Here is a 56097-nt window from a genome sequence, read left to right on the forward strand (position 1 = left end):
CCCCATCACCCGCACGGCCGCTCCTTCGATCATCTGTTCGGCCGCCAACGCTACCAACACGCGCCGCGGGCCAGAAGCAGTCCGGCGAGAACGGCGTGGCCGCCGGCACCCGGAGAGCCGGACCGTCTGTTGTCCCGTGCGCTTCGTCCGTGGACGCGCGATGCCGCCGCGTCCCGGAGGGGACGCGGCGGCATCGGAGCGGTCTCAGGCGTCCAGGGAGGCCATGACCTCGTCGGAGACGTCGAAGTTGGCGTAGACGTCCTGGACGTCGTCGGAGTCCTCCAGGGCGTCGAGGAGGCGGAAGACCTTCTTGGCGTTGTCCTCGTCGAGGGGGACGGTGACGCTCGGCAGGAACTTGCTCTCGGCCGACTCGTAGTCGATGCCGGCGTCCACCAGGGCGGTGCGGACGGCCACCAGGTCGCCGGCCTCGCTGACGACCTCGAAGTTCTCGCCGTCGAGGTCGTTGACCTCCTCGGCGCCGGCGTCGAGGACGGCCATCATCACGTCGTCCTCGCTGGTGTTCGCCTTGGGGACGATCACGACGCCCTTGCGGGTGAACATGTAGGAGACCGAGCCCGGGTCGGCCAGGGAGCCGCCGTTGCGGGTGAGGGCGACGCGCACCTCGGAGGCCGCGCGGTTGCGGTTGTCGGTGAGGCACTCGATGAGGACCGCGACACCGCCGGGCGCGTAGCCCTCGTAGGTGATGTTCTGCCAGTCGGCGCCCCCGGCCTCCTCACCGGCGCCGCGCTTGCGGGCGCGCTCGATGTTGTCGTTGGGGACGGAGTTCTTCTTCGCCTTGTAGATGGCGTCGTAGAGGGTGGGGTTCGCGTCGGGGTCGCCGCCGCCGGTGCGGGCGGCCACCTCGATGTTCTTGATCAGCTTCGCGAAGAGCTTGCCCCGCTTGGCGTCGAGGGCCGCCTTCTTGTGCTTGGTCGTCGCCCACTTGGAATGGCCGGACATCTGTCACTCCTCCTCTGTCGCCCGGCGCACCAGATCGGCGAAGTAGTGGTGCACGCGGAAATCGCCTGTCAGCTCCGGATGGAACGAGGTCGCCATGAGACGTCCCTGACGAACGGCGACGATCCTACCGGCGTTCGGACCGCTCTCGGCGCGTCCGAGGATCTCGACGGCGTCGCCCACGGATTCCACCCAGGGCGCGCGGATGAAAACGGCGTGGTACGGCGTGTCCCCCATGCCGGTCAGCGGCACCGCGGCCTCGAAGGAGTCGACCTGCCGGCCGAACGCGTTGCGGCGCACCGTCATGTCGATGCCGCCGACGGTCTCCTGGCCGGCCGCGCCGTCCCGGATCCGGTCCGCCAGCATGATCATGCCGGCGCAGGAGCCGTAGGCGGGCATGCCCGCCTCGATCCGCTTGCGCAGCGGGCCGAGCAGCTCGAAGGACCGCGCCAGCCGCCACATCGTCGTGGACTCCCCGCCCGGCAGGACGAGGCCGTCGACGCGTTCCAGCTCCTCGGGACGGCGCACGGTCAGGGTGCGCGCCCCCGCCGCCTCCAGCGCGCGGGCGTGTTCGCGCACGTCGCCCTGCAAGGCGAGGACACCGATGGTCGGCACAACGGTCACGTGAGAACCTTCCGGGGATCGCGGGGTGGTCTCAACCCTAGACGTTCCTTACAACACCCCGCCGCCTGGCCGGTCTTCCCGGGTTCAGGCGTGCTTGAAGCGGCGCAGGGGGAGCTCCAGGGGCAGGAAGCCGTCCTTGCCCCGGTCGGCGATGCCGCGGCCGAACATGTGCGCCTCGGCGAGCGCGAGCCCGAACTCCTCGGGGTCGAAGGGGAGCGGGACGTCCGGCGCGCCCGCGTCGATGGCGCGCCAGAACGGCCGCTCGGCGGGCAGCCGCTCGCCCTGGTCGACGACGACGCCGTCCTCGGCGGTGACGAACACGTCGCGGAGCAGTTCGCCCGACTCGTACCAGCGGAACCAGCAGCCGCTGATCACGTTGTGCAGGACGAGGACGCCGCAGTGCGAGCCGGGCAGGGCGGCCGCGGCGGTGTCGGCGATCCGGCGGGCGTCGTCGTCGAGGCAGAACAGCCGCCGGTCGCACAGCAGCAGCGCCCGCTCGAACGCCCCGACGAACAGCTCGTCCTCGTAGGGCCAGAGCGCGAAGTCCAGGACCGTGTCGCCGGTCTCGGTCAGGGTGTCCGCCGGGTAGAGGCCGCGCGCGATCGCCGCGGCGGCGCCGGGGTCGGGCACGAGGCCCGGCCGGAACACCTCGTCGGGTTCACCCGCGCTCGCGCACGCCAGCGCGACCGACCAAGCCATGCTCTCCCCTCCCGCGGCCGGGCATCGCCCCCGCCACGCCGCCAGGTTAACCCGGTCAGGGCCCGCTGTGGAGTCCGGGCCCGGATCGGGTCACCAGCCGCGGCCCGCGAACTTCTGGTCCTCGCCGAGGGAGGCGGCGCTGATGCCGACCATGGCCTCGCCGAGCCCGCGGGACACCTTGGCGATCACGTCGGGGTCGTCGTGGAAGGTGGTGGCCTTCACGATGGCCTCGGCGCGCTGGGCCGGGTTGCCGGACTTGAAGATCCCGGAGCCGACGAAGACGCCCTCGGCGCCGAGCTGCATCATCATGGCGGCGTCGGCGGGGGTGGCGATGCCGCCCGCGGTGAACAGCACGACGGGCAGCTTCCCGGCCCTGGCGACCTCCTTGACCAGCTCGTAGGGGGCCTGGAGCTCCTTGGCCGCCACGTACAGCTCGTCTTCGGGCAGCGACTGGAGGCGGCGGATCTCCTGCCGGATCTGCCGCATGTGGGTGGTCGCGTTCGACACGTCGCCGGTGCCGGCCTCGCCCTTGGAGCGGATCATCGCCGCGCCCTCGGTGATCCGGCGCAGCGCCTCGCCGAGGTTGGTGGCCCCGCAGACGAAGGGGACGGTGAACGCCCACTTGTCGATGTGGTTGTCGTAGTCGGCGGGGGTGAGCACCTCGGACTCGTCGACGTAGTCGACGCCGAGGGACTGCAGCACCCGAGCCTCGACGAAGTGGCCGATGCGCGCCTTGGCCATGACCGGGATGGACACCGCGCCGATGATCCCGTCGATCATGTCGGGATCGCTCATCCGGGAGATGCCGCCCTCGGCGCGGATGTCGGCGGGCACCCGCTCCAGGGCCATGACGGCGACCGCGCCGGCGTCTTCGGCGATCTTCGCCTGCTCGGGCGTGACGACGTCCATGATCACGCCGCCCTTGAGCATCTCCGCCATGCCGCGCTTGACGCGGGCGGTCCCCGTCTCGGGCGCGGCGTTGTCAGTGGCGGGAGTGGAAGTAGACACGGTCATTCCTCACGTGGACGGACGACAAATCACTTTCCATGATATTGCCTGCTCGCGGGACCTCTCGACCCGGCGGAGCGTCGACCTGCGCCGCCCGCCGCCGACGACGTGACCGCCGGCACGCCGTCCGGGACACGGGTCAAGGGGTGTAGGGCTTGCCGTCGTTGACGAGCAGCACCCATACCTGGCCCGGCGCGAACGTCATCGGCCTGCCGTCGGCGGTGGTGAAAGCGGTCCCCTTGCCCTCGGACGGCCGCGTCCACTTGGCCTCGTAGGACTTCCCGTCGCGCAGGACGAGCGCCCGCCCGCTGCCGGTCGTGTGGATCAGCGGCGTGTAGCTGCCGAGGAAGTCGTGGAACTTCGAGCGTGTCGTCTTGGCGTACTGGATGACGACGGTCCTGCCGCCCAGCCGCCCGCCCTCGGCGGCGCGGTCGGGGCGCCCGCCCCAGCTGGCGAGCCACCGCTTCTCCTTGGCCGACCAGGTGAATCCCATGGTCGCGCTGGGCCAGCGGGCGGTGAACGACCTCGTCGGCTTGCCGCCCTCGGGCGCGTCCCCGAAGCGGAAGCCGATGTCGCGCGGCTTCGCGGCCTTCGGCGCCCGGCTGAGCAGCTCCTTCGGGTCGGCGTACAGGTTGTAGGGGATGCGCTTGGCGCTCGACCGGAAGTAGGCGCCGCCCGCCTTCTCCTGCGAGACGTCGTACAGCGGCGCCTTGCGGACGTACTTCTTCATCTTGCTCTGGACGCCGGAGAAGGCGAAGGCGGGCCGGCCGAACTGGGGCAGGATGTGCAGGTCGGAGATGCGGGCGCTGCGGACCGGCCCGACCTTCTTCGGCAGCCGGGACGAGTAGACGGCCATCAGCCGGGTCTCGCCGCCCTCGACCTGCTCGACGTAGACGATGTCGGCGTCCTTCACCCCGCTCTGCGGCATCGCCGGCCTCGTGTTCTCGATCTTGACGGCCAGGACCGGGTTGCCCACGCCCTTCGTGCCCCCGTCGAACGGGTGCGTCGCGGGCACGGGAGGCCCGCTCGGCGACGGCGCGCCCGTGCCGCGCGGCGGCGCCGCCGACTTCGGGCCGGAGTCCGAGCAGGCCGGCAGGGCGGCTGCGCCGAGGACGAGGACGCCGAGCCCCGCGGCCGCGCGGCCCCGGACGGCGGTGTCCCATGCGGATCGCACGATGTACCCCTCCTTGGACGATCTGCCAGAGGGTAGCGAACGTGATCGGATGCGCCCGCCCCTTCCGAGCGGTACGGCCCGGGGCCGCGGCCGGGGTCGGCGACGAGCTGTGATCAATGTCGCGTGCTCAGATTCCCGGCGGGTCGTCGTCGATCTCGAAGAAGTCCGGCAGCGGGGCGCGCCCGGCGAGCGGCAGGATCCGGATGAGCAGCTTGCGCCGCGCGGTCCGGGCCTGGGAGACGGCGTCGTTGTAGAAGTTGCGGGCGTAGGCGACCTTCGCGGCGGCCGAGGACAGCTCGTCCAGGACCTCCCCGCCGTCGCCGCCCGCGCCCCGGGCGGTGATGGTGCCGACGAACTCGGGCTGGTCGACCACGGCGCGCAGCGCCCGGGACAGGTCGCTCTCGGCGAACTCGCGGCCCTCGGCGTCGGCGGTGCGCGCCTCGTGGGCGGCCGTCGCCAGCACCAGGCTGGCGGCGGGGTCGAGGAGCCGGGACGCGGCCAGCTCCAGCGCGGCGGCGGCCCGCCGGACGAGCGCCGCGTCCAGCGCGGCGCGGGCCGTCTCGACGCGGACGTGCAGCCGGTCGAGCCGGGTGGCGCGCCACGACACGTACACGCCGACCAGGAAGACGAACGCGATCCAGAACAGGACGTCGATGATCCAGTCGTAGGACATCCGGCGCCCTCCTACGGCACCCGGCCGGATTCGACGACGCGGGCGCCGCCGTCCGTGACCGTCTCGTACACCCGCAGCACGTCGCGGGCGACGGCCGACCAGTCGTAGGCGCGGACGGCGGCGCGGGCCTCCGCGGACAGGTGCTTGCGCCGGGCCGGGTCGTCGAGCAGCTCGCCGGCGGCCGCCGCGAGCGCCTCGTGGTCGCCGGTCGGGAACAGCGCCCCGGCCCGCCCGCCGAGCAGCACCCGGTCGAACGCCTCGATGTCGCTGGCGAGGATCGGCGCTCCGGCCGACATCGCCTCGGCGAGCACGATGCCGAAGCTCTCGCCGCCGAGGTTCGGCGCGACGAAGACGTCCACCGAGTGGTAGGCGCGGACCTTGTCCTCCTCGCTGACCATGCCGAGGACGGCGACGCGGTCGCGCAGCTCCGGCGAGACCCGGGCGAGCACGTCGTCGGCGTCGCCGGGCCCGGCGAGCAGCAGCCGCGCCCCCGGCCGGCGGCGGCCGAGGATCTCGAACGCGCGCAGCAGCACCGGCAGGCCCTTGCGGGGCTCGTCCATCCGGCCGAGGAACCCGAGCGTCCCCTCGTCGGCGGGCGGGGGCTCGGCGCGGCCCCGCCAGCCGGGCAGCGGTTCGGCCATCGCGTACCGCTCGGTCGCGACGCCGTTGGGGATCAGCACGGCGTCACCGCCGAGGTGCTCGACGAGCGTGGTGCGGGCGGCCTCCGACACCGCGATCCGGCCGGTGATCTTCTCCAGGGCGCTCTGCAGGATCGGCGCGGTGACCGAGAGCGCCCGCGACTTCTCGTAGGACGCGTGGAAGGTGCCGACGATGGGCCCGTCCGCCGCCCAGCACGCCAGCAGCCCGAGCGAGGGCGCGGCGGGCTCGTGGACGTGCAGGACGTCGAAGCCGCCCTCGTTGATCCACCGCCGGACCCGCCCCGCCGACAGGAACCCGAACGCGAGCCGGGCCACGGAGCCGTTGTAGGGGACGGGGACGGCGCGCCCGGCGGACACGACGTAGGGCGGCAGCTCGGCGTCGTCGTCCGCCGGCGTCATCACCGACACGTCGTGGCCGAGCCCGATCAGCGCCTCGGCGAGGTCGCCGATGTGCTGCTGCACGCCGCCCGGGACGTTCCACGTGTACGGGCAGACGATCCCGATCCTCATCGGCGGGCTCTCATCCCCGGCCGTCCGCCAGGTCGTCCACCCAGACCTTCTGCAGCATGTGCCAGTCCTCGGGGTGGGCGGCGATGCCCGCCTCGAAGGCGCGCGCAAGCTCCTGGGTCATGGCCTGGATCTTCTCCTGTCTGCCGCCGTCGTCCGGGACCGGGATCTCCTCGTGGACCCGCGCGGCCCAGTACTCCCCCTCGTACCAGAGTGTCACGGGAATGAGGGCGGCGCCGGTCTGGATCGCCAGCGCGGCGGAAACGGCGGGCATCCGGGCGGTGGCGCCGAAGAACTCGACGTCGATGCCGTTCTCGGTGAGGTCGCGGTCGACGACGAGGCACACCGGCCGTCCGGCGCGGAGCCGCTGGGCCATCCGCCCGTACGCGGAGGCGCCCTTGTGGGCGAGGACCTCCATGCCGAGGCTCTCGCGGAACTCGACGAACCGGTCGAAGAGCCCCTCGGGCTTGAGCCGCTCGGCGACGGTGGTGAACGGGTACCCGCAGTGCACCAGCCACGCGCCCGCGTGCTCGTAGTTGCCCATGTGCGGCAGGGCGAGGATGACGCCCCGGCCGGAGTCGAGGTTGGTGAAGATCTTCTTCTCGCCGGTGACCCGCATCCGGCCGAGGATCCGCGCCCGGTCGTACTCGGGCAGGCGGAACACCTCCAGCCAGTAGCGCAGGTAGGAGCGCAGCACCTTCTTGCTGAGGACGCGGACCTCGTCGTCGACGGCCTCCTTGCCGAGGACGCGGCACAGGTTCCGCTCCAGCTGCCGCACCCCGGAGCCGTACCGGTGCCACGTGCGGTCGGCGATGGCGGTGAAGGCGAGCCGCGCCACGCTCTCCGGCATCTTGCGGACGACCGTCCAGCCCAGGGCGTAGACGGCGTCGGTCACCTCGTCGCGGAGCGACGGCCCGTCCTCGCTCCGGCGGGGCGCGGTCATGGTCGCGGCTCCGGCGTCTTCGCCGCCTCCTTCTCCTTGCCCGCCCCGGCGCCCGCGTCGCCCTTGGCCTGGACGTACACGGTGGCGAACCGCTGCCCGACCGTGATCGTGCTGAGCACGGCGAGGCCCCACAGGGCGATGGCGAGGATGAAGGGAACGCCGAGCCCGTCGAACCCGGCGGCGACCAGGGCGACGATGAGGCGTTCGGCGCGCTCGGCGATGCCGACGTCGCAGGTGTAGCCGAGCCCTTCGGCGCGGGCCTTCGCGTAGGACACCACGACGCCGGAGACGAGGCAGAACAGCGCGACCCCGGCGAGCGGCTCCTGGCCGTCCCGGTACAGCCCGATCATCAGCCCGGCGAAGATGGCGGCGTCGGCGACCCGGTCCATGGTGGAGTCCAGGAAGGCGCCGAACTTGGAGATCTTGCCGGTGACGCGGGCGACCGCGCCGTCCAGCATGTCGAACAGCACGAACGCGGTGATGACCATCGTGCCCCAGAAGAACTCGCCGCGCGGGAAGAGGACGAGCGCGCCGGCGGCGACGCCGACCGTGCCGATGACGGTGATGGCGTTGGGCGAGATTCCGGTCCGCGCGACCGCCTGTCCGACGGGGGTGAGGACGCGCCCCAGCGCGGGCCTGATCTTGTTGAGCATCGCCGTCCGTTCTCGTGTTCGCGGGGTGCGGTCCCTGCCGGTGACCGGGCGGTGCCGCCCTTCGCCTGCGACCGGGCGGCCCCATCGTAGTGCGGACGCGGCGCGGACGTGGTCGGCGCGGGGTTTGGGGGCCGCGCGGCCCGGACAGATGACGGTTGATTGCCGTCCACCCCTTGTGGTCCCGGCCATCACGGGAAAGGGTGGCGATACGGGTGTGACGTCGGTCACGCGCGTTTGGACGAGGATCGGACGCCGCACTCGGACGTCAGGGCCGGGCCCGCCGGGGCCGGGCCCCCAGCCGCACGCGGGCCTCCGCGCGGAGACCCGTCCGAGGAGGATGTCATGGCGGACAAGGGAGGCCACCCGGGAGCCCCCGGCAGGGCACCGGAGGCCGGCGGGTGCGAGAAGGTGCGCAATGTCGCGCTGGTCGGCCATTCGGGTGCGGGCAAGACCACGCTCGTGGAGGCGCTGCTCGCGGCGACGGGCACGGTGCAGCGGGCGGGCAAGGTCGAGGACGGGACCACGGTCAGCGACTTCGACGAGGTCGAGGTGCGCCAGCAGCGCTCGGTGAGCCTCGCCCTCGCCCCGCTCGTGCACGGTGACGTCAAGGTCAATCTCATCGACACACCGGGCTACGCCGACTTCGTCGGCGACCTGCGCGCCGGGCTCCGCGCCGCCGACGCGGCGCTGTTCGTGATCTCGGCGGTGGACGGCATCGACGGCCTCACCCGGATGCTGTGGGAGGAGTGCGCGGCGGTGCAGATGCCCCGCGCGGTCGTCGTCACCAAGATCGACCAGCAGCGCGGCGACTACGACGACGTGGTCATGACCTGCCAGGACGTGTTCGGCGAGGGCGTCGCGCCGCTGTACTTCCCCGCCGCGGGGGAGGGCGGGCTGAAGGGCCTGATCGGGCTGCTGTCGCAGCGCTGCCTCGACTACTCGACCGGCAGGCGCACCGAGTGCGAACCCGACCCCGAGTACCTGGAGCAGATCGCCGACCAGCGCGCGTCGCTGATCGAGGGGATCATCCAGGAGAGCGAGGACGAGACCCTCATGGACAGGTACCTGTCCGGTGAGGACATCGACGTCAAGGCGCTCATCGAGGACCTGGAGACCGCGGTGGCGCGCGGCAGCTTCTACCCCGTCCTCGCGACGTCGGTGCCGCACGGCGACCACCCCGGTCCGGTCGTCGGCATGCTGGAGCTGCTGGAGATCATCACGCAGGCGTTCCCCTCTCCCCTCGAACACGGCATCCCCCCGGTGACGGCGGTGAGCGGCGGGCCGCCGAAGGAGATCTCCTGCGACCCGGCGGGCCCGCTGGTCGCCGAGGTCGTCAAGACCACGTCCGACCCGTACGTGGGGCGGATCTCGCTGGTCCGGGTGTTCTCCGGAACGCTGCGCCCCGACGCCACCGTGCACGTCTCCGGGCACGGCATGGAGGACCGCGGCCACGAGGACCACGACGTCGACGAGCGGGTCGGCGCGCTGACGTCCCCGCTGGGCAAGACGCAGCGGACCGTGTCGTCCTGCGGCGCGGGCGACATCTGCGCGGTGGCGAAGCTCGGCCGCGCCGAGGCGGGCGACACCCTGTCCGATCCCGCGGCGCCGCTGCTGATGGCGCCCTGGTCGATGCCCGACCCGCTGCTGCCGGTCGCGATCAGGGCGAAGTCCAAGGCCGACGACGACAAGCTCAGCCAGGCGCTCGGCCGGCTCGTCGCCGAGGACCCGACGCTGCGGCTGGAGAACAACGCCGAGACGCGGCAGCTGGTGCTGTGGTGCATGGGCGAGGCCCACGCCGACGTGCTGATCGACCGGCTCAGGACCCGGTACGGCGTCGAGGTCGACCGGGTGGACCTGCGCGTCCCGCTGCGGGAGACGTTCGGCGGGACGGCCAAGGGCCTCGGCCGGCACGTCAAGCAGAGCGGCGGGCACGGCCAGTACGGCATCTGCCACATCGACGTGGAGCCGCTGCCGTCCGGCGAGGGCTTCGAGTTCGTCGACAAGATCGTGGGCGGGGTGGTGCCGCGGCAGTTCATCCCGTCGGTCGAGAAGGGCGTCCGGCAGCAGATGGCGCGCGGGGTGTCCGCCGGGTACCCGCTGGTCGACATCAAGGTCACGCTGCACGACGGCAAGGCGCACTCGGTCGACTCCTCCGACATGGCGTTCCAGGCCGCCGGGGCGCTCGCGCTCAAGGACGCGGCCGGGCAGGTGCCGATCCTGCTGCTGGAACCCGTCGACGAGGTCGCCGTGCTGATCGCCGACGACTACGTGGGGCCGATCATGTCCGACCTCACCTCGCGGCGCGGCCGGGTCCTCGGCTCCCAGGCGGTGCCCGGCGGCCGCACCATGATCAAGGCGGAGGTGCCGCAGCTGGAGATCGTCCGGTACGCGATCGACCTGCGGTCGATGTCGCAGGGCACCGGCACGTTCAGCCGCACGTTCCTGCGCTACGAGCCGCTCCCGACGCACCTGGCCGACAAGGTCGCCGCCGAGTCCAGAGACGACTAGCCGGGCCGGGCCCGCTCGCGTGCCCGGAGCCCCGCCCGCGCCCGCGGGGCGGGGCTCTAGGCTTGCGGCGTGGATCTACCCCCCCTCCGGCTAGGGCCCCGCGCGCGGCTCTGGCGGTCATTCGCGGGCGCCACGGTCGTCGGCGCTCTCTGCTACTCCAGCGCGTACGGGAGCAACGACGACTTCCCCCTCGGGCCCATGACGCAGTTCGCCTTCTCGGTGAAGGACGACGGCGGCGCGATCAGCTCGTACTGGCTGGAGGCCGACACCGCGGCGGGCACGCACGTGGCGCTGTCCTTCGACGCCGTCGGCACGGGCATGAAACGCGCCGAGATCGAGGGGCAGATGCCGCGCATCGTCCGCGATCCGTCGCTGCTGCAGGGGATCGCCGACGGGCAGCGCAGGCTGCATCCGTCCGAGCCCAGGCTGACCAGGGTCTATGTGGTGCAGGAGATCAAGAAGCTCAAGCACGGCAAGGTCGTGTCGACCATGCGGCAGAACCGCGTTGTCTGGGACGTGCGATGACCGCCGCCGCGACGCCGGAGGCGCCCCGTCCCGTCCGGCCGCCGGGGGACGCGCCCGAGCCCGCCCGCAGCGCGTGGGACCGCTGGTGGTTCGGGCCGATGCCGCGCGCCCGGATCGCCTGGCTGCGGATCCTCGGCTACGTGTTCCTGCCGTTCGACATGCTGCTGCTGACCAGCAGCTCGCTGGCGCACGCGCGGCTGCCCGCCGACCTTTACCAGCCGGTGCTGGTCGGCAGGCTGCTGCACCTGCCCGCGCCCACGCCGTGGGCGATGTACACGCTGCTGGTGGTGACGATCGCGGCCGGCCTCGTCGCGGCGACCGGTCGCGTGCTGCCCCGCGCGAGCGGCTACCTCGCGGCGTGCGGGTACCTGTGGTGGGTCTCGATCAGCATGTCGTACGGCAAGGTCGACCATGACCATCTCGCCCTGGTCGTGGCGCTGTTCGTCCTGCCGAGCGTCGGACGCGCGGGCATCGGCGACGCCCGGCGCTGCGAGGCGTCGGCGTGGTCGGTGCGCGGCATCCAGATCGGGGTGGTCGCGGCCTACTTCTTCTCCGCGTGGGCGAAGATCCGCATCGGCGGGTTCCCCGCGTGGCCGAACGGGTCGACCGTCCAGTGGGCGCTGAGCCGGCGCGGGACGCCGTTCGGGCGCAGCCTCATCGACTATCCGGTGATGCTGAAGGCCAGCCAGTGGCTCATGTTCGTCGCGGAGGCGCTGTCGCCCGCGCTGCTGTTCCTGCGCGGGCGCCCGCTGTACGCGCTGGTGCTGTTCTTCGCGGGCTTCCACGCCGTCACCTACGCGCTGATGACGATCCACTTCCTGCCGCACGCCATCTGGCTCGCGGCGTTCCTGCCGCTGGAGCGGCTCACGGGGCTGCTGCCCGAACGCCTGCGCGGCGGGACGGCGACACCGACGGGGACGGGGACGGGGAAGGCGGCCGCACCCGCTGCGTCCTGAGCCGGGTCAGGTGTGCGAGCCGGGACGCCGGTCGGGGGGCAGCATGCACGCCGCCGTCCCGCCCGGCATCCGGTGCCGGTTGCTCGCGACCAGCCGGTACACGGCGTGGGCGGCCCAGCTGACCGGCGGAACCCGCATGACCGTCCCGGGGACGCGCCAGAGGCCGCCGGCGGCGGTCATCATCCGCCCGATGGCCTGCGCGCCGCCGCTGACCCGTCCGTCGCGGTCGATCCACAGCACCTCGTGCTGCGCCCGCTCCGCCGTGGTGCCGAGGGCGTCCAGGTCGGCGAACTGGAAGGCGACGACCGTGGCCTGGACGGGCACGTGCCGTTCCAGGAACCGCACCGAGGACGTGCAGAAGCCGCAGTCGCCGTCATAGACCAGCACCGGCCGTTCCGAGCCGCTCACGCTCTCCTCCTTACCGGGGGACGGCCCCCGACGCCCCGGTCAGGAGCGGTACGGCGCGCTCCCCCGCCGTGCCCGGTCATGCTTCGTGCGGCCATGCGTCGGCGAGCATCTGGCGGGTGTCGCGCAGCAACTGGGGCAGCACCCGGGTGTGCCCGACGACCGGCATGAAATTGGTGTCGCCGCCCCAGCGCGGGACGATGTGCTGGTGCAGGTGCGCCGCGATGCCGGCGCCCGCGACGAGGCCGAGGTTCATGCCGACGTTGAAGCCCTGCGCGCCGCTGCACTTGCGCAGCGCGCCGAGGGCGCGCCGGGTGAAGGTCGCCAGCTCCACGTACTCCGACTCCTCCAGGTCGGCGTAGTCGGCGACGTGCCGGTACGGGACGACCATCAGGTGCCCGGAGTTGTACGGGTAGAGGTTCAGCACCGTGAACACCGACTCGCCGCGGGCCACGACGAGACCCTCCTCGTCGCTCATCTTCGGGATCTCGCAGAACGGGCAGCCGTCCTCCGACCCGGCGCCCGTCGGCTTGCCCTCCCCCTTGATGTAGGCCATCCGGTGCGGGGTCCAGAGCCGCTGGAAGTTGTCGGGCGTGCCCGCGCCGCCTCCCTCCTCCTCGAAGCGGGGCGGGCGCGCGTTCCCCGCGCCGGCCCCGGACGCGTCCTCGCGCCCCTGCTGCACCACGGACTCCTCCGGCTCTGCGGTCAAGGCGGCGGTCTCCTTTGTTCACGGCCTGACCAGCAGCATAGAGAGGAAAGCGGGCGGGGCTGTAGCCGGGATCCCTTCCGGGACGCGCCCGCAGGCCCCGTCCACGCGTGACGTTTCGGGGTGACTCCGCCACCATGGTCATCCAACCGAACCGTGGGGAGCGATCATGACGGGGCTCGACAAGCGGCGGAGCGAGGGCGGCGAGCCGAGGCCGGACCCCGGGTCCATCCCGTACCTCCCCGGGCTGCCCGGGCGGCCGGGAACGGGGCAGCCGGGAACGGGGCAGCCGGGAACGGGGCAGCCGGGAACGGGGCAGCCGGGATCGGGGCAGGGCGGGACGGCGCCGTCGCCGTCGCCGTCGCCGTCGCCGGGAACGACACCCCTCACGGCGCCGACCGCGTCCGGGGCCGGGGCGGTGCCGATGACGCTGCACGGCTCCCCCGGTGACGTCACCGTGCGGGTGGAGGGCCGCATCACGATCGAGGACGCGGTCCTGGAGAAGATCGCCGCCCTCGCCGCACTGGAGGTGGCCGGGGTCGTCGGACCGGCCCCCGCCGGTACCCGCGTCGCCGTGGACAAGGACGATGTCACGATCCACCTCGCCATCGCGGTCGAGTACGGCAGCGTGATCAAGGACGTGGCCCACGCCGTGCAGGAGAACGTGGCGCGGGTGACGGGCCTGATGCTCGGCGTGCGGGTCGCCGCGGTCAACGTGTCCGTGGGTGACGTCCGCCTGCGCTCCGCGCCGCCCCGGCCCCGCAGCGGGATGAGCGGGACGGGTCATGACGGGGCAGGTCAGAGCGGGCCGGGTCAGAGCGGGCCGGGTCAGACGGCCCGTGCGTAACAGCTCTGCATGCCGCCGCCGACGGACACCGTGGTGACCTTGACGCGTTCGACCAGGCGCGGCGAGACGCCCGTGAAGTGGAAGGTCTGCGGCCGGCCCGCGCTCGCGCTCGCCTGCTGCGACTTGGGGGACCCGCCCGGCAGGAGGAGTTCCACCCGGATCAGGCCGCTGGCGGAGACGGTGACGAGCACGTCCACGCCCTTGGCCGTGGCGCGGTAGAACGCCGTGCCGTCCGGGCACTGGCCCCCAGCGGAGCCGCCGCCGTTCTGCGTCGGGATCTGCGGGCCGCCGCCCTGCCCGCCGGACCCGCCGCCGTTCTGCCCGCCCGGATACGGCCGGCCGCTGTCGTTCTGCTGCGGCACGGGGTTGGTCGGGGTCGCGTAGCCGCCTGGGACGCCGGGGACGCCGCCCTGCCCGGGCGGGGACGACGCGGACGGGTCCGCCGTCCCCTCCGCTCCGGTCGCGCCCTTCTTCCCGCCGTCCAGCAGCGGGACGAGGAGCACGATGACGGCGGCGGCGACGAGCAGCAGGGTCCCGCCGTAGCCGGCGATCCGGCCCCAGAGCCGAGCCCGCCGACCTCGCCGCGCAGGCCTCCTGGACTTCATCTCCGCTGACTCCCCGTCGTGGCACGTGAGCGACGAGGCTACCAACTCCGGGCGGCGCTCACCCCGCCGTCACCGCGCCGGGGCCGCGCCCGCGCGGGGCGGGCGCGGCCGGCCCGGCTCAGATCTGGACGCGGGCCTCGACGGCTTTGACGATCTCGTCGACCGCCTCGCCGATCGGGACGCCGTTCTTCTGCTCGCCGCTGCGGTAGCGGAACGACACGGCGTCCTTGGCCACGTCGTCGTCGCCCGCCAGCAGCATGTAGGGGATCTTCTGCTTCTGCGCGTTGCGGATCTTCTTCTGCATCCGGTCGGAGGAGGTGTCGACCTCGACGCGGATGCCGTGCTCGCGCAGCTTCGCCGCGACCTTCTCCAGGTGCGGGACGTGGGCGTCGCCGATCGGGATGCCGACGGCCTGCACCGGCGCGAGCCACGGCGGCATCGCGCCCGCGTAGTGCTCCAGCAGGACGCCGAAGAACCGCTCGATCGACCCGAACAGCGCCCGGTGCAGCATCATGGGCCGCTGCCGGGTGCCGTCCGCCGCCTGGTACTCCAGGCCGAACCGCTCCGGCTGGTTCGGGTCGACCTGGATGGTGGACAGCTGCCAGGTGCGGCCGATCGCGTCCTTGGCCTGGACGGAGATCTTCGGGCCGTAGAACGCCGCGCCGCCCGGGTCGGGGACGAGGTCGAGGCCGGTGGAGTCGGCGGCCTCCCGCAGCGCGGCGGTCGCCTTCTCCCACATCTCGTCCGAGCCGATGAACTTGTCGGATTCGTCGCGGGTGGACAGCTCCAGGTAGAACTCGTTCAGCCCGTAGTCGCGCAGCAGGCCGAGGACGAAGTCGAGGAGCCGCTTGATCTCCTCGCCCATCTGGTCCTCGGTGCAGTAGATGTGCGCGTCGTCCTGGGTCATGCCGCGGACGCGGGTGAGGCCGTGGACCACGCCCGACTTCTCGTACCGGTACACCGACCCGAACTCGAACAGCCGCAGCGGCAGCTCCCGGTAGGACCGGCCCCGCGCCCGGAAGATCAGGTTGTGCATCGGGCAGTTCATCGGCTTGAGGTAGTAGTCGCCGCCGTCGACCTCCATGGCCGGGAACATGTCGTCCTTGTACCAGCCGAGGTGCCCGGAGGTCTCGAACAGGTGGCCCTTGGTGATGTGCGGGGTGTTGACGAACTCGTACCCCTCCTCCTCGTGCCGGCGGCGCGAGTAGTCCTCCATCACCTTGCGGACGGCGCCGCCCTTCGGGTGGAAGACGGCGAGGCCGCTGCCGATCTCGTTCGGGAAGGAGAACAGGTCGAGCTCGGCGCCGAGGCGGCGGTGGTCGCGCTTCTCGGCCTCCTCCAGGAACCGCAGGTACTCGTCCTGCCTGTCGCGGGACTCCCACGCGGTGCCGTAGATCCGCTGGAGCTGCGGGTTCTTCTCGCTGCCGCGCCAGTAGGCGCCGCCGGTGCGCATCAGCTTGAACGCGGGGATGACGCGGGTGGACGGCAGGTGCGGGCCGCGGCACAGGTCCTTCCAGCGCGGCTCGCCGGACTTGGCGTCGAGGTTGTCGTAGATGGTCAGCTCGCCGCCGCCGACCTCGACGCTCGCGCCGTCCGCGGCGTCCTCGACGGGGCCGGAGCCCTTCAGGCCGATCAGCTCCAGCTTGTAGGGCTCGGCGGCGAGCTCGGCGCGGGCGGCGTCGTCGGAGACGGGCCGCCGGGAGAACCGCTGGCCCTGCTTGACGATCTCGCGCATCCGCTTCTCGATGCGCTTGAGGTCGTCGGGGGTGAACGGCTCGGCGACGTCGAAGTCGTAGTAGAAGCCGTTCTCCACCGGCGGGCCGATGCCGAGCTTCGCCTCGGGGAACAGCTCCTGGACGGCCTGCGCCAACACGTGCGCGGCGGAGTGCCGCATGATCGCCCGGCCGTCGTCGGAGCCGATCTCGACCGGCTCGACGGCGTCGCCGTCGCGCAGCTCCCCGGCGAGGTCGCGCAGCTCGCCGTTGACGCGGGCGGCGATCACGGTGCGGCCGTCGGCGGCGAGGGCCTCGCCCGCGGTGGTGCCCGCCGGGACCGCCCGCTCGCCGCCGTCGAGGGAGATGCGCAGTTCGGACACGGTGGACACGGGTACTCCTCGCGATTGCGGTCTGGGATCAGCGGGTTCCGATGCTATCGACTCGGGGTCTCCCCCGGACGCATCCGGTTCCATCGGACGCTCCTCTCGTCGGGTTCGCCGTGGAGGGCGGGAGGCGGTCCCCGAAAGCGGAAGGGCCCCGGGGATCGCTCCCGGGGCCCTATCCGCGTGCAATGTCAGGACATGCCGCCGTAGCGCCGGGAGTGACCCGGCGTCGTCGTCTCGATGGACACGTGCGGCATGCCCCCACTGTAGCCGACGCGAGCGGAGACGTGCCCGGTCAAGCGCGCACCCTCGGGGAGGCGAGCTGGTCCATGTCCTCCAGCTCGCGTCCCTTCGTTTCGGGCACCGCGCGGAACACGAACAGGAACGCGAGCACGGAGAACAGCGTGTAGATGCCGTAGGCCAGGCCGAGCGAGAAGCCCGAGATGCCGGGGAAGGTGGTGGTGACCACCCAGTTGGCGATCCACTGCGCGGCGGCGGCGACGGCGAGCGCGGAGGCCCGGATGAAGTTGTTGAACATCTCGCCGAGCATCACCCAGACGACCGGCCCCCAGGTCGCGGCGAACGAGGCGACGAAGACGTTGGCGGCGACGAGCGCGACGGGGCCGGCGACTCCCGCGAGGTGCGGCTTCCCGTCCACCACGGGGGCGGTGGCGAAGCAGGCGGTGAGGGTGCCGAGGGAGACCGCCATGCCGGCGGCGCCGGCGAGCAGCAGCGGGCGGCGTCCGATCCGGTCGACGAGCGCGATGGCGACCAGGGTGAAGGCGACGTTCACCAGCGAGTTGATCACCGAGGTGAGCATCGCGTCGTTCTCGGAGAACCCGACCGCCTGCCACAGCGAGGACGAGTAGTAGAAGATCACATTGATGCCGACGAACTGCTGGAAGACCGACAGCAGGATGCCGGCCCAGACGATCGGGAGCAGGCCGAACCGGTTCCCGCGCAGGTCCCCCAGCCGGACGGGCCGGTCCTCGGCGATCGACCGGACGATCTCCTTGATCTTGCCGTCCACGTCGCCGCCGCCGAGGACCCGCCCGAGCACCTCCCGGGCGCGGGCCGTCTGGTGCTTCTTCACCAGGTAGCGGGGCGACTCGGGGATCGTCGTGGCGATCACTCCGTACAGGACGGCGGGCACGACGGCGCTGGCGAACATCCACCGCCACGCGTGCCCGCCCCAGGGGAACGTTCCGGAGGCGCCGCCGTCGGAGACGCGGGCGATGACGTAGTCGACGACGAGGGCCGCGAAGATGCCGAGGACGATCGCCATCTGCTGGAGCGAGCCGAGCCGGCCGCGCAGCCCGGCGGGCGCGATCTCGGCGATGTAGGCGGGTGCGATCACGGACGCGGCGCCGATGGCGAGGCCGCCGACCAGCCGCCAGGCGGTCAGGTCGATCGCGTTGAAGGCCAGCGCCGAGCCGAGCGAGCTGATCACGAACAGCACCGAGGCGACCAGCATGACCTTGACGCGGCCGATCCGGTCGCCGAGCGGACCGGCGAACCAGGCGCCGACCGCGCAGCCGAGCAGCGCGGCGGACACGACGAAGCCGACCACGAAGCCGCTCAGCCCGAACTGGTCCTTGAGCGCGTCGACCGTCCCGTTGATCACCGAGGAGTCGTAGCCGAACAGGAAGCCGCCGAGGGCCGCGGCGCCGGCGAGCAGCACGGCCGTGGCCGTCGTGTGCGAGGGCGCGTCACTCTCCTGGCCGTCCAATGGTCGCGGCTGGCTGCCCGAGGTCGTCATGGGCCCTGATCTTCCCCGCGAAACGGACCTTATGCGCGCCCTTGCCGTCGCTCAGTCGCGGACGGCGACCCCGAGAACGTGCGGTGAGGCGGGGTTTCCCCGGCCGGGGGCCGGGAACTCGAAGCGCCGCTCCGCCCGCACGCTGAAGCCCGATCCGGCGATCCACTCCTGCGTCGGCCGGGACACGTGGCAGCCGGCGGCGAAGAAGGGCCACAGCACGTCGGCGTACCGCTGGAACCGCACCTTCCCCGGCGTGGTCCCCCGGACGTGCTCGTAGTAGCGCAGCTCGCCGCCCGGTCTGAGGACGCGCCGCAGCTCGGTCAGGACGCGGACGGGGTCGCGCACAGAGCACAGCACGAGCGAGGCCACCGCGACGTCGAAGGATGCGTCGTCCAGGTCGAGGTCCTCGGCGACGCCGGGACGCACCGTGACGGGGACGGGGGCGCGGCCGGCCTCGTGGTCGGCCCTGGCGCGCAGCCGCGGCTCGGGTTCGATGGCGACCACCTCGGTGACCTCCGGCGGGTAGTGCGCGAAGTTGGCCCCGTATCCGGCGCCCACCTCCAGCACGCGGCCGGACGCCCCGGCGAGCAGCTCGGCGCGGTGGGCGGCGCCGCCCACCTTCGCGCAGCCCGCGTCCAGGCGCGGATAGAGCCGGGCGAATATCGGATGGCTCAGGTCGGTCATTCCCGCAGTCTCCGCCCCCGCGCCGGTCGCCGCAAGATCGCCTCGCCGCGCGCGGGCCGGCGCCCGGCCGCCGGCCGGGGGGCGATCGCCCTGCTCACGGGTGATACCCGAGGGGGCGGGTCGGATCTCCCTCCCCCGGGGCAGGCCGTCCCGGCGCCGCGGGTCCTAGGCTCCAGGACAAATGAACGAACCAGACCGCTTCGCGTCCGCGGGCCGGACGCGGCTGCTCGCCGGGGTCCGCGCCGCCCTCCTGCCCGGCCGGGACGGCCCGCCCGTCACCCTGCTGCCGGGGCGTCCGGCGCTGCGCCTGCCGATCCTGGCGCTGCTCGCCGCGCTGACGATCGGCTTCACCGCGGGTTCCATCGCCATCGCGATCCAGCAGTACCACGTCGCGACCGGGCTGGCCTGGCCGCTCGGCGTGCTGCAGGCGACCCCGCTGATCTTCGCGGCCCGGTGGCCGCTGGCCGCCTGGCGGGTCGCGGCGGCCGGCCTGCTGCTCACGGTCTTCGTCCGGCACGGCGCGGGGTTCATGCCGTGGCCGGTCACGGCGATCCTGGCGCTGGTCGTCGTCCTGTTCTTCACCGGTGTCGGCTCGGACCGGCAGACCACCGTGGGCGTGGGCGCGGTGACGACCGCCGGGGTGCTGGTGCCCGCCGTGCTGTTCGGCATGCCCGGCTGGTTCGGCATGATCCTCGCGGGGATCGCGGTGGTCGCGCTGACGTTCGGGGACGCGGTCGGCGGGCGCCACTCGGCGGTGGAGGAGCTGCGCCGGCGCGAGGAGCAGCACCGGCAGGACCTGGCCCGGCAGGCGGTGCTGGAGGAGCGCGCCCGCATCGCCCGCGAGCTGCACGACGTCGTCGCGCACCACATGTCGGTGATCGCGATGCAGGCGGAGGCGGCCCCCTACAAGATCCCCGATCTGCCGGACGCCGCGCGGCAGACGTTCGGGGTGGTGCGGGACGCGGCGCGCGAGGCGCTGACCGAGACGCGCCGCGTCGTGGGGCTGCTGCGCGCGGACGACGAGAGCGCCGAGCGGGCCCCGCAGCCCGGCCTGGAGCGGCTGGACGACCTGGTCGCCGCCGCCCGCCGCTCCGGGCTGTCGGTGGCGACCGTCGTGACCGGCGTGCCGCGTCCGCTGAACGCGGGGGTGGACCTTTCGGCGTACCGGATCGTGCAGGAGTCGCTGAGCAACGCGTCCCGGTACGCGCCGGGCTCCCGGGTGCACGTCGAGGTGAGGTACGGGCCCGAGGCGCTGGCGGTGTCGGTCACCGACGACGGGGCCCGCAGCACGCCGGAGGAGTCGCAGGGCGGCGGCCACGGCCTGGTCGGGATGCGCGAGCGCGTCACGATGCTGGGCGGCCGCCTCGACGCCGGGCCGCGCGACGCCGGCTGGTCGGTCGGCGCCGAGTTGCCCTACGGAGAGGTGGACTGATCTTCGTCGCCGTAGGGTTGGCTTCGTGACGATTCGGGTGCTGATAGCCGACGACCAGGTGATGATCCGCGACGGGCTCGCGGCGCTGCTGTCCTCCGACCCCGGCATCGAGGTGGTCGGGCAGGCGGGCAACGGCCGGGAGGCCGTGGAGATGGGCCGCCGGCTCGACCCGGACGTGATCGTGATGGACATCCGGATGCCGGAGATGGACGGCCTCGCCGCCACCGCCGAGCTGGTCGGCGAGCCCGACCCGGACGCCGACTCGGCGGGGGCGCGGCCGAAGGTGCTCGTCCTCACGACGTTCGACCTGGACGAGTACGTCTACGAGGCGCTCGGCGCGGGCGCCAGCGGATTCCTGCTGAAGGACGCGTCGGCGGCGGACCTCGTGAACGGGGTGCGGGTCGTCGCGGCGGGCGACGCGCTGCTCGCCCCGTCCATCACCCGGCGGCTGATCGGCGACTTCGCGCGCCGGCGCCGGCACCAGCGGCCGAGCCCGAACGCGACCGCGGGGCTGACGCCGCGCGAGCTGGACGTGCTGCGGCTCATGGCGCGCGGCCTGTCCAACGCCGAGATCGCCGCCGAGCTGGTGCTGGCCGAGCAGACGATCAAGACGCATGTCGGGCACGTGCTGACCAAGCTGGCGCTGCGCGACCGCACCCAGGCCGTCGTCTACGCTTACGAGAACGGGCTCGTCGGCTAGCGGGACGGGTCCAGGACGAGCTTGCCGGTGGTCCGGCGTGCCCGCAGGTCCTCGTGTGCGCGCGCGGCCTCGGTCAGCCCGTACTCTCCGCCGCCGATCACGCGGAGCCGGCCGTCCGCGGCGAGGCCGAACAGCTCGTCCAGCGCGGTGCGCATCACGTCGCCGGGGAGCTGGAAGACGTGCGCCAGCCACATCCCGGAGATCGTGGTGGAATGCGCCATCAGCGTGGCGGGGCGCACGGGCGAGGGCTCCTTGCGCGAGGCCATCCCGTAGAAGGCGAGGCGGCCGAACGGGGCGAGGGCGCGCAGGCTCTGGTCGGTGACGGTCCCGCCGGTCATCTCCAGGACGGTGTCGACGCGCCGGCCGCCGTTGGCGTCGATCAGCGCTTCCCTGAGGTCGGGCTCGTTCGCGTCGATCGCGACGTCGGCGCCGAGGTCGAGGGCGAGCGCGCGCTTCTCCTCGGACGAGGCGGTGGCGATGACCCGCCCGGCGCCCCACGCCTTGGCGAGCTGGACGGCGAGCGTCCCGACCCCGCCCGCGGCGGCGTGCACGACGACGGACTCGCCCGGCGCGAGGTGGACGCTGCGCCGCAGCAGCACCCACGCGGACGCGCCTTGCACGATCATGCCGAGGGCGGTGACGTCGTCGATGGCGTCCGGGACGTTCCAGGCCAGCGCCTCCGACGCGACGGCCTTCTCGGCGTAGCCGCCGGTGCCGACGAGCGCGACGACGCGACGGCCGTCCGCGGTGGTGCCGACGACCTCGCCGCCCGGCACCATCGGCAGCGTGGAGGCCGACAGGTAGCTGTTCTCCGCCTGGTGGGTGTCGGCGTAGTTGACGCCGGCCCGCGAGACGTCGACGAGCAGGTGCCCGGGCCCGGCGGCCGGCTCGGGCAGCTCGGTGACGGTAAGGACCTCCGGCCCGCCGAACTGGGTGATCTGGATCGCGCGCATGTCTCTCCTGTCGGTCTCGGGCGGACGGCTCAGCGGGGGCCGGGGACGCCGCGGAACTTGAACGGCTCGGACGGGCGGCCCGGCACGACGTACCAGGCCTCCCCCACGCCGTCGGCGTCCAGGATCCGCATGAACGCCTCGACGACGGCGTCCACGTTCAGGATCGGGAAGCCGGTCTCCTGCAGGTGCCCTTTCAGCGGGACGAGGATGTCGGTGTCGGCGAAGGACGGGCAGAGGGCGTTCACCCGGATCCCCTCCTCGGCGTAGGTCGGGCCCAGGGCGCGGACGAGCCCGACGACGGCCGCCTTGTTGGCGCCGTAGACGGGGTCGAACGGCGTCGCGGTGAGCGCCGCCATGCTGGCGGTGGCGATGATGTCGCCGCCGCCGCGGGCGCGCAGCGCGGGCAGTGCGGCGTGCGCGCCGAACACGACGCCGTCGAGGTTGATGCCCATGGCCCGCCGGTAGGCCGCGAGGTCGAAGTCGTCGCCCACTCCCCCGCCGCCGGCGACGCCGGCGTTGAGGAACGCGACGTCCAGGCCGCCGAAGCGCTCGACGGCGGCGGCGACCGCGGCCTCGCTGTCGGCGGGCTCGCGCACGTCGCAGCGGACGAACGCCCCGTCCAGCTCCTTCGCGAGCTCGGTGCCGGCGTCCGCGTCGACGTCGGCGAGGACGACCCGGGCGCCATCGCGGGCCAGCCGGCGCGCCACCGCGGCCCCGATGCCGTTGGATCCTCCCGTGATCAGCGCGACCTTGCCGGTGCCTTCGAAGGCTGCCATGGGACTCCCTCCCGAAGTAACTGACTGGTCAGTTACTCTAGCGGAATGGACTTCGGTTTGAGCGAGCGGGCCCGGGAGCATCTCGGCCGCCTCCAGGACTTCATGGACTCCCACGTCTACCCGGCGGAGCCGGTCTACGCCGCCCAGCGGGCGGAGCTGCGCGCGGCGGGCCGCGAGCACACCGTCCCCCAGGTCGTCGAGGACCTCAAGGTCGAGGCCCGCGAGCGCGGCCTGTGGAACCTGTTCCTACCCGGCAGCGAGGACCCGGCACACGGCCTGTCGGTCACCGACTACGCGTCCCTCGCCGAGGTGACGGGCCGCTCCCCGAGCCTCGCGCCCGAGGCCACCAACTGCGCGGCCCCGGACACCGGCAACATGGAGGTCCTGTACCTGTTCGGCACGCCCGAGCAGAAGGAGAGGTGGCTGAGGCCGCTGCTGGACGGCGAGATCCGCAGCGCGTTCGCCATGACGGAGCCGGACGTCGCGAGCTCCGACGCCACCAACATCTCCACCCGCATCGAGCGGGACGGCGACCACTACGTCATCAACGGCCGCAAGTGGTGGACGAGCGGCGCCGCCGACCCGCGCTGCAAGGTCATGATCCTGATGGGCAAGACCGACCCGGACGGGCACCCCTACCAGCAGCAGTCGATGGTGCTGGTGCCGTTCGACACGCCCGGCGTGGAGGTCGTCCGGTCGCTGCCCGTGTTCGGCTACCAGGACCAGCACGGCCACTGCGAGATCGTCTTCACCGACGTCCGCGTCCCGGTGGAGAACCTCGTCGGCGAGGAGGGCGGCGGCTTCGCGATCGCGCAGGCCCGGCTCGGCCCGGGCCGCATCCACCACTGCATGCGCGCCATCGGGATGGCCGAGCGGGCGCTGGAGCTGATGTGCGAGCGCGCGGTGTCCCGCGTGGCGTTCGGCGGCCCGCTCGCCCGGCAGGGGGTGGTCCGCCAGCAGATCGCCGAGTCGCGGATGGCGATCGAGCAGGCCCGCCTGCTCTGCCTGAAGACGGCCTGGCTGATCGACGAGCACGGCGTGCAGGCCGCCCGGTCCGAGATCGCGGCGATCAAGGTGATCGCGCCGCGCGTCGCGCTGGACGTCGTCGACAAGGCGATCCAGGTGCACGGCGGGGCCGGCGTCAGCGACGACACGCCGCTCGCCGCGATGTGGGCGGGCCTGCGCACCCTGCGCCTCGCGGACGGCCCGGACGAGGTGCACGTGCGGTCCGTGGCCCGCGCCGAGCTGGGCGGGTACCTCGGCAAATGATCGGCGACACGGGCGAGGCGGGCGTGCGGCGGCGGATGCCCCACGCCCGGCGGCGCGAGCAGCTGCTCCAGGTGGCGCTCGCCGAGTTCGGCCGGCGCGGCTACCACCTGACCCAGATGGAGCACGTGGCGGCCGCGGCGCGGGTGTCCAAGGCGCTGCTGTACCAGCACTTCTCGTCCAAGGAGGAGCTGTTCGCCGAGGTGACCGAGGCGATCGTCGGCGAGCTCACCGGCCGGCTGAACGAGGCCGTGCTCGCCGCGCACGGGTCGGCGGACGGCATCCGCGCGATGATCCGGGTCCTGTTCGACTACGCCACCGCGGAGCCGGACGCGTGGGCGCTGGTCGTCCGGCATCTCGACAAGCCGGAGGTGGGGCTGGAGCTGCGGGAGCTGCGCGACCGGCTCGGCACCGCGTTCGCCGACCTGCTGCTGCGCCGCCGCCGCGCCGACCCGGCGCTGTCCCAGGCCGCGCTGGAGGTCAACGAGCACCGCGCCCGGCTGCTCGTCCCGCTCATGTACGGGTCGATGCTGTCGATGGTGTCGTGGTGGCTGGAGCACCCCGACACGCCGCGCGAGCGCGCCGAGCAGATGGCGGTGGAGTTCATCTGGCTCGGTCTCGACCGCCTGCGCGCGGGCGAGCGCCTGCCCAGGGAGTGACGCGAAAGGCCGGGGACGGCGAGCGTCCCCGGCCTGACGTGGGTCAGATCAGTGCCTTAGAGCGGGTAGACGCCCTCGGCCTGCGGGCCCTTCTGGCCCTGCGTGATCTCGAAGCCGACGCGCTGGTTCTCGTCCAGGCTGCGGTACCCGTTGGTGGTGATCGCCGAGTAGTGGACGAACACGTCCGGGCCGCCGCCGTCGGGCGCGATGAACCCGAAGCCCTTTTCGGCGTTGAACCACTTCACGGTGCCTTCGGCCATGGTGTTCCCCTTCCGGGTAGAACTCACCGGGCCGCCGGGCGGCGGACCGGGCTGCAGCGGACTCATCTCACGCCCGCCGGTCGCCCGGAGAAAACGTTTCGAGACTGCCTGGCGTCCGGCCGGCCGGGCCGGGCGCCATCGTGCAACGCCCAAGAACCTACCCGATGTCGAACCGCCTCATGCACCGACACACCTAAACAAGATCCCCCAGTGCCTCGGCGGCGCGGTGGCAGTCGTGGAACGTGCAGTACAGCGGGACGGGCGCGAGCCGGACGACGTCGGGTTCGCGGGCGTCGGCGATCACGCCGTGGGTTCGCGCGAGCCGCCGGACGAGCCCGCCCGCGTCCGCCACCCGCAGCGACAGCTGGCTGCCGCGCGCCGCCGGGTCGGCCGGGGTGATGATCTGCACTCCGCCGATCGGGGCGAGCCGCGAGGCCAGGTAGCCGGTGAGGCGCTCGCTCCTGGCGCGCAGCGCGTCCATCCCGACCCGGTCGAAGATCTCCAGGGACGCGAGGACGGGCGCGAGCGCGAGGACGGGCGGGTTGGACAGCTGCCAGGCGTCGGCCGACGGGGGCGGGGCGATGTCGGGGTCCATCCGGAACCGGACGGACGGGTCGGTCCCCCACCAGCCGGACAGCTTCGGCACGGAGGCGTCCCGGACGTGCCGCTCGTGCACGAAGCAGCCGGCGACCGCTCCCGGACCGGAGTTCAGGTACTTGTAGGTGCACCAGGCGGCGAAGTCGACGTCCCAGTCGTGCAGCCGCAGCGGGACGTTCCCGGCGGCGTGCGCGAGGTCCCAGCCGACGACGGCGCCGGCGGCGCGGCCCGCCTTGGTGATCGCGGGCATGTCCATGAGCTGGCCGGTCAGGTAGTTGACGCCGCCGAGCATGAGGAGCGCGACCGTGCCGCCCTCGCGTTCGAGGAAGCCGACGACGTCCTCGGTGCGCAGGTTGTCCTCGCCGGGGCGGGGCTTCAGCCGCACGACCGTCGCGGCGGGGTCCAGCCCGTGGTGGACGGCCTGGCTGGCGACCGCGTAGGAGTCGGACGGGAACGCGGCGTCCTCGATGACGATGCGGGTGCGCGTCCCGGCGGGCCGGTAGAAGCTCGCCATCATCAGGTGCAGGTTGACGGTGAGCGAGTTCATCGCGACGACCTCGTGCGGCCGCGCGCCGACGAGCCGGGCGGCGGGCTCGCGGAGCAGTTCGTGGTAGTCCGCCCATGGGCGGCGGGCCTGCGTGTGGCCCTCGACGGCGAGCCGCGCCCAGTCGTCCAGTTCCTCGCGCAGCAGTCCCGCCACGCTCCTCGGCTGGAGGCCGAGGGAGTTGCCGGCGAAGTACGCGGCCTCCTCGTGCGTCCCGCCGGGTGCGGGCGGGATGAGGAACTCGCCGCGCAGCGCGGGCAGCGGGTCGGTCTCGTCGAGCCGCCGCGCCCGCGCTTCCAGGCTCGCCGGGTCGTGCATGCTCGCCAGGTCGTGCGGGCTCGCCGGGTCTTGCGGGTTCACTGGGCCATTCCTTCGGTGGTCACGAGTTCCTGCGCGGGCGCGAAGAACGCCTCCGCGTTGCCGCCGAGCAGCCGCGCGCGGTCGGCGTCGTCCAGCCCGGGGCACGCCCGGATCGTCGCGCCCGGCTCCTGCTCGCCGAGCGGGAACGGGTAGTCGGTGCCGAGCATGACGCGCTCGGGACCCATCACGTCCACGAGGAGCCGGAGGGCGCGCGGGTCGAACACGGCGGAGTCGACGTGGAACCGGTCGGTGTACTCCGACGGCGGGCGCGGCGAGTCGGCGCGGACGATGTCGCGCCGGTGCCAGGCGTTGTCGGCCCGTCCGAGCAGGAACGCGAAGCTGCCGCCGCCGTGGCAGAAGCACAGCCGCAGCGACGCCGGGATCCGCTCGAACGCGCCGGACAGCATCAGCCCGAGGATGCTCAGCTGCGTCTCGGCGGGCATCCCGGACAGCCACGGCAGCATGTGGCCGCGCATCCGGTCCGCGCCGAGCATGTCCCACGGGTGCGCCAGCACGGGCAGGCCGAGCCCGGCGCAGTGCGCGAGGAACGCGGTGATGCCGTCGTCGTCGAGGTTGCGGTCGCCGACGTGGTTGCCGATGTGGACGCCGCGGTGCCCGGCCGCGGCCGCGCGCGTCGCGACCTCGCAGGCGAGCGCCGGGTCCTGCAGCGGCACCTGGCAGAGCGGCAGCAGCCGGTCGGGCGCCTGCCCGCAGAGGTCGAGGATGCGCTCGTTCACGAGCTCGCACCAGTCGGCGGCGCGGGACGGCTCGGCGGCGTACCCGAACATCAGCGGGGTGGAGGAGACGGCCTGGACGTCCACGCCCGCCGCGTCCATGTCGGCGACGCGGCGGGCGGGGTCCCAGAGGGCCTCGCCGACCGGACGGTACTCCTCGCCCCCGCACATCATCATGCCGCCGCCGCCGTCGACGCGCAGCCACGGCTGCCCGTCGTCGGCGAGGACGCGGCCCTCGGCGCGGCTGATCCGCGGGAAGACATGGGCGTGGACGTCGATGACGGTCACGGAGCCTCCGTCAGACCCGGGGAGCGGTGGTCGGGGTCATGGTCTGCGGCCACTTGCGGCCGGGGTGGACCGCCCCGCAGTTCGGGCACTTGCGGTCGCCGGCGTAGAAGCCCTCGAAGGCGGGCGGGAGGTCGTCCACGATCGAGCGGACCTGGAGTTCGGCGCGGTGGACGAGGTGGTGGCACTCGGGGCAGTACCACTCGAACGCCTCCGTGAGCCCCTCCGGCCGCGGGATCTCCACGACGAGCCCGATGGACCCGGCCTCGGGCCGCTGCGGCGAGTGCCGGACGTGCGGCGGCAGCAGGAAGACGTCGCCCTCGTTGATCTGCAGATCGGTCGGCGGGCGGCCCTCCTCTTCCATGACGCGCAGCACCATGTTGCCCTTGAGCTGGTAGAAGAACTCCTCGGTCGGGTCGTCGTGGAAGTCGGTGCGCTGGTTGGGGCCGCCGACGACCATGATGATCAGCCCGGCCTCGTCGAACACCTGGACGTTGCCGACCGGCGGCTTCAGCAGGTCTCGGTGCTCGTCGATCCAGGAATCGAAGTTGAACGGCCGTCCGAACGACAGCTGCGGCAGGGTCATGCTCCGGCGTCCTTTCCGGTGCGGGGAACGTGGGCGACGCACGAGATCTCGATGAGCAGGTGCGGGTGCGGGAGCTGGTGGACGGCGACGGTCGTGCGGGCCGGGCCGGTCTCGTCGAAGTACTCGCCGTAGACCTCGTTGTATCCGCCGAAGTCGTTCATGCTCACCAGGTAGGTCGTGATGCTGACGATGTCGCGCAGGTCCGCGCCGGCGGCGCCGAGGAGGTCGCGAATGTTCTCGATGACGGCGCGGGTCTGCGCCCGGATGTCGAGGTCGGTGACGCCCATCGGGTCGGCGCTCGCCCCGGCGAACGTCCCGTCCGGGCGGCGCGAACTCGTCCCGGACACGAACACGAAGTCGCCGGCCCGTTTGACGTGCGGGAACCGTCCTCGCGGCGGGGCCTTGCCGGTGACGAGGAAGGCGTCGCCCGTCACGTGGTCACCTCGACGCTGCCGAGCCCCGCACCGGTGACGCGGACGTGCGCGTCCTTCGGCAGGGGGACGGCGGCCGTCGCGGCGCCGGCGAGGACGACCCAGCCGGGTTCGAGCGCGATCCCGGCGCCGAGCGCGAGCCGCGCCGCCGCGCGCAGCGACCGCGCCGGGTCGCCGAGGATCGCGGCGGACGAGCCCGCCTGCACCGGGCGCCCGTCGATCTCCATCAGCAGCCCGGCGTTGGACAGGTCGCGCGGCGGGTGCCAGGCCCCGTACCCGAACCGCGCCGCCGACGCGTTGTCGGCGATCACGTCGGGGAGGGTGAACCTGAAGTCCCGGTAGCGGGAGTCGAGCACCTCGAACCCGACCGCGACGCCCGCCACGGCCGACTCGACCTCGGCGGGCGAGCGGACCTCGCGCCCGATCAGGTAGGCGATCTCCGGCTCGACGCGCGGGTGGATGAGGCGGGACGCGTCCACCGACGACCCGGCGAGCATCCCGTCGGTGAGCAGGCCCCAGATGACGTCGTCCACGCCCATCTGCACCATCTTGGCGCGGCTGGTGAACCCCATCTTCACTCCGGCGAGGCGTTCGCCCCGGCGGCGGCGCAACTCCATCCCGGCGCGCTGCACCGCGTACGCGGCGGGCACGTCGAACGGCGTCGTGTCGGTCAGCTTCGGTACCGCCCGGACCTCGCGGGCGGCGTCGTCGAGGGTGCGCGCGAGCGCGTTCACGTCCACCATCAGGCACTCTCCCCGTCCCGCTCGGCACGGCCGAACGCGACGCGGACGTCGCCGAGCCCGTCGATGCGGGCCTCGAACACCTCGCCGGGCGCGGCCGGGACGACGGGGCCGAGCGCGCCGGTCAGCACGGTGTCGCCGGCGCGCAGCGGGCGGCCGACGCGGACCAGCGTGTCGGCGAGCCACAGCGCCGCGTTCAGCGGGTGGCCGAGGCAGGCGGCGCCGTTGCCGGTGGAGACCTGCTCGCCGCGCCGCTCCATCACCATCCCGCACAGGCGCAGGTCGACGTCCTTGAGCAGGACGGGGCGGTTGCCCAGCGCGTACATGCCGGACGAGGCGTTGTCGGCGACGGTGTCGGCGAGCGTGATGTCCCAGTCGCGGACGCGGCTGCCGACGACCTCGATGGCGGGCAGCGCGAACGCGGTCGCGCGGATGACGTCGGCGACCGTGTGCCGCTCGTGCGTCAGATCGTGCTCCAGGACGAGCGCGACCTCGGCCTCGGCGCGCGGCTGCAGGACGGCGCAGGCGGGGATCTCCTCGCCGTCCGGGACGGCCATGTCGGCGAACAGCATCCCGAAGTCGGGGCTGTCCACGCCGATCTGCCGCTGGACGGCCTTGGAGGTCAGGCCGATCTTGCGCCCGGCGAGGCGGCGGCCCTCACCGAGCCAGCGTTCGGTGAGCCTGTCCTGGACGGCGTAGGCGTCGTCCGCCGTGGTGATCAGGTCGCGGACGGGCGCGCACGGCGTGCCGTCCGCGTAGGCGCCGAGGAGTCGCTCGGCGGCGGCGTCGATGTCGCTTGTCACTGGGCTCGCTCTCAAATCTGGATGCAGACGTTGACGGGTTCGGAGAAGAAGTCCAAGGAGTACTCTCCCCCTTCTCTCCCGATTCCGGACGCCTTGACACCGCCGAACGGGGTGCGCAGGTCCCGCAGGTTCCAGCAGTTCACCCAGACGATGCCCGTCTCGATCCGCGGCGCCACCCGGTGGGCCCTGGACAGGTCGGTCGTCCAGACGGTGGAGGCGAGGCCGTAGGGGCTGTCGTTGGCGAGCGCCAGGGCCTCGTCCTCGGTGTCGAACGGAGCGACGTGGCAGACCGGTCCGAAGATCTCTTCTCTCACCGTGCGGGCCGTCTCGGGGAGGCCGGTGAGGACGGTGGGCTCGACGTGGAAGCCGCCGTCCCTCGCGTCGCCGAAGGTCGGTGCGCCGCCGCCGGTGACGACCGTGGCGCCTTCCTCGCGGGCGAGCCTGTAGTAGGAGAGGACCTTGTCGCGATGCTCGGCCGAGATCATCGGGCCGTAGCCATCGAGTTCCTTCGCGCGGGCGGCCAGTTTCTGGACGAACTCCTCGAAGACGGGTCGTTCGACATAGACGCGTTCGGTGCAGAGGCAGATCTGGCCGGAGTGGGTGAAGGACGAGCGGACCGTCCCGTCCACGGCGGCGTCGAGGTCGGCGTCGGCGAACACCAGCGCGGGGTTCTTGCCGCCCAGCTCGAACGAGACCGGCGTGACGTGGTCGGCGGCGTTGCGCATGATCGCGGCGCCGGTCGCCGACTCGCCGGTGAACGCGATGGCGTCCACGCCCGCGTGCCCGGTGAGGAACTCGCCGGCCGCTCCCGCGCCGTGCCCGTGCACCAGGTTGAACGCGCCGTCGGGCAGTCCCGCGTTGTCGACGACCTGGGCGAGGAGGGTCGCGGTCGACGGCGTCTCCTCCGACGGCTTCAGGACGACCGCGTTGCCGCACGCGAGCGCGGGGGCGATCTTCCAGGTCGACAGCAGCAGCGGGAGGTTCCACGGCGAGATGATCGCGACGACGCCGAGCGGGCGCCGCACCGTGTAGTTGAGCGCCTCGCCCGTGCCCGAACTCCACCCCGGGACCCGGGTCGTGTAGGCCCGTTCGGGCCGTCCGTACAGCAGGTCGGCGTAGGCGCGGAAGTTGCCGGCGGCGCGCGGCACGTCGACGGTCTCGGCGAACGCCCGGGGTCTGCCGGTGTCGGCGACCTCGGCCTCGACGAACTCCTCGAAGCGGGCCTGGATCCCGTCCGCGATCCGCCGCAGCGCGGCGGCCCGCTCCTCGGCGCCCCTCGCGCCCCATTCGGCTTTCAGCGCCGCCCTCGCCGCCGTCACGGCATCGTCCACGACCTCCCGCGTGGCCTCGGGGACGGTGCCCAGTTCGGTTCCGTCCACGGGGTTCACGAGCGGGAAGCCGGGACCGTCCGAACGGAAGACGCCGCCGACGTAGTGCTCAGCCTTCATCCGTTCCTCCCGACATGGCTCCGCCCTCGATCCTCTTCCTCACCAGCTATGCCTGACAAATACCAATCGACCAGTGAGCTATCACGAACTTGTGATAGTAAGGCGGCATGCGCGCGATCGACCTGCTCAACGGACGGCTGAAGCTGCGGCACCTGGTGCTCGTCGTCGCCATCGCCGACCACGGCAGCGTTCTGCGCGCCGCCGAGCATCTGCACCTGGCGCAGCCCGCCGTCACCCGCAGCCTGCGGGAAGTGGAGAGGATCCTCGGCGTCGACCTGTTCACGCGCGGCCCTCGCGGCGTCACGCCGACCCTCTTCGGGGACGCGTTCGTCGAGCACGCCCGCGCCGTCCTGGCCGAACTCCGGCGCGCCGGCGAACGCATCAGCGGACTGGCGGACGGCGAGGTCGGCACGGTCACCATCGGCACCCTCCTGGCGGGCTCCAACGTCCTGCTGCCCCGCGCGATCGCCGCGCTGAAGAAGGACCGCCCAGGCATCACGGTCATCGTCCAGGAGGCGACGTTCGACGCCCAGGTGCCCCGCCTCCTGGACGGCGAGATCGACCTGATCCTCGGCCGCCTCAACCCGATCGACGACCTGCGCGGCCTCCGCCAGGTCACGCTCTACGGCGAGCCCGTCCTGCTCGTCGCCCGCCACGACCACCCGGCCCGCGCCCTGCCCGGTCTCGGCCTCGCCGACCTCCTGGCCTATCCGTGGGTGCTGCCGCTGGAGCGGACGGCGCTGCGCACCGAACTGGAGCAGGTGTTCCGCGCCTCCGGGCTCACGCTCCCCGGCGACCTCGTCGAATGCACGTCGGTGCTGACCGTCCGCACCCTCGTCCGCGACACCGACATGATCGCCGCGCTCCCCGAACTGGTCGCCCGCACCGACGCCGACATCGCGCCGCTCCCCGTCCCGCTGGAGACCGTGCGCCGCCAGGTGGGCGTCACGCTCCCCGCACACCGCACCCCGACGCCCTCCGCCCGGCTGATGCTCGACCACCTCCAGCGCGAGGCGGCCGAGCTCACCGGCTGAACAGGCCCGTCAGCGCCGCGCTCACCCGCGAATCCGGATCGGCGAGATCGAGCACGACGTCGAAGTGATCCCGTCCCGGGACGACCATCAGCTCACCGGCGCCCCACCGCGGCTGGAAAAGCCGCGACTGCTCCAGAAACCCGTCACCGTCATGCTCCCCGGCCACGAAGACCGCAGGACACCGATGGCCGGTGTCCAGCAGAGCGGGGCTCAGCGCCGCAGCCCGCTCCAGATCGAGCTTCACGTACTCGTTGACATAGATGCGTGTGATCGGCCGGATGTCGAACAGCCCGCTGAACGGCATCGCGGCCTTGACGACGTCCTCCGGAACCCCGAAGGCGTCCTGCCAGCCGCCGACCATCGTCATCCCGGTCAGGTGCCCGCCCGCCGAACTGCCGCCCACCACGATCCGCTCGGGATCGAGCCCGTGCTCGCGTCCCTGCCGGTGCACCCACGCCACGGCCGCCCGCACCTGCCGGACGATCTCCTCAAGTGACGCTTCCGGCGCGAGGGTGTAGTCGGGCACCACGGTCGCGACGCCCCGCTCGTGAAGCGCCCGCGCCATGAAGGACGACACGTCCCGCGACAGCGCCATCCAGTAGCCGCCGTGCAGGAAGACGAACACGGGCCGCAGGCCGTCCCCGGTTCCCCACACATCGAGCCGCTCGCCGCTGGCCTCGTCGTAGACGATCCCTGGATGGCCGGGCAACCCGTCCACGGCCTGCTCTGACATCTCCCGGTACCGCGCCATGTGGCGCGCGAAGAGTTCCTCGCCCGCCTTCCGCCGCACGTTGTAGGCGACGTCCAGTTCCTCGTCGCTGAGCCCGCTCCCCGGCCAGTCCTCCAGATCGCTCACGCCCCCACCCTCCCCCGCCGGGCACCGCAGAACCAATACCGATTCACCCGCCGGCTATCACACCCCTGCTATCCGCTCACCACCTCGGACCACACGGAGACGTCGTCCTCGCCGTCGGCGATCCCCCACCGGTCGGCGAGCCCGTCCACGATCACGAGCCCCCGCCCGGACTCGCTCAGCCCGTCCTCTGAGGCGGCACGATCGGCCGCGCCCGCGCGCGCCCTCGTCCTGAACCTCGACCCGCAGCCGAGTGGCCGAGGTGCAGGACGGCCGATTCAACCTCCCCTGAGCAAGGCCACCTTCTAACGAAACGTCTTCGCCAACCACCGAAGGCACACCTTCGGCGTGTCCTAGGTGTCTTCAGGTGCTTTGGCGCCATCGGAACCAGTAGTTCAGGGACTCGACCTCGCCAGGGTCTCTGGCAACGAAACGCATTTCGCGCTTCATTCGCCGCGCGTCGTCCGGCGCTCGCCGGTGCGGCGCGAGCAGCGAGTCCAACTCGTCGTAGCGGGCGTTGCCTCCAAAGCCGGGATGGGTCTCGGGCCCTACCAGCCCTGCCTGGCAGCGCTCGTTCCACCTGATGTAAATCGCCGACTGCTCGAGCTCCCACTCCAGTCCCGCACTGCTCGCGGGCCAGACCAGGTACTCGTCGTCTTCGTGGGCGCGCTCGTAGTGGTGGCCCTTGAAGTAGTGGGGCTTGCCGTCGATGTCGGCGACGCCGACGCGCGGTCCGTCGTACCAGTCAAGTTCGACGTGCACACGCTCGAATCCGTCCGCGATCAGCTGCGCTTCGTCCCAGACCTCAGGCACACCCGCACCCTACCGACAAGTGAGCCACATTCGTGATCACGATTTGCGAGCGGAGCATCTCATGCGGCGGGATGATGTCTGCCACCGTCCACGGTGCGGCTATTGCTCGGTCTGGGCCATCGCTGCGAGGAACCAGTCGAGTTCCTCGCTTGGATAGTCGGGTGGGTCCCAGCCGTTGATGACGGAAAGCAGTTCGGAGTATCGCTCGCGGCGCGGGTCGACGGCGGCGGTCAGGTAGGCGGTGAGGCTTTCGCGTAGGGCGGCGTCGTCGGCGTGTCCCTGGACGGCGGCGTAGGCGGCGGCGATTCGCGAGACGACCTGCGCCGCTTCTGCTGAGTCGGTGGTGGCGTCGGCGGCCAGCAATGGGGCCACGGCGTCCGCGACCAGCGCGACGATGTGCTTGCGCGGCGGAGCCGTTTCCATACCGGAGTGCTTGGTGAACAGACCGCGCATCAGTGACCGGAACTCCGGGTCCTCGGCGAGTTCGGCCAACTCCACCCATGCCTCCAACTGCTCGGATGTGGGGTCGTCCGGCAGTTCGGGCGCCATGGACCGGTGCAGGACGCGCGAAAGCGGCCCCGCATCGCGATCCCCGAAGGCGCTGTGCAGGAAGTCGTCGACGAGAGCGTCGCGCTCAGCGGCGGACAGTCGGGCGAGTCGGTGCATGAAGTCCATCTCCTCGGGTGTGGAGCCGCGCCGGGCCGCCGCCGAAAGGACCGCGTACCGCAGCCGCAGCACCCGCATCTGCACGGCTACCGCCTCTGCGTGAGCAGCTGCGGCCTCGGCGGCCGGTAGCCGACGGTCCAAGATCTTCTCGATGGTGCCGAGGTCGATCCCGAGTTCGCGAAGCGTCCGCACCAGCCCCAGGCGCACCACGGCCTCGGGGCCGTACCGCCGGTGCCCCGCCGCGCTTCTGCCGTACTCCGGCACCAGCCCGCGCTCCGAGTAGAAGCGCACGGCCTTCACCGTGACTCCCCCGAGCCGCGCCAACTCGCCGATCGAGTAGACACCGTCCATGCCTGAACCATGGCACCTCCCCCAAGGGGAGCTTCAACTCGATCCTGTGATGGTCTCTCACGCCGGGTTCGGCGGCTGCGCGTCAGCGTGGGCGGCCACCTTCGATCACCGCGCGGCAGGTAGTCAGATTCCGCGCGGGACGGCGTGGCATGCGCGCGCGCATAGAGGCCAGTGTCCGGAAACGTGGGATGGAGGCCCGGGGTGAACTCAGCCAATATGCGGTGTCCGCCTGCCTGCGGGACGTCCATGCAAGCGCGGCGGCGTCGTGCCCGGCCTAGCCTGCATCAACACCGCCAAGGTCGGCGTGACCACCGCACAGGCACTCCAATCTGGTCAGCGCGGATCAGATCCGCTTCGCCACCCTGGTGCAGGCGATCATCGCGAGCCTGATGATCGAGGCCCTCGCAGGTGTCCTGGGCAACCACGGGAGTGACGCCGAGTGAGCGAACCCATCACGAGCAGCCTCCCCCGCGACATCGCTGCGGGTCGGTCCAGGAGGGTTCGGGGGACTCGTGGACCCGGCCGGACGAGGCGAAGATCAGGTAGCGGTCGAAGCCGGCGGCGAACCAGCGGTCGTGGGTGACGGCCAGGACGGTGCCCGCGAAGGACGCCAGCCCCTCCTGGAGGGCTTCGGCGCTGGCCAGGTCGAGGTTGTCCGTAGGTTCGTCGAGGAGGAGAAGCGTCGCACCCGACAGTTCCAGTAGCAGGATCTGCAGGCGGGCTTGCTGGCCGCCGGAGAGCGTCTCGAACGGGCGGGAGCCTGCGGGGGCGAGTTCGTAGCGGGCGAGCGCGGCCATGGCGTCGTTCCGGGTGAGCGCGTGCTGCGTCATCACGATGTCGGCGGGTGTGCGGCCGTGCAGGTCGGGGCGAGTGTGCGTCTGGACGAAGAGGCCGGGCACCACGCGGGCGCCGAGGCGGAACTCGCCGGTGTGGGGGATCTCGTTCCCGGCGAGCAGGCGCAGAAATGTCGACTTGCCTGAGCCGTTCGAGCCGAGCACCGCGACGCGTTCGCCGTACCAGATCTCGGCGCCGAAAGGCTCGGTCAGGCCGGTGAGCTGCAGGGACTCGCAGATCAGCGCGCGTTTGCCGGTGCGGCCGCCGCGCAGGCGCATCCGTACGTTCTGCTCCTTGGGAGCGCTGCGGGGCGGACCTGCCTCCTCGAACCGCCGCAGGCGGGTGCGGGCGGCCTGGTAGGACGAGGCCACCGCGTCGCTGCCGGCGGCGCGCTGGCGGAGCACGTGGACGATCTGCTTCAGGCGGGCGTGCTCCTCGTCCCAGCGGCGGCGCCGTTCGTGGAGGCGTTCGGTGCGTTCGCGGCGGGCCTGCGCATATCCCGCGAAACCGCCGCCGTGGACCCAGATGTCGCGTGATTCCACGGTGATGATCCGGTCGGCCGTGTCGGCGATGAGCTGCCGGTCGTGAGACACCAGGAGGACGGTCTTGGCCGTGGCGCGCAGCCTCTCCGCCAGCCATTCCTTCGCGGGCACGTCCAGGTAGTTGTCGGGCTCGTCGAGGAGGAGCACCTCGTCCGGGCCGCGCAGGAGCGCCTCCAGGACGAGGCGCTTCTGCTCCCCGCCCGAGAGGGTCGTCACGCCGCGCGTCTTCGTCTCGTCGAACGGCAGGCCGAGCGCGGCCGTCGTGCAGGCGTCCCAGACGACCTCGATGTCGTAGCCGCCAGCGTCCGTGTAGTCGGTGATCGCCTCGGCGTAGGCGAACTGGGTGCGCTCACCGTCGCCCAGGTCGCGTTCCGCGCGGGACAGCCGGTCCGCCGCGCCGCGCACTCGTTCGGGCGCCACCGACAGCAGCAGGTCGTGGACGCTTCGGCCGTCACGGATGCCGCCGATGAACTGCCGCATCACGCCGAGGCCGCCGGTGCTGGTGACGCCCCCGTCCGACGGCTGGACGTCGCCGGCGATCAGTCTCAGGAGCGTTGTCTTGCCCGCGCCGTTCGGGCCGACGAGCGCGGCCTTCGCCCCCTCCCCCACCCGGAAGGAGACGTCGTCCAGCAGAAGGCGCCCGTCGGTCAGTGTGTAGCTGACTCGACCGACCTCGATGTGCCCCACGCGCCCTCCTGGTACAGCGGTCGAGTTACTAGACCAATGATCCGGTATCCGTTCAATGTACTAGTCTCTGGCGCATGACGGGGAGCGTGTGGCTGCGCGAGGGACGCCGGGCTCGGCGGGAGGGGCCGCCGCTGTCCCGGGAGCGGATCGTGGCCGAGGCCGTGGCGCTCCTGGACGAGGAGGGTGCCGGGCGACTCACCATGCGCCGCCTCGCCGAGCGCCTCGACACCGGGTCGACGACGCTGTACTGGCACGTCAAGACCAAGGACGACGTGCTCGAACTGGCCCTCGACAGCATCTTCGGTGACGTGGCTCTACCGGAGGGCGATCAGGAGTGGCGCGCGGCCGTGGTCGCGTTGATGTCGGGCTGGCGGCGCGCGATGCTCGACCATCCGTGGTCGGCGGCGGTACTGGGCGGGCGCCCCCTGCTGGGTCCCAACGTGCTCTCCCGCACGGACTTCCTCTACGCGACGCTGGCCACGACGGGCCTGGCCGGTGCGCGGCTCGCCACCGCCGCCTACGCGGTGGCGAACTACGTCATCGGGTCCGCGCTCATGGAGGTCGGCGCGCAGGACGGCACATCCGCCGCCGAGTATCTCGCCCGCAGCCGCGACCTGTACCCGGCTCTCGCCGAGCACGGCCACCTGGACGACGGCGAGTGGGAAGCCGCTTTCCTCCAGGGGCTCGACTATCTCCTCTACGGGATCGGCGGCGTCACGTCTCCGTGAGGTCGGACTCCTGAGACCGTCGTCACTCCGCACGTGTGAAGCAGATCTGAAGCGGCTGTGAAGCCGCCCGCGCCTATGGTCGTGACCAAGTTCAGATCTTCGATCGGAGGAGATTCATGAAGGCGACGCTCCTTACACGGGTGGCCCCCGTGGCCGCGCTCGTCACGGCGGGGTTGCTGTCGGCGGGCACTGCCGCCGACGCCGCTCCCAAGGTGGAACAAAAGGCAGCCGCGCAGTTCCGATGCGGCTTCTATGTCGGAAGCGATGCATCGGCCAACTATGGGCACTGCGACGCCCCGCCCCGCACCGACGTCATCATCAACGTCGAACTCGGCTGGGGCGGGGACAGCGGGAACTATGACATGTGCGTGAAGCCCGGCGTGACCAAGCTCGGAACTTACCCTGCCGTCTGGTACGCGAAATACACCGGCCGGTTGTGTTGGGCCGGATAGACCGCGATCACAGGACCAGTGCCAGGTCGCCAGGGGACCAGCGGCCTGGCACTGACCATTGGAGCACCCTGGGCAGTGACGGGGCGTCCGGGCGGGACCGCTGCGGCGGACCACCTCCGGATTCCTCGGCGGGATGACGGGAGTCACTTCCCGGTGAGGGTGACGACCTTGAGGCCGGGCGCCTTGTCGACCTCGCTGGAGCAGAAACGCTCGGTGACCCACTGCTTCTTGGAGAAGAGGCGGGTCTGGTCGGCGTAGTGCGGGGACGTCGGGTCTGCCGACTGGGAGTAGGTGAGGACGGTCCGGGTGTCTGGGCAGCCGTCGCCGTCGAAGGAGACGACCTGGATGTAGCTGGAACCCGTGGTGACCTCTGTGTAGGCCTTGCCCGGTGTCCAAGAAGCCTCAATCTTGTTGAGCACACCGAGGCCCTCTGTGCCACCGCCCAGGGGGATCTTCTCTCCGTTGCGGGTGACGTACTGATGGTCGCCCAGGGGCGCGTCTAGCGGGATGTTCGACTTCCAAAGTTCGTCCACCGCGTCGATCAGGGCCTTGCGGGCGGCCCAGGAGCCGGGATTGAAGTCGCGCGGCGTGTGGACCGGGTCGGACGCGTCGAATGGCGTCTTCCACAGGTCCCACGCGGAAAGCGCCTTCCGCCAGTAGCGGTCGAAGAGGAGGGCGCCGCGGCTGCCGGCGTCGGCCGTCCTGTCCCATTCGGCCAGGACATCGCAGGGCTCACCGAGGCGCATCTCGCGGCACATCTTCACCGTCCCGCCGGCGGCGAGTTCCCCTGCGTGGCTGCGGTTCGCGAAGACGAGGTCCTGCATGTCGGCGCGGGTGAACCTGCTCTTGGCGAGCTGGTCCTGGACGGAGACGACGCCGCTCCTCGTGCGGAGGCTGCGAGCGGTCTTCTCGTCGCCGATGATCCGGCCGTAGCCGGTCAGCGGCTCCTCCGCGTTCGACAGCCAGTAACTGTCGTTGGAGTTGGTGACGTAGTCGCCTCGGTTCAGCACGGGATACCGATCGGGGTCGAGGATGCCCGGCTGGACGGTGCCCGGGGCCTTCCCAGGCGCGCAGGACGATCGGGTGCCGTCCAGGATCGCGAGGCCCGCCTGGCGGAACGTCAGGTGCCCGAGGAGGGAGTTGCAGCGGTCCGCGAACGCGTCCGTGACATTGGGCAGTACCTGGATCTGGGCGAACAGCGCCTTCCCTCGCGAGTCGGCCGCGATGGTGTTGACCCATGGCAGGCCCTGGGTCTGCTTCAGGGCACGCAGGGCGTCGTCGGTGGTGCGGGCCTTGCCCAGGGCGAGCGAGGTGTCGGCCAGACGCAGGTTGGTGGCGTTCGGGTCCGTGAGCGCGTACGCGTTCCAGGTCGTCCACGGAAGGCCGACGGACGAGACAGACGTGACGATCGGACCGTAGCGGGTCCGCCACTGCGTCTTGGTGACCGGCTGGAGCGAGCCGTCCGGCTGCTTGACCTGAACGGTGACCCTGCGCTGGGTCATCCTCTCCGTCTTGCCGTCCACGAAGTAGGACGTCGGGTCACCCGGCACCAGGCGCAGTTCCGTCAGCGTGAACGGGACGCCGGTCGCGACCGTGTGGCTCCACGCGATCGTCGAGGTGTGCCCGATGTTGACGGACGGCGAGCCGAACAGGGCCGCGCCGCTCACGTCCAGCTTCCCGGGGATCGTCTGCTGCATCTGCCAGAACCGCCGCCCGCTGTGCCACGGGTAGTGCGGGTTGCCGAGGAGCAGGCCGCGCCCGGTCGCGGTGGCGTCGGCGCCCACGGCGATGGCGTTGCTACCCATGTCGGTGTTCGCGAGCAGCTTGCGCGCGCCCTCGGCGGCCTTCTCCAGGGACCGGGCCTTGGGCTGCGTGCCGCCGGGTGGCGCCGCCTCGGTGATCTGGTCGGTGACCATGCCTGAGCCGCCGAGCATGGCGAGGGCGTAGCCGCGTCGGGCGACGTCCAGCTCGGTGATGGGCCGCAGCCACGCGGCACCCCTGCACGCCGGGTCGGTGATCTTGCCTTCGCGCAGGTAGCGGTTGTAGCCGACCGCCCAGCCCCGGCTGAGTTCGCGCATCTGGACGCTCAGCCCCAGGGGCGCGGGCGAGGTGCCCAGCCGCTCGACGATCCCGCTGTCGTTGATCCCGGTGAAGAAGAGGTCGCTGGCCAGGTTGGTGGACGCCGACGACAGCGACCTGTCCGGCGAGGCGTCCGGGCCGAAGTACTTGGAGCGTTCCCCGCTCAGCGTGACGACGCCCTGCGCGAGCAGGCAGATGTTGTCCTTCGCCGCCGCGTAGCCGGTGCCGTATCCGAGGCCCGCGTAGTCCGGGGCGGTGATGTGCGGGATGCCGTACTCGGTGTAGCGGATGGTCGCCGTCATGCCGCGTTCGCCGGTGGCGTCGGCGGACGAGGGCACGGGGGTCAGGGCGGCGGCGGCGACCACCGCGGTTCCCGCCACGCGCAGGCCGGTACGCGACATAGGGACTCCTTGATCACAGAAGTCCCGCAAAATTCGCACATGCCGTCACTTCTGACAAGACCTACGGGGCAAGGCCGGGAAGGTCGGCGGTGTTGTCCTGCAGGTAGGCGGCGAGGGCCTCGGGGATCAGGTCGATGGCCGACAGGGCGGCGGGGGCGCAGGGGACGAGGTCCACGTCGTAGCGGCCCTTCGAGGGGTCCGCGAATTCGGGGCCGTGCCGGCGGGACAGGTCCATCGAGGTCAGGCGGCACACGTAGAAGGTGCTGAGGCGGTGCAGATCGGGGCTCTGCTCGCTGGAGGCGAAGACCTGGCGGACGGCCCCGGCGGTCGCGCCGAGTTCCTCGTCCAGTTCGCGGCGCAGCGCGGCCTCCGGGGACGCGTCGGTCGGTTCGATCTTGCCGCCGGGGGTCGTCCAGTAGACGGGGCGGTCCGGGCGGGTGCGGCGCAGCAGGACGAGGGCGTCCCCGTCCAGCAGCAGAGCGCGCACGGCGCGGCGCACCCTCACGAGTTCAGGACGGCCCTCGGTGGGCCCGGAGCCGGCAAAGCCGTCCTCTGCGGATCCGCGCGGCAGGTTCACTTCGAGCGTCGTCCCTTCTCCGGGCCGTCGATGCGCCTCGCCATCATCGCGCACCAGGGCCGCCCACGGGCGGGTTCGCGAGGCCGGCGGGCGGGCCGGCCGACCCGGCTTCGCGTGGAACGGGCCCCCCGGGACGACCGAACCGCACGGCTCGTCCCCTCGGCGGCCTCCCCGCCGTTACGATCGCCACTGGCATGCTCTGTACCGGAACGGCGTGAAATGGATGATGTGGAGGTCCGGCACCTGCCGGGCGATCTGCCGCAGCTGTTCGACGACGGCGTCGCGGACGGCGCCGGGCGGACGCTGTCGGTGCCGCTGCCCGACGGGGATCTCGTCTGGCCCGATCCCGGCTACCCGCAGCGGCGGCCGCTCCTGCGGCCCGCGTTCTGGCTGAGCGACGACCCCGTCCGCGCCGACCTGTGGGCCGCGCTGCGCGCCGAGCACCACCGGTCCGGGCTCTGGCCGCTGCTGATGGACGAGAGCGACCAGCCCTGGGCGGCCGGCCAGATCGCGCCCGAGCCGGTGGCGGAGGTCGCCAACTACCACCCCCACGCGTTCATGTACGAGGTGTGGGCCGACTTCGCCGAGCAGGCCGCCGACGACGACCTGGACGACCTCGCCCCCTACGGCAGGCACTGCCCCGGCCCCGCCCCGGCCGGCGTGCCGCTCGACGACCCGGACACGATGGCCGACCGCTACGCCCGCGTCCTCGCCGGACGCGGCCCGTCGCTCGGCCTGGTCCCGGTGGAGCGGGGCGCGGACGCGCTCACCGCCGCCGGCTGGCAGGGCGCCCTCAACCACAACGAGTGGACCGCGCCGCTGTCGGCCGTCCTGCGCGGCTGGGAGGACCGGTTCGGCGCCCGCGTAGTCGGGCTCGGGTTCAACACCCTGGAGCTCAGCATCGCCGCGCCCCCGGTCACCACGCGGCACGCCGTCCACGTGGCGGCCGAGCACTGGGCGTTCTGCCCCGACATCCTCTTCCAGGGCCCGGGCACCCTCGCCGGGTACGCGGAGGAGATCCGCGGCAAGACGCACTGGTCGTTCTGGTGGGACTGAGCGGCCGGGACATTCCGCGCCGCGCCGCGCTCCCCTACGATGCCGCAAGGGACGGCGAGGGGATCGGGGTCGGATGCGACGGAGCGGCGGGGCTCTCTCCGCGTTCATCGGGGCGGCGATCGTCCTCACGCTGGCGGCCGACGTCACCGTGCTCCTCACCCGGCCCGGCGACGCGCCGGAAAGCGCCGGGAACCTCGTGTCGGTGGACCGCGGCGCGGCTCCGCAGGCCCCGGCGGTCGCCCCGCTGACCCGCCGCTACACGCCGCACCTGCTGGTCGCCGGGACGGCCACGCTGCCGCCGCCGGTCGTCGAGCGGGCGCGGCGGCTCAAGGGCGTCGCGGGGCTCACCGTGGTGGACGCCGCCCGGGCCGGCGTCGGCGGGCGCCGGATGGGGCTGCTCGGCGTCGACCCGTCGAATTTCCGGGCGTTCGTCCCGGAGGCGACCGCCGAGTCCGACCAGCTGTGGCAGACGGTCGCGTCCGGTGGGCTGGCCGTCTCGTTCGAGCTGGGCCGCGACGGGGCGCTGCCGCTCGGCGCGGTCGTCCCGGCGGGCGCGAGCTCGGCTGCGGGGCAGGTGCGCGTCGGCGCGTACGCCTCGATGGGCATCGGCGACATCGACGCCGTCGTCTCCCGCGAGCAGGCCCGCGCGCTGGGGCTGCCGGACGGGAACGGCCTCGTCATCAGCGCCCCGAAGGCCGACGTCCGCAAGCTCGCCGAACGGCTGGGGAAGATCCTCCCGCGCGGGACGAAGGTGGCGGCGCTGACGCGGCCCCGCAAGCCCGCCTCACCGTCGAAGCAGAAGGGACGCCCGCAGCTGACCGGGCGGCCGGACGGCGCGGCGGGCGACCGGACCCCCATCACCGGCAACATGATGACGCCGACGATGCGGGCCGTCCTGCTGGAGATCGCGGGACTGTTCGGCCCGTTCCCGACCATCGGCTGCTACCGCTCCACCGGCGACCCGCAGGACCACGGCGACGGCCGCGCCTGCGACTTCATGGAGAGCACCGGCGGGCGGATGCCGAGCGCCGGCGCGGTGCGGCACGGCGACCAGGTCGCCCGGTACGCGGTCGCGAACGCGCGGCGGCTCGGCGTCTCCTACGTCATCTGGAAGCAGCACATCTGGAACGTGCGCGGCGGCGGGTGGCGGCCGATGGAGGACCGCGGCAGCCTCACCCAGAACCACTACGACCACGTGCACATCTCGGTGCTGCGCTAGGCGTGCCCGGCCCCGGCCGCCACCCGGCGCGGCCCCGTCGCCGCGCCGCGTGGTGCCGCAGTCAGGAGAGGTCCTGCTCGCACCAGACGACCTTGCCGCCGGAGGTGCGGCGCACGCCCCAGCGCTGCGCCAGCCGGCCCACGACGTGCAGGCCGCGGCCCGTCTCCAGCATGTCGCCCTCGTCGTCGTGGAGGCGGATGCGGGGGCGTCCGTCGAAGGAGTCGTAGACCTCGCAGACCAGGCCGCCCTCCCGCACCAGCCGCAGCCTGATGCGCCCGCCGGCGTGCCGGATCGCGTTGGTGACCAGCTCGGACACCAGCAGCATGGTGGGGTGGGTCAGCTCGTCGAGGTCCCATCGGGCGAGCTGGTCCCGGACGAGGCCGCGGGCGCGGCGGACGGCGGCGGGCTCGGCGGGCAGCTCCCAGGTGGCGTGGTGGTCGGCCGGGATGCGCGCCAGCCGCGCCACCAGCATCGCGATGTCGTCGCGGTGCTGGTCGTCGTAGACGCCGTCGAGCGCCGCCTGGCACAGGTCCTCCAGCGGGCGGGCCGCGGCGTCCGGGCCGAACGTGGCGAGCAGCCGGGCGAGCCCGTCGTCGATGTCGCGGGCGCGGTTCTCCACCAGGCCGTCGGTGTAGAGGAACAGGACGGTGCCGTCCTCGACGGTGAACTCGCGGGTCACGATCGGGCCGTCGCCGCCGACGCCGAGCGGCGGCGCGGGCGGCACCGGCAGGTACCTCGGCTCGGCGCCGGGCGGGGCGAGCAGCGGCGGCAGGTGCCCCGCGCTCGCCACCTCGCACTGCCCGCTGACCGCGTCGTAGACGACGTACGCGCAGGTGGCGAAGTGCGGCTCGCGCTCGCCGAGCGTCCGCATCAGCGAGTCGAGCCGCTCCAGTGCCTCGGCGGGCGGCAGTTCGAGCCCGGCGAGGGTGTGGATGGCGGTGCGGAGCCGTCCCATCGTGACGGCGGCCTTCACCCCGTGCCCGGCCACGTCCCCGACCACCAGCGCGACCCGGCCGCCCGGCAGCGCGATCGACTCGTACCAGTCGCCGCCGACCTCGATGCGGCGGCTGCCCGGCAGGTAGCGGTGGTGCACCTCGACCGGCGACGGCGCCGACAGGCCCGTCGGCAGGAGGCTGCGCTGCAGGGTGAGCGCGGTGGCGCGCTCCTGCGAGTACTGGCGGGCGCTCTCCACGAAGATGGACGCGCGGTTGGCGAACTCCATCCCGATCTCGACGTCGTAGGCGTCGAACGGCCGGTGGCCCGCGTTGCGGGTGCAGGCGAAGAACCCGAGCACGCCCGCCGCGGACGTGATCGGGAGTAACAGCATCGACGCGCCCTTGAGCAGCTCGGCGACCGGCGGGCGGCGCCACGCGACGGCGAGCCGCGCCGCGCCCTCGTCGTCGAGGACGCGCAGCACCGGCTCGCCGGACTCCAGGCACAGCGCGTGCGGCGTGCCCGGCGGGTAGGCGAGCGACTCGCCGGTCGGGAAGGCCGCGTCCCAGCCCGGGTCGCCGTCGTCGAACCCGAGCGCCATCCGGCGCAGCTGCGGCCCGTCCGGACCCTCGGGCGGCTCGTCGGCGTCGATGTGCCTCTCGGCCAGCAGCAGCGCGCCCGAGTTGCAGAAATGCGGGACGAGGACGTCCATCAGGCCGCGGGCCAGCAATTCCAGGTCGAGGGTGGAGCCGATGCGCGGCAGCGCGTCGTCGAGCAGCGCCCGGCGGATGACGGCCGGGTCGACGAACCGCTCCGCGAGCGGCACCGGGACCCGGATCACGGCGAGCGCCGCGAGGCCGGGCGCGCCGCCGCCGTTCATCGGGTGGACGGTCACCACCGCGTCCAGCGTGCCGCTCGCGGGGGTCTCCACGGCGAGCATGGCGGTGCGCTCCCGGCCCGCCTTCAGGGCCTCCAGCAGCGGCTCCCGCGCGCCGGGGAACACCTCGTCCAGGCAGCTGCCCAGCAAATCGTCCGCATTCCGGGAGAGCACGGCGGCGGCATTTCGGTCGAACTGCAGAATTCTCCCCGACGAATCCATGCCGAGAATAAGAATTCGGGTGGACGACTCCATCGCTCGATTATGGGACATGGCGCGGCGGGATGAGACCGATACGGGAGGGGAAGGCCGTCCCCACCGGTACCCGTGGGGTCCTCCGGGAAGTGACGCCGGGCCGGTCTGTCAGGACGATCCGAAGACCTGCGGCGGCGGGACGGGCGTGACGATCTCCTCGCCGTCGTGCAGGGGCGCGGCGCCGGCGCAGAACGCGGCGAGGTCGCCGCCGTCCATGGCCCTGGCCCGGACGATGCCGCCCGCCGCGCGGCGGGTCAGCTCGGCGACCGGCAGCCGCTCCTGCGACGCGGCCACGATCAGGTTCCCGAACCGGCGGCCCCGCAGCACCCCCGGATCGCCCATCAGCACCGTGTGCCGGAACACCGACCGGATCGTGGCGGTCACCCGGCGCGCGAACGGCAGCCGGAACCCGTCGGCGACGTTGACCAGGTAGACGCCCCGTGGCCGCAGCACCCGCGCGGCGTCCAGGACGAACTCGCGGGTGGCCAGCTCGGGCGGCATCGACGCCTCGGCGAAGGCGTCCATCACCACCAGGTCGTCGGCGTCGTCGGCGAGCGCCGCGATGCCGGTGCGCCCGTCGGTGATGCGGATCCGCAGCCCGGGGACGCCCTTGACCGGCAGGTGTTCGCGGACGAGCTGCACCAGCTTCGCGTCCGGCTCCAGCACGATCTGCCGGGAGCCCGGCCGGGTCGCGGCGATGTAGCGGGGCAGCGTGCACCCGGCGCCGCCGATGTGGACCACATCGAACGCCTCGCCGTCCACGCCGATGGAGTCGACGACGTCGCCGATCAGCCGCATGTACTCGAAGTCGAGGTAGGTGGGGTCGGACAGGTCGACGTAGGACTGCGGCACGCCGCCGACGAGCAGCATCCAGCCGCCGTCGCGGTCGGCGTCGCGCAGCAGCTCGGCCTCCCCGCCATCGATCTCGTAGGTCCGCGGCCGGGGACCGTGCCTGCCCTTGCGTGCCATGCCCCCACCCTACGGATCCCGCCGCCGGGCCATCCGCCGGCTGTCAGGTTCGCTCGGTGAGGGCGGCCTCGGCGGCGAAGTGGCACGCGCTGGGGTGGGCGGAGCCCTCCCGCTCCTCCAGCGCCGGCGCCTCCTCCGCGCAGACGTCCCGGGCCTTCCAGCAGCGGGTGCGGAACCGGCAGCCCGACGGCGGGTCCAGCGGCGACGGCGGCTCGCCCTCCAGCCGGATCTCGCCCGACCAGCCGGGCGCGTCCGGATCGGGCACCGGGACGGCCGACAGCAGCGCCTGCGTGTAGGGGTGCGTCGGGTGCTCGTAGATCTGCGTCCCGTCCCCGGTCTCGACGACCTTGCCGAGGTACATGACGGCGACGCGGTCGGAGATGTGCCGGACGGCGGCCAGGTCGTGCGCGATGAACACGTACGCCAGGCCCAGCTCGTTCTGCAGTTCGGCGAGCAGGTTCATCACCTGAGCCTGGACGGAGACGTCCAGTGCCGACACCGGCTCGTCGCACACGATCACGTCGGGGCGCAGCGCGAGGGCGCGGGCGATGCCGACGCGCTGGCGCTGCCCGCCGGAGAACTGGTGCGGGTACCGGCTGACGTGGCCGGGATCGAGGCCGACGAGTTCCAGCAGTTCCTGCACGCGCCTGCGCCGCTCGCCCTTCGGCGCCGCGTCCGGGTGGATCGCGAACGGCTCGCCGACGATGTCGCCGACCGTCATCCGGGGGTCGAGGGACGAGTACGGGTCCTGCATCACCATCTGGATGCGGCGGCGCAGGGCCCGCAGCTCCGGCTTCGGCAGCGCGAACACGTCCCGGCCGTCGAAGCGGACCGTCCCGGCGGTGGGACGCTCGGCGGCGAGCAGCAGCTTCGCCAGCGTCGACTTCCCGCAGCCGGACTCGCCCACGACGCCGAGCGTCTCGCCGCGGCGCAGCTCCAGATCGACCCCGTCCACGGCCTTCACGTGGCCGACCGCGCGCTTGACCACCACGCCGCGGGTCACCGGGTAGTGCTTGACGAGCCCCTCCACCCGCAGGATCGGGTCCTCACTCGGGTCCGGCACCGTGGACCTCCTCGGCGAAGTGGCAGGCCGCGTCGTGTCCCGGCGCGACGTTGACGAGGGGTGGCCGCTCGGCCGCGCAGCGCGCCTCGGCGCGCGAGCAGCGCGGCTGGAACGGGCAGCCGGGCGGCAGCGCGGCCGGGTTCGGCGGCGCCCCCTTGATCGGGACGAGCGGCGCGCCGCGCCGGTCCAGCCGCGGCACCGACGCCAGCAGGCCCTTCGTGTACGGATGGGCGGGCCGCGCGTACAGCTCGCGGGCGGGCGCCTGCTCGGCGACCGACCCCGCGTACATGACGACGATCCGGTCCGCGACGCCGGCGACGACGCCGAGATCGTGGGTGATCAGCACCATGCCCATCCGCAGCTCGTCCTGGAGCCCGGCGAGCAGCCGCATGATCTGCGCCTGCACGGTGACGTCCAGCGCGGTCGTCGGCTCGTCGGCGATGAGGACGTCCGGCTCCAGCGCCAGCGCCATCGCGATCATGATGCGCTGGCGCATGCCGCCGGAGAACTGGTGCGGGTAGTCGCCGAGCCGCTCGGCGGCGGACGGGATCCGCACCCGCTCCATCAGCTCGACCGCCTTGTCCCGGGCCGCCCGGCGGCCGAGGCCGCGGTGCACCCGGTACATCTCGCGGAGCTGGTCGCCGACGGTGAACACCGGGTTCAGCGCGGTCAGCGCGTCCTGGAAGATCATCGAGATGCGGTCGCCGCGGTAGGCGCGGCGGCGCCGCTCGGGCAGGCCGAGCAGCTCCACGCCGCGCAGTCTCACCGAGCCGCGCTCGACGCGGGCGGGCGGAACGTCCAGGATGCCCATGACGGCCTGAGCCGCGACGCTCTTCCCCGACCCCGACTCGCCGAGGATCGCCAGCGTCTCCCCCTCGTCGAGGGTGTACGACAGGCCGTTCACCGCGTGGACGTCCTGGCCGCGCACCCGGAACCGCACATGCAGGTCGTCGACGCGCAGCAGCGGTTCGGGCTCGGGGGCCGGGTCGTCCTTGATGTCCGTGAGCATGGGTCACCGCAGCTTCGGGTCGAGGGCGTCGCGGACGGCGTCGCCGAGCATCAGGAAGCTCAGCACCGTCGCCGACAGGAACACCGCGGGGAAGATCAGCAGGTGCGGGTGGTCGATGAAGGAGTCCTTCGCCTGGTTCAGCTGGAGCCCCCAGGACACCTCCGGGTACTGCAGGCCGACGCCGAGGAAGTCCAGCGTCGCCTCCCCCACGATCACGTTGCCGACGTTGAGGGTGGCGACCACGATCACCGGCGCGATCGCGTTCGGCAGGATGTGCCGGGCCATGATCCGCGCGTCGGACGCGCCGAGCAGCCGCGACGCCTGCACGTAGTCGGCGTCCCGGACGGAGATGACCTGGCCGCGCATGATGCGGATCATCGTCGTCCAGCCGAGCAGCACCAGCACCAGCGTCATCGCCCCCACGCCGTGCGAGGGGAACGCCACCAGGATCACCGTGGCGCCGAGCACGAAGGGCAGCCCGAAGAACACGTCGGTGAGCCGCGCGATCACCGCGTCCAGGACGCCGCCGTAGTAGCCGGCGAGCAGCCCGAGCACGAGCGCGATCGCCAGCGCGAACACGGTGACCGCGACGCCGATCAGCAGCGTCGGGCGGGCGCCGTGCACGACGTGCGCGTAGTAGTCGCAGCCCGCGAGGTCGGTGCCGAACCAGTGGTCGCCGGACGGGCCCAGCTTGGCGTCGTTCGGGTCGCAGCCCTCGTTGACGTGCTGGGCGGTGAACAGCCTCGGCAAGGCGGCCATCACCGCCACGACCGCGAGGATCGCCACCGAGCCCCAGAACACCCACCGGCGCCGCAGGTCGCGCCACGCGTCGTCCCACAGCGACGCGCGGCCGAGCTCGCCGCCGACGGCGGCGACCGCGGCGGCGCTCGTCCCCGGCGCCCCGGCGGCCGGCGCCTGCTCCGGTGCGGGGCCGGGCGGCCCGGCGTCCGGCTCCTTGATCGTCATGCGCGCCTCACTCGTACCTGATCCGCGGGTCGAGCACCCCGTACAGCAGGTCCACGACCAGGTTGACCAGCAGGAAGATCAGCACCAGGACGGTGACCGCGCCGACCACGACCGGCCCCTCCTTCAGCTGGATCGACTGGAACACCTGCTGCCCGATGCCGGGCAGGTTGAAGATGCCCTCGGTCACCACCGCGCCGCCCATCAGGCTCCCGAAGTCGACGCCGAGGTAGGTGACGACCGGGATCAGCGAGTTGCGCAGCGCGTGCCGGCCGACCACCCGCGTCCGCGACAGGCCCTTGGCGTTCGCGGTGCGCACGTAGTCGGCCCGCAGGTTCTCCGACAGGCTCGTGCGGGTCAGCCGCGCCACGTACGACAGGCCGAGCGAGCTGAGCACGATGCCGGGCAGCAGGTAGCTCATCGGCCAGCCGTCGTCCGTCCCGGCCGTGGGGAAGATCTGCCAGTGCAGGCCGAACAGCAGCTGCGCGGCGTACGCGAGGACGAACACCGGCACCGCGATCACCAGCGTCGTCCCGCCGAGGACGAGGGTGTCGGCGAACCGGCCGCGGCGCAGGCCCGCCCACGTGCCGAGCGCGATCCCGATGGCCAGCTCGAAGATCCAGGCGGTGACGGCGAGCTGCGCGGTCACCGTCCACCGCCCGCCGAGCATCTCCGACACGCTCTGGCCTGTGTAGTTCTCGCCCAGGTCGCCCTGGACGAGGCCCCACATGTACTTCGCGTACTGCACCAGGAGCGGGTCGTTCAGGTTGTACCGGTCCCGGAGCGTCTGCAGGACGTTCTCCGGGACCGGCTTGTCCCCCGCCAGGGCCTGGATCGGGTCGCCCGGCAGCGCGAACACCATCACGTAGATGAGCAGTGTCGTGCCGATGAAGACGGGGACCGCCTGCAGGAGCCGCCGGAGGGCGTAGCGCCACATCGCCGGCTACTTCACCGTCACTTCGGTGGCGACCAGACCCGTCGAGTACGGGGTGATCGTGACGTGGTCGACGTTCTTCGAGCGGCCGCCCTGGCCCGCCCACGTCCAGAGCGGGATCATCGGCATCTCCTGTATGGCGATGTCCTCGGCCTGGTTGTACAGCGCGAGGGCCTGCTGCTGGTCGGCCGTCCGGTTGGCCTGGGCGATGAGGTCGTCGAACTTCTTGCTCGTCCAGCCCATGCGGTTGCCGACCGAGCCCCACATGTTCTCCAGGTAGTTCTGCGGGCTCGGGAAGTCGGCCTCCCAGTTCTGCCGGTACGGGCCCTTCTCCTTGCGCTCCCGCAGCATGCTGAAGTAGTCGGACGCCGGAACCTGCCGGAACTGGATGTCGGTGATGCCGAGGTTGTCGCGCAGGGAGTTCGCGACGATGCGCATCCACTGCGCGAAGGTCGGCTGCGCGTTGGAGAAGTACAACTCCAACGTCCCCTTGAACCCGCCGGCCTTGTCGAACAGCTGCTTGGCCTTCGCCGGGTCATAGGTGCACAGCTCGCCGCACGCGTTGTCGCGGTGCCCGGGGATGATGGACGGGAGGAGCGAGTCCGCGGGGAAGTAGTCGCCGTTGTAGACCGCCTTGTTGATGCCCTGGCGGTCGATGACCATCGAGATGGCCTTGCGCAGGTCCGGGTTGTCGAACCGCTTGTCGAACACGGGGAAGCCGAGGTAGTCGGTCGTGCTCATCGTGCGGGTCATGAACCGGTCGCCGAGCAGCCGCTTGGCCTCGGGGACCTTGGCGGACGGGATGGTCTGCAGGACGTCGATCCGGCCGGCCCGCAGGTCGGTGTAGGCGGTGTCGGCGTTGGAGTAGCTCTTCCAGGTCACGCCCTTGTTCTTCGGCTTGCGCGGGCCCGTGTACCCCGGGGCGGCGACGAGCTTGATCTGCTTGTTGCGCTCCCAGTTCCCGTCCATCTCGTACGGGCCGTTGCCGATCGGGTGCTCGTCGAACGCCTTCTGGTCCTTCAGGCCCGCCGCGGGCATCGGCGCGAACGCCGGATACGTCAGCAGCAGCGGGAACTGGCTGAACGGCGCGTCGAGCGTGACCTTCAGCGAGTCCGCGCCGGTCACCTCGACCCCCGACAGCGTCTTCGCCTTCGGCTTGGCGTCCTCGTCCTCGGGGTTCAGGTCCGCGTACCCCTTGATGGACGAGAAGTAGTCGTTGGCGCCCATGGCGTTCGGCCCGTACGCCGCGTTGTTCCACGCGTCCGCGAAGCTCTGCGCGGTCACCGGCTCCCCGTTGTGGAACTTCTGCCCCGGCCTGATCTTGATCGTCCAGACCGTCTGGTCGTCCGAGGTGACGGACGCGGCGGCCAGCGGCACGGCCTTCCCGTCCTCGGTGAGCGTCATCAGGTTGTCGAACAACTCGGTGATCACGTCGAAGGAGTAGCTGCTGGTCGTGTTGGCGGGCACCAGGTGGTCGGGCTCGGAGTGCCCGACGGTGAACGTCCCGTCGCCCGCCTTCGCCTCATCGCCGCCGCAGCCCGACAGTCCCGCCGACGCGGCGAGCGCCACCGCGACGACCCCCGCGACCTTCCACCGCGCACCCCACTGGCTGGTCATGCTCCTCCTCGGCCGTGTAGCGCCGTCGCGCCGCGGACGCTTGGCCGCCCGCCGCACCTAGATTGCTCGCAGCGTCGTACCGGTGGTGAGCGTTTGAACACTGCGCTGACGGAGTCGAAACCGGATCGAGACGTTCGTGATCATGCAGCAGCCCGTCCGCCGCGAGCCCGCCGCCACGACGCACGGCACCAAAAAGTCACCGCCCATTGACACGGTTCGGTGCCCGGGGAGAATGATTCCTCATCGCGTGGACGGGGGATCGCGTGGACGGGGGTGTGCGGGAACGGGGGTCGGATGGACGGCGGGGCGGGCGGCGAGGCCGGCGGGATCTGCGCTGATCTGATCCGGTTCGACACCACCAACCGGGGCGAGGGAGTGGCGCGTCCCGAGCGGCCGGCGGCGGAGTACGTCGCCGGGCTGCTGGACGAGGCCGGGGCCGAGGCGGAGATCGTGGAGTCGGCGCCCGGACGTGCGAGCGTGCTGGCGCGGATCGCCGGCACCGACTCCTCCCATCCCGCCTTCCTGGTCCACGGGCACCTCGACGTGGTGCCGGCCGACGCGGCCGACTGGACGGTCCCGCCGTTCTCCGGCGAGGTGCGCGACGGCTGCGTGTGGGGGCGCGGCGCGGTCGACATGAAGGGCAGCCTCGCGATGACCCTCGCGGTCGTGCGGCGGCGGCTGCGCGAGGGGCGGCGCACGCGCGGCGACCTCGTCCTGGCGTTCCTCGCCGACGAGGAGTGCACCGGCGAGTACGGGTCCCGGTACGTGGCGCGCGAGCACCGGGAGGTCTTCGAGGGGTGCACGGAGGCGATCAGCGAATCGGGCGGGTTCAGCGTGGACGCGGGCGGGACGCGGATCTACCCGATCGCGACGGGCGAGCGCGGCACCACCTGGATGAAGCTGACGGCGCGCGGCACGGCCGGGCACGGGTCCAAGCCGGCGCCCGACAACGCGGTCGCCGAGATCGCGCACGCCGTGTCGCGGCTGGCCGCCCACGAGTGGCCCGTCCGCCTGACACCGGGCGTGCGCGCCCTGCTGGACGGGCTCGCGGACGCGCTCGGCACCGTCATCGACCACGACCGCCTCGACGAGGAGGCCGCGCGGCTCGGCCGCGCCGGCCATCTGTTCGCCGGGACGATCCGCAACTCGGTCAACCCGACCCGGCTGGACGCCGGATACAAGGTCAACGTCGTGCCCGGGACGGCGACGGCGCAGGTCGACGGCCGCTACCTGCCGGGCGCCGGCGAGGAGTTCCTCGCCACGATCGACCGGCTGCTCGGCCCGAAGGTCACCCGCGAGTTCATCAACTACGAGGAGGCGCCCGCCGCGGACCCGGCGGGCCCGACGTTCGCCGCGCTCGCCGGCGCACTCCGCGCCGAGGACCCGGTCGCCCGTCCCGTCCCGTACGTGATGGCGGGCGGCACGGACGCGAAGTCGTTCCACCGGATCGGCATCACGAGCTTCGGCTTCGCCCCCCTCCTGCTCGGGCCGGACCTCGACTACTTCGGCATGTTCCACGGTGTGGACGAGCGCGTCCCGCTGGAGGGCCTGGCGTTCGGCACCCGGGTCCTCGACCGGTTCCTGGACACCCGCTGACCCGGCCGCGCGGCGGGCGGCCGGGCCGGCGGGCGGCTCGTCACCGGGGCGGTCCGGTCACCGGGACTTCTGGTAGCTCCTGACGGAGTGGGTCGCCAGGGCCACCGTGACCATGGTCAGGGCCAGGAGCGGAGAGCCGTGCGCGGCGGCCGAACCCCAGTCGGGGTCGTCGGACAGTGCCGCGCGGGCGCTGTCGAGTGCCCAGCTCACCGGGTTGGCGGTGGCCACGTGCCGGATCCAGGACGGCATCAGGTCCTTGGCCATGAACGCCGACGACAGGAAGGTGAGCGGCAGCAGCAGCATCACATTCAGGCCGATGATGGTGTTGCGGTCCCGGACGAGCAGCGCGAGCGTGTTCGACAGGGCGGCGAGGACGACGCCGATCAGCACCGCGGCCGCGACGAGGACCGCGAGGCCGGTGAGGCCGCCGGGGTAGTCCGCGCCGGCCGCCAGGCCCAGCAGGATGATCACGAGGGACTGGAACGCCGTGCTCAGGGCCTGCTCGATGACGCCCGCGTTCACCAGCGCGCTGCGGCGCACCGGGGTGACGAGGAAGCGGTCGAGGGTGCCGCGCTCGATCTCGTCCATGGTCGCCATCCCGGCGAACGAGTTCAGCGACACCGCGTTCATGATCACGACCCCGGGGACGATGTAGTCGAGGTAGGACCGGCCGCCGAAGCCGGGGAGTTCGGCGACCTTCCCGAACAGCTCGCCGAACAGGAACAGCCAGATCATCGGCTGCATCAGTGTCATGGCGAGGACGGCGGGGTTGCGCAGCAGCGCCGCCAGCCGCCGGTGCGTCATCCACCAGGTTCCGGTCACAAGGGCGGTCATCGGCGCGGTCTCCGGAGCGGTCGTCGAAGCGGCTTCCGAAGCGGTCGTCGGAGCGGTCATCGGGCGCCTCCGGCGGTGGCGGGCTCGGCGCCGGCGAGGCGGCGTCCGGCGTAGCGGAGGTAGACGTCGTCCAGGGACGGCCGCGCGACGGTCGCCGCGGCGGCCGGGACGCCCGCCTGGTCGAGGGCGGCGAGGACGGCCGGCACGGCGGAGGCGCCGTCGCCGGTCCGCGCGCTGAGCCGCGGCCCGTCCAGGACGATCTCGCGGACGCCGGGCAGCCGGCCGAGCGCCTCCCGCACGAGCGGCTCCGGCGGCGCCTGCGGCCATTCGACGTGCACGGCGTCGCCGCGCAGTTCGCCCTTGAGCGCGTCGGGCGTGCCCGCCACGACGACGCGTCCCCGGTCGACGATCGCCAGCCGCCGCGCGAGCCGGTCGGCCTCGTCCAGGTAGTGGGTGGTGAGCAGGATCGCGAGGGCGTCGTCGCCGGCGAGCCGGGCGATCTCGGCCCACATCGAGGCGCGGGCCTCGGGGTCGAGCCCGGTGGTGGGCTCGTCGAGGAACAGGACCCGCGGCCGGTGGACGAGACCGAGGGCGACGTCGAGGCGCCGCAGCATCCCGCCGGAGTAGGTCTTCACGGGACGGCCCGCCGCGTCCTCCAGCCCGAACCGGGCGAGCAGTTCACCGGCCCGGCGGCGCGCCCGCGTCCCGGACAGCCCGTACAGGCGGCCCTGAAGGATCAGGTTGCCGAGGCCGCTCGCCTCCGGGTCGGCGCCGGACTTCTGCGACACGACGCCGATGACGCGGCGGACCCGGTCGGGCCGGCGCAGCACGTCGTGCCCCGCGACGGCGGCGGTGCCCGCGTCCGGCCGGATCAGCGTGGTGAGGATCTTGACGGTGGTGGACTTGCCCGCTCCGTTGGGGCCGAGCAGCCCGAGGATCTCGCCTTCCGCGACCGTGATGGACAGGCCGTCCAGGGCCCGGACGTCGCCGGGATAGTTCTTCACGAGGCCCTCGGCCTCGATGGCGTGCGCCATGGTCTCCTCCGTTGCAGCGCAACATGCTCGACGGAGGGGTCCCGGATAGGCTGGGGTTGCGTGCTCGCCGCCAGGGCCCGCTCCGCGCGAGTTCTCGGTGGTGGGTTCTCCGGCCCGGCGGTGGTGTTGGCGCACCTCCGCCGGGCCTTCTCGTCGG

At 72.5% G+C, this 56097-nt stretch carries 55 protein-coding genes (1 of these 55 running past the window's edge); 14 read left to right on the plus strand and 41 right to left on the minus strand.

What is annotated here, in order from left to right:
• The 10 genes from ruvC to pgsA form a co-directional block, all read right to left on the minus strand.
• A protein-coding gene (gene ruvC / locus SM418_RS29935) for a crossover junction endodeoxyribonuclease RuvC (RefSeq protein WP_371966129.1) crosses the window boundary here: on the minus strand, positions 1-15 show its 5' end (the start). Its footprint begins 561 nt before the window's first position; only the first 15 of its 576 coding nucleotides appear in the window; its start codon is at positions 13-15; its stop codon lies off the left edge, out of view.
• Positions 16-204: 189 nt separating this feature from the next.
• Positions 205-960, minus strand: a complete 756-nt coding sequence (locus SM418_RS29940; protein WP_371944394.1) for a YebC/PmpR family DNA-binding transcriptional regulator — start codon at positions 958-960, stop codon at positions 205-207.
• A gap of 3 nt (positions 961-963) precedes the next feature.
• The gene (pdxT, locus tag SM418_RS29945; RefSeq protein WP_371944395.1) at positions 964-1581 is read right to left on the minus strand and encodes a pyridoxal 5'-phosphate synthase glutaminase subunit PdxT; all 618 of its coding nucleotides are present in this window, start codon (positions 1579-1581) and stop codon (positions 964-966) included.
• An 84-nt stretch (positions 1582-1665) separates the two neighbouring features.
• Complete coding sequence (locus SM418_RS29950; RefSeq protein WP_371944396.1) at positions 1666-2280, minus strand: DUF6928 family protein; 615 nt, start codon at positions 2278-2280, stop codon at positions 1666-1668.
• Between the two features lie 90 nt (positions 2281-2370).
• Positions 2371-3294 carry a pyridoxal 5'-phosphate synthase lyase subunit PdxS gene (gene pdxS / locus SM418_RS29955; protein ID WP_371944397.1) on the minus strand — a complete coding sequence of 308 codons (924 nt, stop codon included), beginning with the start codon at positions 3292-3294 and terminating at the stop codon, positions 2371-2373.
• A gap of 133 nt (positions 3295-3427) precedes the next feature.
• Positions 3428-4462: a DUF3048 domain-containing protein gene (locus SM418_RS29960; RefSeq protein WP_371944398.1), complete on the minus strand. Its 1035-nt coding sequence runs from the start codon at positions 4460-4462 to the stop codon at positions 3428-3430.
• A 127-nt stretch (positions 4463-4589) separates the two neighbouring features.
• Positions 4590-5135, minus strand: coding sequence for a LemA family protein (locus SM418_RS29965; RefSeq protein ID WP_371944399.1), 546 nt, complete (start codon positions 5133-5135; stop codon positions 4590-4592).
• Between the two features lie 11 nt (positions 5136-5146).
• Positions 5147-6304: a glycosyltransferase family 4 protein gene (locus tag SM418_RS29970; RefSeq protein WP_371944400.1), complete on the minus strand. Its 1158-nt coding sequence runs from the start codon at positions 6302-6304 to the stop codon at positions 5147-5149.
• 10 nt (positions 6305-6314) lie between these two features.
• A complete protein-coding gene (locus SM418_RS29975) occupies positions 6315-7244 on the minus strand; it encodes a phosphatidylinositol mannoside acyltransferase (RefSeq protein WP_371944401.1) in 930 nt (309 codons plus the stop codon).
• Positions 7241-7897 carry a phosphatidylinositol phosphate synthase gene (pgsA, locus tag SM418_RS29980; protein WP_371944402.1) on the minus strand — a complete coding sequence of 219 codons (657 nt, stop codon included), beginning with the start codon at positions 7895-7897 and terminating at the stop codon, positions 7241-7243. The genes SM418_RS29975 and pgsA overlap by 4 nt, the downstream gene beginning before the upstream one ends.
• A gap of 342 nt (positions 7898-8239) precedes the next feature.
• On the opposite strand from pgsA, the gene SM418_RS29985 reads away from it, so the two are divergent.
• From SM418_RS29985 to SM418_RS29995, 3 genes are all read left to right on the plus strand, one after another.
• Entirely contained in the window at positions 8240-10405 is a 2166-nt protein-coding gene (locus SM418_RS29985) for an elongation factor G-like protein EF-G2 (RefSeq protein ID WP_371944403.1), read from the plus strand.
• Positions 10406-10474: 69 nt separating this feature from the next.
• Positions 10475-10930, plus strand: a complete 456-nt coding sequence (locus SM418_RS29990; RefSeq protein ID WP_371944404.1) for a hypothetical protein — start codon at positions 10475-10477, stop codon at positions 10928-10930.
• Positions 10927-11886 (plus strand): HTTM domain-containing protein, encoded by a 960-nt coding sequence (locus SM418_RS29995; RefSeq protein WP_371944405.1) that lies wholly within the window; start codon positions 10927-10929, stop codon positions 11884-11886. The genes SM418_RS29990 and SM418_RS29995 overlap by 4 nt, the downstream gene beginning before the upstream one ends.
• A gap of 6 nt (positions 11887-11892) precedes the next feature.
• Here SM418_RS29995 and SM418_RS30000 read toward each other — a convergent pair whose 3' ends face one another.
• Together SM418_RS30000 and SM418_RS30005 are read right to left on the minus strand one after the other, a co-directional pair.
• Complete coding sequence (locus SM418_RS30000) at positions 11893-12294, minus strand: thiol-disulfide oxidoreductase DCC family protein (RefSeq protein WP_371944406.1); 402 nt, start codon at positions 12292-12294, stop codon at positions 11893-11895.
• Between the two features lie 76 nt (positions 12295-12370).
• Positions 12371-13000 (minus strand): HIT family protein, encoded by a 630-nt coding sequence (locus SM418_RS30005; protein WP_371944407.1) that lies wholly within the window; start codon positions 12998-13000, stop codon positions 12371-12373.
• 166 nt (positions 13001-13166) lie between these two features.
• Between SM418_RS30005 and SM418_RS30010 the strand changes: the two genes are divergently transcribed.
• Positions 13167-13844: an Asp23/Gls24 family envelope stress response protein gene (locus SM418_RS30010; RefSeq protein ID WP_371944408.1), complete on the plus strand. Its 678-nt coding sequence runs from the start codon at positions 13167-13169 to the stop codon at positions 13842-13844.
• On the opposite strand, the gene SM418_RS30015 is transcribed toward SM418_RS30010, so the two are convergent.
• The 4 genes from SM418_RS30015 to SM418_RS30030 form a co-directional block, all read right to left on the minus strand.
• Positions 13826-14449 carry a hypothetical protein gene (locus SM418_RS30015; RefSeq protein WP_371944409.1) on the minus strand — a complete coding sequence of 208 codons (624 nt, stop codon included), beginning with the start codon at positions 14447-14449 and terminating at the stop codon, positions 13826-13828. The two genes, SM418_RS30010 and SM418_RS30015, sit on opposite strands and share 19 nt — an antisense overlap.
• A gap of 118 nt (positions 14450-14567) precedes the next feature.
• Positions 14568-16553, minus strand: coding sequence for a threonine--tRNA ligase (gene thrS / locus SM418_RS30020; RefSeq protein WP_371944410.1), 1986 nt, complete (start codon positions 16551-16553; stop codon positions 14568-14570).
• 289 nt (positions 16554-16842) lie between these two features.
• Positions 16843-18306, minus strand: coding sequence for a sugar porter family MFS transporter (locus SM418_RS30025; RefSeq protein WP_371944411.1), 1464 nt, complete (start codon positions 18304-18306; stop codon positions 16843-16845).
• Positions 18307-18357: 51 nt separating this feature from the next.
• Positions 18358-18990, minus strand: coding sequence for a class I SAM-dependent methyltransferase (locus SM418_RS30030; RefSeq protein WP_371944412.1), 633 nt, complete (start codon positions 18988-18990; stop codon positions 18358-18360).
• A gap of 181 nt (positions 18991-19171) precedes the next feature.
• Between SM418_RS30030 and SM418_RS30035 the strand changes: the two genes are divergently transcribed.
• Both SM418_RS30035 and SM418_RS30040 read left to right on the plus strand, forming a co-directional pair.
• Entirely contained in the window at positions 19172-20422 is a 1251-nt protein-coding gene (locus tag SM418_RS30035; protein WP_371944413.1) for a histidine kinase, read from the plus strand.
• A gap of 25 nt (positions 20423-20447) precedes the next feature.
• Entirely contained in the window at positions 20448-21122 is a 675-nt protein-coding gene (locus SM418_RS30040; RefSeq protein WP_371944414.1) for a response regulator, read from the plus strand.
• Here the strand turns inward: SM418_RS30040 and SM418_RS30045 are convergent.
• Positions 21119-22075, minus strand: a complete 957-nt coding sequence (locus SM418_RS30045; protein ID WP_371944415.1) for a quinone oxidoreductase family protein — start codon at positions 22073-22075, stop codon at positions 21119-21121. The genes SM418_RS30040 and SM418_RS30045 overlap by 4 nt on opposite strands.
• A gap of 29 nt (positions 22076-22104) precedes the next feature.
• The gene (locus SM418_RS30050; protein ID WP_371944416.1) at positions 22105-22851 is read right to left on the minus strand and encodes an SDR family oxidoreductase; all 747 of its coding nucleotides are present in this window, start codon (positions 22849-22851) and stop codon (positions 22105-22107) included.
• A gap of 45 nt (positions 22852-22896) precedes the next feature.
• Between SM418_RS30050 and SM418_RS30055 the strand changes: the two genes are divergently transcribed.
• Positions 22897-24120 carry an acyl-CoA dehydrogenase family protein gene (locus SM418_RS30055; RefSeq protein ID WP_371944417.1) on the plus strand — a complete coding sequence of 408 codons (1224 nt, stop codon included), beginning with the start codon at positions 22897-22899 and terminating at the stop codon, positions 24118-24120.
• Complete coding sequence (locus SM418_RS30060) at positions 24117-24776, plus strand: TetR/AcrR family transcriptional regulator (protein ID WP_371944418.1); 660 nt, start codon at positions 24117-24119, stop codon at positions 24774-24776. Before SM418_RS30055 ends, SM418_RS30060 begins: the two co-directional genes overlap by 4 nt.
• Before the next feature lie 56 nt (positions 24777-24832).
• Here the strand turns inward: SM418_RS30060 and SM418_RS30065 are convergent, their stop codons facing one another.
• The 8 genes from SM418_RS30065 to SM418_RS30100 form a co-directional block, all read right to left on the minus strand.
• Complete coding sequence (locus SM418_RS30065) at positions 24833-25036, minus strand: cold-shock protein (protein WP_067639228.1); 204 nt, start codon at positions 25034-25036, stop codon at positions 24833-24835.
• A gap of 193 nt (positions 25037-25229) precedes the next feature.
• Positions 25230-26537: a kynureninase gene (kynU, locus tag SM418_RS30070; protein WP_371944419.1), complete on the minus strand. Its 1308-nt coding sequence runs from the start codon at positions 26535-26537 to the stop codon at positions 25230-25232.
• Complete coding sequence (locus SM418_RS30075; protein ID WP_371944420.1) at positions 26534-27559, minus strand: amidohydrolase family protein; 1026 nt, start codon at positions 27557-27559, stop codon at positions 26534-26536. The genes kynU and SM418_RS30075 overlap by 4 nt, the downstream gene beginning before the upstream one ends.
• Positions 27560-27569: 10 nt before the next feature.
• Entirely contained in the window at positions 27570-28142 is a 573-nt protein-coding gene (locus SM418_RS30080) for a 3-hydroxyanthranilate 3,4-dioxygenase (protein WP_371944421.1), read from the minus strand.
• On the minus strand, positions 28139-28576 hold the full coding sequence (locus tag SM418_RS30085; RefSeq protein ID WP_371944422.1) for a RidA family protein: 438 nt from the start codon (positions 28574-28576) through the stop codon (positions 28139-28141). Before SM418_RS30085 ends, SM418_RS30080 begins: the two co-directional genes overlap by 4 nt.
• Entirely contained in the window at positions 28573-29316 is a 744-nt protein-coding gene (locus tag SM418_RS30090) for a 2-keto-4-pentenoate hydratase (protein ID WP_371944423.1), read from the minus strand. The genes SM418_RS30085 and SM418_RS30090 overlap by 4 nt, the downstream gene beginning before the upstream one ends.
• Positions 29316-30116: a 2-keto-4-pentenoate hydratase gene (locus SM418_RS30095; RefSeq protein ID WP_371944424.1), complete on the minus strand. Its 801-nt coding sequence runs from the start codon at positions 30114-30116 to the stop codon at positions 29316-29318. The genes SM418_RS30090 and SM418_RS30095 overlap by 1 nt, the downstream gene beginning before the upstream one ends.
• Positions 30117-30127: 11 nt before the next feature.
• Positions 30128-31564 (minus strand): 2-hydroxymuconic semialdehyde dehydrogenase, encoded by a 1437-nt coding sequence (locus SM418_RS30100; protein WP_371944425.1) that lies wholly within the window; start codon positions 31562-31564, stop codon positions 30128-30130.
• Positions 31565-31671: 107 nt separating this feature from the next.
• Between SM418_RS30100 and SM418_RS30105 the strand changes: the two genes are divergently transcribed.
• The gene (locus tag SM418_RS30105; RefSeq protein ID WP_371944426.1) at positions 31672-32598 is read left to right on the plus strand and encodes a LysR substrate-binding domain-containing protein; all 927 of its coding nucleotides are present in this window, start codon (positions 31672-31674) and stop codon (positions 32596-32598) included.
• Here SM418_RS30105 and SM418_RS30110 read toward each other — a convergent pair.
• From SM418_RS30110 to SM418_RS30125, 4 genes are all read right to left on the minus strand, one after another.
• Positions 32588-33454 carry an alpha/beta hydrolase gene (locus SM418_RS30110; protein ID WP_371944427.1) on the minus strand — a complete coding sequence of 289 codons (867 nt, stop codon included), beginning with the start codon at positions 33452-33454 and terminating at the stop codon, positions 32588-32590. The two genes, SM418_RS30105 and SM418_RS30110, sit on opposite strands and share 11 nt — an antisense overlap.
• Positions 33455-33814: 360 nt before the next feature.
• On the minus strand, positions 33815-34264 hold the full coding sequence (locus tag SM418_RS30115) for a hypothetical protein (protein ID WP_371944428.1): 450 nt from the start codon (positions 34262-34264) through the stop codon (positions 33815-33817).
• A gap of 99 nt (positions 34265-34363) precedes the next feature.
• Positions 34364-35281, minus strand: coding sequence for a MerR family transcriptional regulator (locus SM418_RS30120; protein WP_371944429.1), 918 nt, complete (start codon positions 35279-35281; stop codon positions 34364-34366).
• Between the two features lie 452 nt (positions 35282-35733).
• Positions 35734-37344, minus strand: a complete 1611-nt coding sequence (locus SM418_RS30125; protein ID WP_371944430.1) for an ABC-F family ATP-binding cassette domain-containing protein — start codon at positions 37342-37344, stop codon at positions 35734-35736.
• Between the two features lie 74 nt (positions 37345-37418).
• On the opposite strand from SM418_RS30125, the gene SM418_RS30130 reads away from it, so the two are divergent.
• Both SM418_RS30130 and SM418_RS30135 read left to right on the plus strand, forming a co-directional pair.
• Entirely contained in the window at positions 37419-38072 is a 654-nt protein-coding gene (locus SM418_RS30130; protein WP_371944431.1) for a TetR/AcrR family transcriptional regulator C-terminal domain-containing protein, read from the plus strand.
• Positions 38073-38188: 116 nt separating this feature from the next.
• A complete protein-coding gene (locus SM418_RS30135) occupies positions 38189-38524 on the plus strand; it encodes a DUF6355 family natural product biosynthesis protein (protein ID WP_371944432.1) in 336 nt (111 codons plus the stop codon).
• A gap of 143 nt (positions 38525-38667) precedes the next feature.
• Here the strand turns inward: SM418_RS30135 and SM418_RS30140 are convergent, their stop codons facing one another.
• Both SM418_RS30140 and SM418_RS30145 read right to left on the minus strand, forming a co-directional pair.
• Entirely contained in the window at positions 38668-41004 is a 2337-nt protein-coding gene (locus SM418_RS30140) for a penicillin acylase family protein (RefSeq protein ID WP_371944433.1), read from the minus strand.
• A 61-nt stretch (positions 41005-41065) separates the two neighbouring features.
• Positions 41066-41491 (minus strand): NUDIX hydrolase, encoded by a 426-nt coding sequence (locus tag SM418_RS30145; RefSeq protein WP_371944434.1) that lies wholly within the window; start codon positions 41489-41491, stop codon positions 41066-41068.
• 309 nt (positions 41492-41800) lie between these two features.
• Between SM418_RS30145 and SM418_RS30150 the strand changes: the two genes are divergently transcribed.
• On the plus strand, positions 41801-42637 hold the full coding sequence (locus SM418_RS30150) for a DUF4253 domain-containing protein (RefSeq protein ID WP_371944435.1): 837 nt from the start codon (positions 41801-41803) through the stop codon (positions 42635-42637).
• A 73-nt stretch (positions 42638-42710) separates the two neighbouring features.
• Positions 42711-43856: a VldE C-terminal domain-containing protein gene (locus SM418_RS30155; RefSeq protein ID WP_371944436.1), complete on the plus strand. Its 1146-nt coding sequence runs from the start codon at positions 42711-42713 to the stop codon at positions 43854-43856.
• A 61-nt stretch (positions 43857-43917) separates the two neighbouring features.
• Here the strand turns inward: SM418_RS30155 and SM418_RS30160 are convergent, their stop codons facing one another.
• From SM418_RS30160 to SM418_RS30190, 7 genes are all read right to left on the minus strand, one after another.
• Positions 43918-45921 carry a SpoIIE family protein phosphatase gene (locus SM418_RS30160; protein WP_371944437.1) on the minus strand — a complete coding sequence of 668 codons (2004 nt, stop codon included), beginning with the start codon at positions 45919-45921 and terminating at the stop codon, positions 43918-43920.
• A 108-nt stretch (positions 45922-46029) separates the two neighbouring features.
• Complete coding sequence (locus SM418_RS30165) at positions 46030-46890, minus strand: spermidine synthase (protein ID WP_371944438.1); 861 nt, start codon at positions 46888-46890, stop codon at positions 46030-46032.
• A 43-nt stretch (positions 46891-46933) separates the two neighbouring features.
• Positions 46934-47953, minus strand: coding sequence for an ABC transporter ATP-binding protein (locus tag SM418_RS30170; RefSeq protein WP_371944439.1), 1020 nt, complete (start codon positions 47951-47953; stop codon positions 46934-46936).
• Positions 47937-48962 (minus strand): ABC transporter ATP-binding protein, encoded by a 1026-nt coding sequence (locus tag SM418_RS30175; RefSeq protein ID WP_371944440.1) that lies wholly within the window; start codon positions 48960-48962, stop codon positions 47937-47939. Before SM418_RS30175 ends, SM418_RS30170 begins: the two co-directional genes overlap by 17 nt.
• Positions 48963-48965: 3 nt before the next feature.
• Positions 48966-49928, minus strand: a complete 963-nt coding sequence (locus SM418_RS30180) for an ABC transporter permease (RefSeq protein ID WP_371944441.1) — start codon at positions 49926-49928, stop codon at positions 48966-48968.
• Positions 49929-49935: 7 nt separating this feature from the next.
• Complete coding sequence (locus tag SM418_RS30185) at positions 49936-50862, minus strand: ABC transporter permease (protein ID WP_371944442.1); 927 nt, start codon at positions 50860-50862, stop codon at positions 49936-49938.
• 6 nt (positions 50863-50868) lie between these two features.
• Positions 50869-52476 (minus strand): peptide ABC transporter substrate-binding protein, encoded by a 1608-nt coding sequence (locus tag SM418_RS30190; protein ID WP_371944443.1) that lies wholly within the window; start codon positions 52474-52476, stop codon positions 50869-50871.
• A gap of 294 nt (positions 52477-52770) precedes the next feature.
• Between SM418_RS30190 and SM418_RS30195 the strand changes: the two genes are divergently transcribed.
• Positions 52771-54072 (plus strand): M20/M25/M40 family metallo-hydrolase, encoded by a 1302-nt coding sequence (locus tag SM418_RS30195; protein WP_371944444.1) that lies wholly within the window; start codon positions 52771-52773, stop codon positions 54070-54072.
• Positions 54073-54129: 57 nt separating this feature from the next.
• Here SM418_RS30195 and SM418_RS30200 read toward each other — a convergent pair whose 3' ends face one another.
• Together SM418_RS30200 and SM418_RS30205 are read right to left on the minus strand one after the other, a co-directional pair.
• Complete coding sequence (locus SM418_RS30200; protein WP_371944445.1) at positions 54130-54906, minus strand: ABC transporter permease; 777 nt, start codon at positions 54904-54906, stop codon at positions 54130-54132.
• A gap of 56 nt (positions 54907-54962) precedes the next feature.
• The gene (locus SM418_RS30205; RefSeq protein ID WP_371944446.1) at positions 54963-55940 is read right to left on the minus strand and encodes an ATP-binding cassette domain-containing protein; all 978 of its coding nucleotides are present in this window, start codon (positions 55938-55940) and stop codon (positions 54963-54965) included.
• Positions 55941-56097 lie beyond the last annotated feature (157 nt).

Source organism: Actinomadura chokoriensis, from assembly GCF_041463665.1.
Classification (GTDB): Bacteria; Actinomycetota; Actinomycetes; order Streptosporangiales; family Streptosporangiaceae; genus Spirillospora; species Spirillospora chokoriensis_A.

Coding starts and splice junctions, on each gene's coding strand:
- SM418_RS29940 (WP_371944394.1), bottom strand. CDS start 960: ATGTCCGGCCATTCCAAGTGGGCGACGACCAAGCACAAGAAGGCGGCC.
- SM418_RS29950 (WP_371944396.1), bottom strand. CDS start 2,280: ATGGCTTGGTCGGTCGCGCTGGCGTGCGCGAGCGCGGGTGAACCCGAC.
- pdxS (WP_371944397.1), bottom strand. CDS start 3,294: ATGACCGTGTCTACTTCCACTCCCGCCACTGACAACGCCGCGCCCGAG.
- SM418_RS29965 (WP_371944399.1), bottom strand. CDS start 5,135: ATGTCCTACGACTGGATCATCGACGTCCTGTTCTGGATCGCGTTCGTC.
- SM418_RS29970 (WP_371944400.1), bottom strand. CDS start 6,304: ATGAGGATCGGGATCGTCTGCCCGTACACGTGGAACGTCCCGGGCGGC.
- SM418_RS29975 (WP_371944401.1), bottom strand. CDS start 7,244: ATGACCGCGCCCCGCCGGAGCGAGGACGGGCCGTCGCTCCGCGACGAG.
- pgsA (WP_371944402.1), bottom strand. CDS start 7,897: ATGCTCAACAAGATCAGGCCCGCGCTGGGGCGCGTCCTCACCCCCGTC.
- SM418_RS29985 (WP_371944403.1), top strand. CDS start 8,240: ATGGCGGACAAGGGAGGCCACCCGGGAGCCCCCGGCAGGGCACCGGAG.
- SM418_RS29995 (WP_371944405.1), top strand. CDS start 10,927: ATGACCGCCGCCGCGACGCCGGAGGCGCCCCGTCCCGTCCGGCCGCCG.
- SM418_RS30010 (WP_371944408.1), top strand. CDS start 13,167: ATGACGGGGCTCGACAAGCGGCGGAGCGAGGGCGGCGAGCCGAGGCCG.
- SM418_RS30015 (WP_371944409.1), bottom strand. CDS start 14,449: ATGAAGTCCAGGAGGCCTGCGCGGCGAGGTCGGCGGGCTCGGCTCTGG.
- SM418_RS30025 (WP_371944411.1), bottom strand. CDS start 18,306: ATGACGACCTCGGGCAGCCAGCCGCGACCATTGGACGGCCAGGAGAGT.
- SM418_RS30030 (WP_371944412.1), bottom strand. CDS start 18,990: ATGACCGACCTGAGCCATCCGATATTCGCCCGGCTCTATCCGCGCCTG.
- SM418_RS30035 (WP_371944413.1), top strand. CDS start 19,172: ATGAACGAACCAGACCGCTTCGCGTCCGCGGGCCGGACGCGGCTGCTC.
- SM418_RS30045 (WP_371944415.1), bottom strand. CDS start 22,075: ATGCGCGCGATCCAGATCACCCAGTTCGGCGGGCCGGAGGTCCTTACC.
- SM418_RS30050 (WP_371944416.1), bottom strand. CDS start 22,851: ATGGCAGCCTTCGAAGGCACCGGCAAGGTCGCGCTGATCACGGGAGGA.
- SM418_RS30055 (WP_371944417.1), top strand. CDS start 22,897: ATGGACTTCGGTTTGAGCGAGCGGGCCCGGGAGCATCTCGGCCGCCTC.
- SM418_RS30060 (WP_371944418.1), top strand. CDS start 24,117: ATGATCGGCGACACGGGCGAGGCGGGCGTGCGGCGGCGGATGCCCCAC.
- SM418_RS30065 (WP_067639228.1), bottom strand. CDS start 25,036: ATGGCCGAAGGCACCGTGAAGTGGTTCAACGCCGAAAAGGGCTTCGGG.
- SM418_RS30080 (WP_371944421.1), bottom strand. CDS start 28,142: ATGACCCTGCCGCAGCTGTCGTTCGGACGGCCGTTCAACTTCGATTCC.
- SM418_RS30090 (WP_371944423.1), bottom strand. CDS start 29,316: ATGGTGGACGTGAACGCGCTCGCGCGCACCCTCGACGACGCCGCCCGC.
- SM418_RS30100 (WP_371944425.1), bottom strand. CDS start 31,564: ATGAAGGCTGAGCACTACGTCGGCGGCGTCTTCCGTTCGGACGGTCCC.
- SM418_RS30105 (WP_371944426.1), top strand. CDS start 31,672: ATGCGCGCGATCGACCTGCTCAACGGACGGCTGAAGCTGCGGCACCTG.
- SM418_RS30120 (WP_371944429.1), bottom strand. CDS start 35,281: ATGGACGGTGTCTACTCGATCGGCGAGTTGGCGCGGCTCGGGGGAGTC.
- SM418_RS30130 (WP_371944431.1), top strand. CDS start 37,419: ATGACGGGGAGCGTGTGGCTGCGCGAGGGACGCCGGGCTCGGCGGGAG.
- SM418_RS30135 (WP_371944432.1), top strand. CDS start 38,189: ATGAAGGCGACGCTCCTTACACGGGTGGCCCCCGTGGCCGCGCTCGTC.
- SM418_RS30140 (WP_371944433.1), bottom strand. CDS start 41,004: ATGTCGCGTACCGGCCTGCGCGTGGCGGGAACCGCGGTGGTCGCCGCC.
- SM418_RS30150 (WP_371944435.1), top strand. CDS start 41,801: ATGGATGATGTGGAGGTCCGGCACCTGCCGGGCGATCTGCCGCAGCTG.
- SM418_RS30155 (WP_371944436.1), top strand. CDS start 42,711: ATGCGACGGAGCGGCGGGGCTCTCTCCGCGTTCATCGGGGCGGCGATC.
- SM418_RS30160 (WP_371944437.1), bottom strand. CDS start 45,921: ATGGAGTCGTCCACCCGAATTCTTATTCTCGGCATGGATTCGTCGGGG.
- SM418_RS30165 (WP_371944438.1), bottom strand. CDS start 46,890: ATGGCACGCAAGGGCAGGCACGGTCCCCGGCCGCGGACCTACGAGATC.
- SM418_RS30175 (WP_371944440.1), bottom strand. CDS start 48,962: ATGCTCACGGACATCAAGGACGACCCGGCCCCCGAGCCCGAACCGCTG.
- SM418_RS30180 (WP_371944441.1), bottom strand. CDS start 49,928: ATGACGATCAAGGAGCCGGACGCCGGGCCGCCCGGCCCCGCACCGGAG.
- SM418_RS30185 (WP_371944442.1), bottom strand. CDS start 50,862: ATGTGGCGCTACGCCCTCCGGCGGCTCCTGCAGGCGGTCCCCGTCTTC.
- SM418_RS30190 (WP_371944443.1), bottom strand. CDS start 52,476: ATGACCAGCCAGTGGGGTGCGCGGTGGAAGGTCGCGGGGGTCGTCGCG.
- SM418_RS30195 (WP_371944444.1), top strand. CDS start 52,771: ATGGACGGCGGGGCGGGCGGCGAGGCCGGCGGGATCTGCGCTGATCTG.
- SM418_RS30200 (WP_371944445.1), bottom strand. CDS start 54,906: ATGACCGCCCTTGTGACCGGAACCTGGTGGATGACGCACCGGCGGCTG.
- SM418_RS30205 (WP_371944446.1), bottom strand. CDS start 55,940: ATGGCGCACGCCATCGAGGCCGAGGGCCTCGTGAAGAACTATCCCGGC.